Consider the following 57,671-nt stretch of genomic DNA (forward strand, 5'->3'; position numbering starts at 1 on the left):
CAGGCGGAAAACTTCCGGCTAAATTTGTTATTCATACTGTAGGTCCTGTATGGAGCTACGGCAAGAATAATGAAGAAGAGAAATTGAGAAAATGTTACAGAAATTCTTTGAAAATAGCAGAGGATAAGCAGCTGGAAAGTATTGCATTTTCCAATATAAGTACAGGTACTTACGGTTTTCCAAAAGAAACAGCCGGTAGAGCTGCTCTTGACGAAGTAAAAAAATATTTTATCCAGACACCGGATACTACAATAAGGGAAGTAGTTTTTGTATGTCTTGATGATGAAAATTTTGAGATTTATGAAGAATTATTAGAAAGTGAAAAATAGCAGAAATGAAAATAAATATGAAGCGTTTAATGTCTAATCTTCATGAAATAGGCGAGATCGGCAAAACTGAAGAAGGATATAACAGAATAGAATTCAGCAGGGAATATTTTAGAGCTGCGGAAACTTTTTTAGATAAACTGAAAAAGCTTGGGCTTAAGGCATGGATAGATGAAGTGGGAAATGTGATAGGTGAAAAAGCCGGCCGATATCCTGAGCTGCCTTATATAATAATTGGTTCTCATCTGGATACAGTGAAAAACGGCGGTTTATATGACGGTAATCTTGGTGTTATGTGTGCTCTTGAATGTATGGAGCTTCTGGCAGAAAATGAAACAGTTACTGATCATACAATAAGAATAGCTGCTTTTAATGCAGAAGAGGGGCTGAGGCTGGGAGGAACCTTCGGCAGTATTGCAGTATTCGGAACGGGTAATATAGAAAAAGAGAACAATCTGGAAGAGCTTCCGGAGGTCGGACTTACTATGGAAAATATCAGAAATTCCAAGTGGGAGGAAAATAAAATAGGAGCTTATCTGGAACTCCATATAGAACAGGGAGATCAGCTTTTTAAAAAGGGAAAAACAATAGGAATAGTAAATGGTATTGTAGGGATAGAAAGATACAGAATAAAAATAAACGGAGAATCAAATCATGGCGGGACTACATCAATGGAGTCACGTAAAGATGCAGTGAAGACGGCTGGCGAACTGATTACATATATGTACAGCCTCTGTGAAAAATATCCTCATCCTTTTGTTTTTACAATAGGGGATATTAAGATTTCTCCGGCTTGTTATAATGTCATTCCGGAATATGCAGAGCTTTTTGTTGAAATAAGAGATATGAAAAGAGAAAATATATATTCTTTTATTGCCGATATAAAAGAATTTTCCAAAAGATATAAAGATACTGAAACAGAATTTATTCATGTACTAGAAAAATATCCATATGTACTTGATGAAAATATAAGAAATATTATTGAAAAAGTATGTATTAAAAATAATATTTCATATATGGAGCTATCAAGCGGAGCCGGTCACGATGCTATGTGCGTGCCTGAGGATAAGCCGGCAGTCATGATATTCGTACCAAGTGAGAATGGAATCAGTCATAATAAAATGGAGTTTACTTCTGAGAGCGATATAGAAATGGGAACTTTAACGATGTTTGAGACATTGCTTGAGATGGATAAACAAATCTGATAAAAAATAATCTTATAACAGAATTTTTTTAAAAAATTATTTTTTTAATAAGTAAATCCTTATTATAACGATCAGAAAATAATATTTGAAAATATAAAAAAAGAGTGTATAATTATAATGAGTTAGAGTGCATGATTCTAATTATGAAGAATTATTGTAATTTTGTCTAGCATATGTACTCACTCGTAGAGGGAGTGTAAAACAGTGTCATTTAGAAAAGTAGGGATGTTCTTTTCTAGGTGACATTTTTTTATTATCATATATCAAATATATTGATGGAATAAAAAATATGAATTTTACATATAGATAAAAATATACTAAACTAAGTTATAAATTATTAAAGGTGGAGTAGAGATGATTAATTATAAATATATAAATGACAATATGATGATGTATATGCGGTATAGAGTTTGACCTTTTTATAAAATATAAAAAGCACAGACTCTTTTTGAAGTTTTTAATCTAAAAAGAGCTGTGCCCATAGATAGATGTTCCGGACACGGCTGTGTCCGGATTTTTTTTTACAAAATTTAATTATATAACAAATAATCAAATATATATAAAGGATGGTGACAATAATGTCAGAATACAAATTTGAAACATTACAGCTTCATGCTGGTCAGGAAGAGGCGGATAAGTCAACGAATTCAAGAGCAGTACCAATTTACCAAACCACATCTTATGTTTTTAACAGTGTGGAGCATGCAGCTAATCTCTTTTCGCTGAAAGAAGAAGGAAATATATACAGCAGAATGATGAATCCTACTACGGATATTCTGGAAAAAAGAATAACGGCACTTGACGGCGGAGTCGGGGCAGTAGCAGTAAGCTCAGGAAGTGCCGCAGTAACATATGCAATTTTGAATCTGGCAGTATCCGGAGATGAAGTTATATCATCAAAGAATCTTTATGGGGGAACATATAATCTTCTGGCGAATACAATAAAGGATTTTGGAATAACTACAAAGTTTTTTGATCCCGGAAGACCGGAAGATATCGAGAAATTAATAAATGAAAAATCAAAGGCAGTATTTATAGAAAGTATAGGAAACCCCAATGCGGATATTACAGATATAGAAAAAACTGCTGAAATAGCTCATAAATACGGACTTCCCCTGATAATAGACAATACGTTTTCTCCATATCTGTGCAAGCCTTTCCAGCATGGAGCAGATGTAATAGTGTACTCGGCAACAAAATTTCTTGGCGGACACGGGACAACAATAGCAGGACTGGTAGTAGATTCCGGAAAATTTGACTGGAAGAATGAAAGATTCAAAAGCTTTAACGAACCGGATCCCGGATATCACAATCTAAAATATTCAGATTTAGGAGAAGCTGCATATATAGCAAAATTAAGAGTGAGGCTTCTCAGAGATACAGGTGCATGTCTTTCACCTTTTAATTCTTTTCTGATATTACAAGGGATAGAAACACTCTCGCTGAGAATAGACAGACACGTGGAGAATGCTGTAAAAACAGCAGAATATCTGGAAAAGCACCCTAAAGTAAAAGCTGTAAATTATCCCGGATTAAGCAGCAGCCCTTATAAAAAACTGCAGGAAAAATATCTTCCAAAGGGCGGAGGCTCTATATTTACCTTTGAACTGACAGGTGGTCTGGAAGCAGGAAAAAAATTTATTGATTCATTAAAGCTGTTTTCTCATCTGGCAAATGTTGCAGATGCAAAATCTCTTATAATACATCCGGCAAGTACAACACACAGCCAGCTTACAGAGGAAGAACTGACAGCCTGTAATATAACTCCGGGAATAATAAGAATATCTATAGGTCTGGAGCATATTGATGATATAATAGATGATCTGAAGCAGGCTTTGGATAAAATCTAAAAACAGAAAGGATAAAAATGAAAATAAAGGATATATATCAAAATAAAAAAGCAGTATTCTCATTCGAAATATTTCCTCCTAATGAAAATTTTTCAAGTGAAAAGCTGTACGGGGTAATAGACGAGCTGAGTATACAGAAGCCGGATTTTATAAGTGTTACATATGGTGCCGGCGGAACTACAAAGGGCGGCACCATAGAGATGGCCTCGTATATAAAAAATAAATTAAATATAGAAGCAGTAACGCATCTTACATGTGTGGGAAGCAGGAAAGACGAAATAGAAAATTTCCTGAATGAGCTGGAAAGGAATAATATAGAAAATATTCTTGCTCTGAGAGGTGATATTCCAAAGGATCAGGATGAAAGTATATATGACAGAGGAGACTTTCTGTATGCCTCTGATCTGATAAAGGCGGTCAGGGCTACAAAGAGATTTTCTGTGGGAGGAGCCTTTTATCCTGAGGTTCATCATGAAAATAATGATCTTATAGATCTGTTTAATTTGAAGAAAAAGGTAGATTCCGGAACTGATTTTCTGGTATCACAGATATTTTTTGACAATGAAAGCTTTCTTGATTTTCGTGATAAAGCTGAAAAAGTAGGGATAAATGTACCTTTAGCTGCCGGAATAATTCCTGTAACTAATGCGAAACAGATTAAAAGAATAACTTCTTTATGTAACTGTAAAATTCCGAAAAAGCTGGAAAGAATACTAAATGCTTATGAGGATAATAATGAAGCAATGTATCAGGCAGGAATAGCATATGCTACAGAACAGATAATAGAACTGCTTTCTGCCGGCATAAAAGGAATACATATTTATACAATGAATAAGACAAATGCAGTAAAAGAGATTCTGGAAAATATAAGCAGCATAAGAAAATATTATGAATAAATAACAGAGAGGAGGATTTTTATGTTGATATTAAATAAAAATATGCCTGTAATAGAGGAGCTGAAAGGAATGATCGATATAAAGACAAAGAACGGAAAGCTTAATGTTTCCAAAAAATCCAAGAAAATTCTGGTATTGAACCTGATGCCCAATAAAGTAAAAACAGAGTATCATATTCTGAGACTCCTGAACACAAAGAAACCGGATGAAGAGATAGAACCGTTTTTTTTGAAGCTTGATACACATAAATATAAAAATATAGATGTCGAATATCTTAATGAATTTTATGTATCATTAGAAGAGATAAAAAATCTGGATATTGAAGCAGCTATAATAACAGGAGCACCGCTTGAAAAAATAAAATTTGAAGAAGTCGCATACTGGGAAGAGCTTAAGGGAATATTTGAATTTATTAATAATCTGAAATCCTCTATTTTTATATGCTGGGGTTCACAGGCAGCATTATATTATTTTCATAATATACCAAAATATGATTATAAACGTAAAAAGTTTGGTGTATTTAAACATAACTGCGAAAACAAATCGAAGCTGTTTGACAGTCTTGATAATGAAGATTTCAAAATACCGCATTCAAGATATACTTACATAAAAAGAGAAGATATAAAGAAAAAAAGCAGTCTTGAAATACTTCTTTCAGATGAAAATAATGAGCCTGTTATAGTAAAGGATAAAAATAAAATATATATATCAGGACACATGGAGTATGATAAATATAATTTAAGAGATGAATATGTCAGAGATATAAATAATAATCTGGAGATAAATATACCTGATAATTATTTTTTGGATAATAAACCGGAAAATTCACCGGCTTTTTCCTGGGAAAAATTTTCAAGGATATTTTATTCCAACTGGCTTGAAAGCTTTTAATTATTTTATAAATCATTTAGCTGTGGTATAATTAGTGAAAAAGAGGAGTTGGAAAATTTGAAGAAAATATTTTTTCTTATATTTATAGTTTTCAGTTTTTGCATTAATGCGGAAAAATTCAGCGGCTATATTGAAGTATCTGAACCGGAGTATGTATTAATTTATGAAACTAACGGTCTTTATACGTCAGATGAGGCGAACGGTATATTAGAGACAGCAGAAGACGGTAAATATAAGGTTGTTGATAATAATACGATAACATATCTTACAATTAAAAAATCAAAATTTCATGGAAAAATTTATATCTATGACAAAGAGAGCAGCAGATTATTATCTGAATCCGGATTTAAAAACGGAATAGCTGATGGAAAATGGATAGACTATGATAAAAACGAAAAACCTAGATCAATAGATTATCTTAAAAATGATTATATTATGAAAAGAGAGATTTTCGTGAATGGGAAGCTTGTTATTACCAAAACTTTTAAAGAGGGACTTTACAGACTGCCGTAATCTCTTATAACAGAAGCAGGATGCCTGCTAAACTAGTTTGTTAAAAGACATTTATATAGTGTCTTTTTTTATTACATATATCATATATATTAAAACTATATTTTATTTCTATTTTACTTATGAATATTAATGTACTATAATAAATTATAAAATAACGGGAGTGAAAATGATGACTTTAATAACTATAAATAATAATTCTATAAATAAAATAAGAAAACATCATCATATTGGCAGAGTTTGAACCTGAAGTAATTATTGGGAGCAGACTCTTTTTGAACTTACAATTCAAAATAGTCTGTGCCAGTTTATGAATATATAGGAAATCTGGGCAGAAATGTCCGGATTTTTTTTTAAGGCAGATAATCGGAAGGAGACAGAAAATGAAAAAATTTATAAGCAGTCTGAAGGAAGAGGAAAAAATAATACTGAAGCTTAGAAAACATTATGAGCAGTATGGATATAAGAAAATAAAACTCAGTAAATTTGAAAGTTACGATTTATATAATGAAAATGCCGACTTTATAAAAATCGAAAATATTATTACATTTATGGCACCAACAGGAAAGCTGCAGACACTAAGACCGGATGTAACCTTATCCATAGTAAAAAAGTATGCCAGAGATAAAAAGAAAGAGATGGAAAAGCTGTATTATATAGAAAATATCTACAGACTTTCCAAAGAGGATATGGAGTATAAGGAATTAAACCAGATCGGCGTAGAGATACTCGGAGAATCTGACGGATATTCAGATTTTGAAATTATAAATCTTGCAGCAGAAAGTATGGAACTGATAAATAAAAATTTTATTCTGGATATTTCCAATATTAATTACTTATCTGGATTATTTGAAGAAATGAATTTGGGATATACTTTGGAAGAAGAAGTGTTAATGAATATACAGCATAAAAATGTTCATGATCTGGAAAAAATTCTTACAAAAGAGAATGTAGAATCTAAATATAAAGAAATTCTAATAAAAATTCCGGATTTATCAGGTAAATTTCATAATGTAATAACAGAAGCAGAAAAGCTGGTTTTGAACGAAAAGATGCAGAAAGCGCTTGATGAACTGAAAATGCTGGGACAGGCTTTCCCGAAAATGATAAAAAACGGAAAAATATTGCTGGATTTTTCTATAGTAAACAGCCTTGATTATTATAACGGGCTTATATTTCACGGATATATAGAAAATAATCCCAAAATTATACTGTCCGGCGGAAATTACGATAAGCTGATTGAAAAATACGATAAGAATAAAGGTGCAACAGGTTTTGCAATTTATCTTGATGAACTTTCCGGAAAATATAAAATAGAAAAAGAATATGATTTTGATATTTTGATATTATATAAAAACGGAGATAATGCAAAGCTTCTGAATATCGTGAAAAAATATATAGATCAGGGACTTACAATACGAACAGAAAAATACAGGGAAGACTTTAATACAAATTTTAAGTATAAAGAAAAATACATTTTTGAAGATGACAGACTTGTTGGGAAGGAGTAAATGTGTTAAATATAGCATTGCCTAAAGGAAGGCTCGGAGATAAGACATACAGCTTATTTGAAAAAATAGGGTATAAGTGTGATGAACTGACTGAGGACAGCAGAAAACTGATTTTTGAAAATAAGGAAAAAAATATCAGATATCTGCTTGTAAAGCCGTCAGATGTAGGAATATATGTAGAGAAAGGTGCAGCAGATATAGGTGTGGTAGGAAAGGATATATTACTGGAGAATGTTTATGATATTTATGAGCTTCTGGATCTGAATCTGGGAATATGTAAAATATCAGTTGCAGCTCTTTCAGGGTATAAAGAAGATACTGAAAGAAAGCTGAGAGTAGCTACCAAGTACGTAAATACAGCAAAAAAGTATTATTCATCTTTGAACAGAGAGACAGATATAATAAAATTAAACGGATCTATAGAGCTGGCTCCTATTCTGGGACTTTCCGACGTAATAGTGGATATAGTGGAAACCGGTAATACATTAAAAGAAAATAATCTAAAGGTAATAAATGACATAGAAGAGATAAGTGCAAGATTTATTGCCAACAAAACGAGCTACAAATTTAAAAATGAAGAGATAAAAAATATAGAAAAAAAACTTAGGGAGGTAATATGATAAAGACAATAAGGTATAACAAAAATACAGCACTGGATGAGATATTTCCCAGAAGCCAGTTTGAATATGAGGATATTAACAAAAAGGTAAGAGAAATAATAGAAGATGTAAAAGCTAATGGCGATAAAGCACTTTACAAATACAGCGAGATGTTTGATGTAAAACTGGAAAGCTTAACTGTAAGCAGTGAAGAGATAGAAGAAGCATATGACAGAATCGATGAAGAATTCAAGGAAGTACTGCTTGCTGCTGCGGGTAATATAAGAAAATTTCATGAAAAACAGGTCAGAAATAATTTTTTTACAAATGGAAAAGATGGAGTTTTGCTGGGACAAATAATAAATCCTATAGAGAAAGCCGGAATTTATATCCCCGGAGGAACAGCTTCTTACCCTTCTACGGTATTAATGAATGTAATTCCTGCCAAGATTGCCGGAGTGGAAGAAATCATACTTGTAAGCCCTCCTAACAAAGAGGGGAGTATAGAAGATTCTATTCTCGCTGCTGCTAAAATAGCCGGAGCAGACAGAATTTTCAAAATCGGGGGAGCACAGTCAATAGCAGCCTTGAGCTACGGGACGGAGACTATTCCTAAAGTATATAAAATAACCGGTCCCGGAAATATATATGTCGCTATGGCAAAGAAAATGGTTTACGGCGAGGTAGATATAGATATGGTGGCAGGTCCAAGCGAAATTCTTGTAATAGCAGATGAAAATGCCGTTCCGGAAAATGTAGCAGCTGATCTTTTATCACAGGCAGAGCATGACAGGCTTGCAGCAAGTGTATTGGTTACAACGAGTGAGGAAATAGCTGAAAAAGTAAAAAATGAACTGGTAAAACAGCTTGAAAGGCTTCCAAGAGAAGAGACAGCAAAGGAATCTCTAAAAAATAACGGAAGAATAATAATAACGGAAACAATAGATGAGGCAGTGAAAATCAGCAATGAAATAGCACCGGAGCATTTGGAATTATGTGTAAATGATCCGTTTTCCATTCTTGGAAAAATAAAAAATGCTGGATCGATATTTCTGGGTAATAATACTCCGGAAGCACTGGGAGATTATTTTGCCGGCCCGAATCATACACTGCCGACAAGCGGAACTGCAAAATTTTCTTCGCCGCTTTCAGTGGATGATTTTATAAAAAAATCTTCGGTAATTTATTACACTAAAGAAGCACTGGAAAAAGTAAAGGATAAGATAATATGCTTTGCGGAAAAGGAAGGACTTAATGCACATGCAGAGTCAGTGAGAATAAGATTTGAAGGTGGTAAAAAATGAGCAGATTCTGGAATAATAAAGTAAAGGAGCTGGTTCCATACACTCCGGGAGAACAGCCGAAGGATAAAAAATATATAAAACTAAATACAAACGAGTTTCCTTATTCACCCTCGCCTATGGTAGAGGATATAATAAAAAATTATGATTTTGAAGATTTGCGGCTTTATCCTGATCCTGATGTATCAGAGCTGAAAAATGAAATTGCTTCTTTTTACGGTCTAAATACTGAGAACATATTTATAGGAAACGGTTCTGACGAGATTTTGGCTTTTGCCTTTATGACCTATTTTAACAGCGGAGATAAGATATATTATCCAAATATAACATACAGCTTTTATCCGGTGTATTCAGATTTATTTGATCTAAAGCCTGAAACAATTCCTCTGAATAAAAATTTTGAAATAGAAACTGATGATTATAAAAATCTGGACAGTGGAATAATTCTGGCTAATCCCAATGCACCCACAAGTATTGCACTGGGAAGAGATCAAATTGAAGAAATAATAGCTGCCAATAAAGATAATATAGTAATTATAGATGAAGCATATATAGATTTCGGCGGTGAATCTGTATTGGAATTAACAAAAAAATATGATAATCTTCTGGTAATTCAGACATTCTCAAAATCAAGAGCTCTTGCAGGGATGCGTTTAGGCTTTGCAGCAGGAAATAAAGAGCTTATAGACGGTCTGGATAAAGTGAAATTTTCTTTTAATTCCTATACAATTAACAGATTATCTATAAAAGCAGGTACTGCCGCAGTAAAAGATTCGGAATATTTTCTAAAAACTGTAGAGGCACTTATAAAAACAAGAGAGAAAACAAAAAAAGTCTTAAAAGAATACGGCTTTTTTGTACCGGATTCCAAAGCAAATTTTTTATTTGTGAGTCACAGCAGAATCTCTGGTGAGGAATTATATCTGAAATTAAAAGACAGCGGAATTCTCGTGAGATATTTCAAAAAGCCGGGAATAGATAATTTTATAAGAATAACAATAGGTACAGAAAAAGAAATGGAAATATTTGAGGAGAAAATAAAAGAAATTTTAAAACAGAATAAATAAGCTTTGATAATATCATATTAATTATTTTGAATCTAAATCAGATGAAATATTAGGAGGAATAATCTTGAGAGAAACAATAATAGAAAGAAAAACCAATGAAACGGATATAAGAGTGAAGCTTAATCTGGACGGAACCGGAAAATATAAAAATGATACAAAAATAGGATTTCTTAATCATATGCTCGATCTGTTTACGAAACACGGGAGATTTGATATGGAGGTAATCTGTAACGGAGATATTGATGTAGATTATCATCACTCAGTAGAGGATATAGGAATAGTAATCGGAAAATGCTTTGCGGATATACTCGGAGATGTGAGAGGAATAAACAGATACGGCAACTTTTATATGCCTATGGATGAAGCATTAACACTTGTTGCTGTAGATATATGCGGACGGTCATATTTAAAGTTTGATGTTGATATTCCTACACAAAAAGTAGGAAGCTTTGATACAGAGCTGGTAAAAGAATTTTTTCTTGGATTTACAAGAGGAATAGAAGCTACAATACATATAAAAACTTTCTACGGAGAGAATTCACATCACATAATAGAGTCTGTTTTCAAAGGATTTGCCAGAGCTATTGCGCAGGCAGTGGAAATAGATGAAAAATTTAAGGATGAAATACTGTCTACTAAAGGAGTGTTAGCATGATAGCAGTGATAGATTATGGTGTAGGCAATTTATTTTCACTGAAATCATCACTTGACTATACAGGACTGGAAAATATATTTACAAACAGTGAAAGTGAAATAAGAAAGGCAGATGCCTTGATACTTCCGGGAGTAGGAGCATTCAGAGATGCAATAGACATTCTTAATAAGACAGGTTTGGGTACTATTGTAAAGGAAGAAGCAGAAAATGGGAAAAAGATACTGGGAATATGTCTGGGAATGCAGCTTTTATTTGATAAAAGCTATGAATACGGAGAATATAAAGGACTTGGACTTATAAACGGGGATATAGTTTCTATGAAAGATAATTTGAAAAATAAAAAATTAAAAGTACCTCATATGGGATGGAACAGTCTTGAATTTCTAAAAGAGGATAAAATTCTGAAATATATAAATGCAGGTGAATATGTATATTATGTGCATTCATATTATGCAGAAAACTGTAATGATTCTGTAATAGCCTGTTCAGATTATGACATAAAAATTCCGGGAATAGTAAAAAATAATAATATTTACGGAATACAGTTTCATCCTGAAAAAAGCGGGAAAACAGGATTAAATATATTAAAAGCTTTCGGGGAGATGATATAAATGATAATATTTCCGGCAATAGATTTGAAAAACGGAGAAGCAGTAAGATTAACACAAGGGGACTATAATCAGGTAAAAGTATATTTTAAAAATCCTGCTGAGGTTCTTGAATTTTTTAAAAAAAATAACAGTCAATATCTTCATATAGTGGATCTTGACGGTGCCAGCAGCGGGAAAACGGAAAATTTTGAAACTATAAAAATGCTTGTAGAAAATAGTGACTTATTTATTCAGGTAGGCGGCGGTATAAGAAATGAAGAAAGAATAAAAAAATATCTGGAGCTTGGAGTAAATAGAGTCATACTGGGAACGGCCGCAATAGAAAATCCGGAATTTCTTGTAGAAATGGTGCATAAATATAAGGATAAGGTGGCAGTTTCTGTAGATGCACACGATCAAAAAGTAGCAGTAAACGGCTGGAAAGAAGTAAAATCCATAGATTCTTTTGAATTTTGCAAAACATTATCGGACATTGGAGTAGATAATATTATATATACTGATATCTCAAAAGACGGTAAAATGAGCGGAACTAACATAGAAATATACAGAAGATTAAGTAAAGTAATAAAGTCAAAGATAACTGCATCAGGCGGAATTACATATAAGGATGAGATAATCGAGCTTAAATCATTAAATATATACGGAGCAATAGTAGGTAAGGCTATATATGAGAATACTCTGAATCTGGAAGAGATTATAAAAACAGCCGAATAAAATTCAGGAGGAAAATTTAATGATAACAAAAAGAATAGTTCCCTGTCTTGATGTAAGGGACGGGAGAGTAGTAAAAGGAAAAAATTTTAAAGGTATTCAGGATGTAGATAATCCTGTGGAGCTTGCAAAATTTTATAATGAATCTGGTGCAGATGAGCTGGTATTTTATGATATAACTGCTTCCTACGAAAAGAGGGGAATCTTTATAGATGTACTAAAAAATGTGGCAAGAGAAGTATTTATTCCCCTTACAGTCGGAGGCGGGATAAATAGCGTGGAAGACTTTGATGCTGTATTAAAAGCCGGTGCTGACAAAGTAAGTGTAAATTCAGGGGCAATAAAAAATCCCGGACTGATAAAAGTGGCTGCTGAAAAATATGGTAACCAGTGTGTGGTTTTATCAATAGATATAAAAAGAGTAGATGGAAAATACTGTGTTTTTTCCAATGGCGGCAGAATAAATACTGGAATAGATGCGATAGAATGGGCAGAGCTGGGTGAAAAAAACGGTGCTGGAGAACTTGTAGTGAACAGTATTGATACAGATGGGGTAAGAAATGGTTTTGATCTGGAACTACTAAAAGATATAAGTAAAAATCTGAGTATCCCTGTAGTAGCTTCAGGCGGTGCAGGCAATATGGAACACTTCAAGGATGTTTTTATGCTTGAGGGGGTAGATGCGGGACTTGCTGCTTCTATATTTCACTTTAAAGAAATAGATATAATGGATTTGAAAAGATATTTGGAAAAAAATAATATAGTAGTAAGAATATAGGAGGAAATATGGTATTATATAATAACATAAAAGAATTGAAGTTTGACAGCAATGGTCTTATCCCGGCAGTAATTCAGGATTATTATACCAAAGAAGTACTGACTGTGGCATATATGAATTCTGAAAGCTTGAAAATAACAATAAATGAAGGAAAAACATGTTTTTACAGCAGAAGCAGAAATGAATTATGGAGAAAAGGCGAGACTTCCGGAAATTATCAGCATGTGGTAAGTATAAAGTCTGACTGCGATAATGATTCACTTGTAATTGAAGTAATAAAGGACGGTCCGGCGTGTCACACAGGTGCCGAATCATGTTTTAACAACTTGATTTTCAAAACCCGGGAAGAAAATTTTTCTATTCAGAAGTTATATGATCTGATAAAAGAGAGAAAGACAAATAATACTGAGAATTCTTACACATCTTATTTATTTGAAAAAGGTCTGGATAAAATACTGAAAAAAATAGGAGAAGAGTGTACAGAAGTAATAATAGGCGCTAAAAATAAGGGAAATGAAGAATTAGTTTATGAGCTTGCAGATCTTGTATATCATTCAATGGTGCTTATGATAGAGAAAGATATTACTCTCGCTGATATAAAGGAAGAATTAAAGAAAAGACAGGTTGTAGATAAGAAGGTAAAACAGGAAAAAATGAAATAAAGGAGGCAGTATGAAATTTTTATCAAATTTACACACTCATACACTTTACTGTGATGGTAATAACAGTGCTGAAGAGTATATAAAAAGGGCAATAGAACTTGGATTTATAAGTATAGGATTTTCAGGACATTCTTATATTCCGGGTACTCTTGGCGAAGACTGGGGAATGAGTGAGGAGGGAACTCTGGAATATATAAAAGAATTAAAAGGTTTAAGAGAAAAATATAAAGGTGATATTGAAGTTTATATTGGCCTGGAAACAGATTATTATTCCGGTTATAAAAAAGATATAAAGGAAAAATTATCTTTGGATTATACTCTGGGGTCTGTCCATTTGATAAAAAATGATACTACCGGGGAATATTACAGTATTGACAGTTCTCCGGAAATAACCGAAGAAGGTATAAAAGCTTTTGGCGGTGTAAGAAATTATATAAAAAAATACTATGAAACCCTGTTAGAAATGATTGAAGAGCAGGAACCTGATATTATAGGTCATATTGATCTGGTAAAAAAATTCAATTCTGATAACAGATATTTTGATGAAACTGAGGAATGGTACATAAGCCTGATTGATGAAGCACTGGATAAAATAAAAAGCAGTAATTCGATAATAGAAGTAAATACCGGAGCAATGTCAAGAGGATGGACAAATTTTCCATATCCGTCGAAATTTATTCTAAAGCTTATTCTGGAAAAAAATATTCCTATTACATTGAATTCTGATGTTCATTCAGTAGAAAACCTGGATTATTATTTTGATGAATCAATGGAAGTAATAAAAGAAACAGGATTTAAGAAAATAAAAATTTTAAAAAAATCAGAATTTCAGGATATTGAAGTAAAATAATATCCTGAAAAATTTTGATATAAGAGTATGTAATTTTATTATATATATTTTATGAAAAGGAGAGTAGTAAAAAAATGGAAAATGAAAGATATGAACTTAACAAAAACTTGGCTCAAATGTTAAAGGGCGGTGTAATAATGGATGTTTCCAATCCTGAACAGGCAAAAATAGCAGAGGAAGCCGGAGCGGCAGCTGTAATGGCTCTGGAAAGAATTCCGGCTGATATAAGAGCAGCCGGGGGAGTTTCAAGAATGAGCGATCCTAAAATGATAAAAGGAATACAGGAGGCAGTTAGTATTCCTGTAATGGCAAAAGCAAGAATCGGACATTTTGTAGAGGCTCAGATTCTGGAAGCTCTTGAGATAGATTATATAGATGAAAGTGAAGTTTTATCACCGGCAGATGATAAATATCATATAAATAAAACTAAATTCAAGGTACCTTTTGTATGCGGTGCAAAGGATTTGGGCGAAGCACTCAGAAGAATTCAGGAAGGGGCTTCTATGATAAGAACAAAGGGAGAACCCGGAACAGGCGATATTGTTCAAGCAGTAAGACACATGCGTGCAATGATGAGTGAAATCAAAAAAGTACAAAATATGAATGAAGACGAATTATATTTTGCTGCAAAAGAGCTTCAGGTGTCATATGATATTATTAATTTTGTACATAAAAATGGGAAACTCCCTGTCGTAAACTTTGCAGCCGGCGGTGTGGCGACTCCGGCAGATGCAGCATTAATGATGCAGCTTGGTGCAGAAGGAGTGTTTGTCGGATCTGGAATTTTTAAATCTGGAAATCCCAAAAAGAGAGCACAGGCAATTATAAAAGCCGTAACAAATTATAATGATCCGAAAATTCTGGCAGAAATATCTGAAGATCTTGGTGAAGCGATGGTGGGTATTAATGAAAATGAAATTCAAATATTAATGGCTGAAAGAGGAAAGTAAAATGAATATTGGAATTTTGGCACTTCAGGGAGCTTTTAAAGAACATAAAGATATTTTGGATAAACTTGAAGCGGATTCTTATGAGATAAGAAAAAAATCAGATCTTAAAAAACGACCAGACGGTCTAATTATTCCCGGCGGTGAAAGTACAGTAATTGGCAAGCTCCTAAATGATCTGGATATGATGGAAGAACTAAAAAATATGATCGAAAATGGAATTCCTGTGTTTGGTACTTGTGCCGGTCTGATATTGTTAGCCAAAAAAATTGAAAATGATAAAAGAATTCATCTTGGATGTATGAATATTGAAGTTCAAAGAAATGCCTACGGCAGACAGCTGGGAAGCTTTGTCACCGAAGAAGAATTTCAAGGGATAGGAAAAATACCTATGGTTTTTATAAGAGCACCATATATAAAATCAATAGGAAATAATGTAAAAATATTATCGGAAGTGAAAGGAAAAATAATTGCTGCAGAAGAAAAAAATATTCTTGTTACTGCATTTCATCCTGAATTGACAAAGGATACCAGAGTCCATAAATATTTTATAGAAAAAATTACAGAATAAATTATTTTTCTTATTTGAGTTTCATAACTACTTTATGATATAATAATCATGAAATAATATAACAATATGACTGGAGGAATAACAATGAGTGATATGAAAGATAAGTTGGAAGATGTTAAAGATAATGTAGAGGAAAAAGCAGATAATGCTAAAATAAAATTAGATAAGACGGTAGATGACGTAAAGGAATATGCACATGAAGCAGGAGAAGATGTGAAGCAGACAGGTGAAGCTGCCAAAGAGAAATTTTCTGAAGTAAAGGAACAGGTAAAATCAGGTTTCGATCAGACAATGGCAGATGTAATGGAAGTAACAGCTGATGATAAGAATAAAGCGGTTATTATGCATATTTTGTCTATAATACTTGGGTTTTCAATGTTAGGATTTATTTCACCATTAATATTCTATTTTGCAGTTAGCGATAACTCAGAATTTTTAAAACAAGAAGCAAAAAATGACTTAAATTTTCAATTGACACTTTTAATTGCTTATGTTATAGCAGGAATATTATGGATCGTTTTAATAGGAATCTTTTTATCATTTGTTCTAGGTATATGTGCATTAGTTTTTGAAATAATGGCATTAGTAAAAGCTAAAGATGGAGAACATTATAAATTCCCATTTTCATTAAACTTAATAAAGTAATAAAAATAAAAAGAATAGCAGCAGGTATTTTGTTATCTGCTGTTTTTATATAAAAAAATATTATTTCTGAGGGAAAATATGAATGATTATACAAAAAAAGTTATAAAAATAATAAAATCTATTCCTAGCGGTAAAACAATGTCATATGGGGACATAGCCAAAACAGCCGGAAAAAACAGAGGAGCCAGAGAGGTATCACGGATTCTGCACAGCTGCAGTGAAAAATACGGACTGCCGTGGCACAGGGTTATAAATTCTCAGGGAAAAATAAGCCTGTCAGGGGAAGCAGGACAATTTCAGCGTGAAATGCTTGAGCAGGAAGGAATTCGTTTTGATAAAAACGGGAAAATAAATGAAGTTTATATAAATAAAGGAAGAGATTCTAATGCTAATAAGGAAAGAAGAAAAAAAAGATCTTGATGATATTCGGCATATAAATAATACCTGCATTAACGGAGATTATGAAAGCAAGCTGATAAATAACATCAGAAAGCGAAAAAGTTTTATACTTTCACTTATAGCAGAAGATAATGGGAAAATAATCGGACATATTATGTACAGCAGAATAAAAACAGATGATAGGAATTCAACTGCTTTAGCTCCGATGTGTGTGCTTACGGAATATCAGAAGACTGCATAGGTACAGACTGATAAAAGAAAGCCTGAAATATTTGAAAGAGATGAAAGAAAAGAGCATAATAGTTTTAGGTCATACAGCATTTTACAGCAGACTTGGATTTGAAAAAGCGGCAGAGTATGGCAAGGAATTTTTAATATAAAGAAGAGGAGTGACTCTTATAAACAGAGTCACTCCTTTTTTGGTTCTATTTTTTTTTGAAAATTTTACTATAGTACCCATTTCATAGAGATAATATGCAATAACAGAAGCTTTTTCCTTATCAGTCAGAATGACTAGAAGATCCCCGTTCTTCAATATTGTATTTCCGTTTGGTATAAATTCATTTCCGTCCCGTCTTATGCCGGCAAGAAGTGTATCAGCAGGCCACTTCAAATCTCTCACCATTTTATTTGAAAGTTTAGAATCTGCTATTACCGGTATCGTAACTGTAATTATCTTTTTTTCTTTATTAATATCCTTATTAGAAGCAAAAGACATATTATTAAACAAAACATCATAAACAGGTTCCAGATTAATAAATTCAGTTATAATATATGATACAGCCGATATAAATGTCAGAGCAAATAAATGTGAAAAATTTCCTGTCATCTCCAGAATCAAAATTATTCCGGTAATCGGTGCTCTTACTACAGCTGTAAAATAAGCAGCCATTCCCAAAATTATATAATGTGTAATATAAATATCAGAAACACCAAATAAATTTACTATAAATATTCCATAAATTTTCCCTAATAAAGCTCCTATAACAAGCATAGGGAGAAATATACCTCCGGGAAAGCCGCTGCTGTAAGATATAAGAGTATATAAAAATTTTCCTGCAAGAAGTAAAAATAATATAAGTACCGGAGTAGGATACTGAGTTATTTTTTCTATAAGATTATGTCCGCCTCCTGTAATATCTTTAAAAAGAAAAGCTGTAAAAAAAGCTATGAGCATTAAGCCAGCCGCTTTGAAATAAGGATTCAGATCTATTTTTTTATATACTTTCTGAAATTTTATCAGATTATCACTAAAGAGTTTTCCCATAAAAGACATTATTATTCCAAATATGAGGATAAGAAAAATTTCCATCAGAGAATTAAATTCAGTAGGGGCAGTTACCTCAAAATTAAAGACTGGGTGGTATCCCAAAAAAATTCTTGTCAGAAAATCTGCTGTAATACTTGCTATTAAAGTACAAATTAATAAAAGAGGTGAAAAAAACTTATGCAATTCTTCAAGAGCAAATATAACTCCTGCAAGCGGGGCATTAAAAGCAGCAGCAAGTCCTGCACTGGCACCACAGGTAATAAAATATTTCTTTTCCATTTCAGAACGCCCTGTTACTTCATTTATCCCTTCACCTACGAGAGCACCAAGATGTATTGACGGACCTTCTCTTCCAAGGGACAGACCTACACCAATACTCAAAAGCCCGCCAAAAAACTTTAAAATAAGTTCAGGGAGCCAGCGAAAATGTATTTTCTGCATGAGCAGTGCTTTTACCTGAGGTATTCCGCTTCCTGAAATAAGAGGGAATTTCATAACAAGAAACTGTAGAATAACTCCAATGAGTATAAATATAAAAATACCTGTACAAAAATTCCAAACAGATAGATTCTCAAAAAGCTTTTCTCTCAAAATTCCGATTTTATCAAGTCCGAGCCTGTATAAAATAACTACAGCTCCTGAAAGTGTACCTGTTAATAAACTGTAAAATATCAATAAAAGGTTATGTTTTCTTGATTTCAGCTTTTGCCAGTCTGTTAGCAGATTTAAAAGATCATTTTTCATATTTTTCATTCCTTTTGTTATATATATTTATAATAATAACAGATAATTTATTTCATATCAAATAAAAAAAATAATAACGTCTTGCTTTCTACAATTAGAATATACTATAATATAAGGAGTTTGATGGAGGATAATAAAATGAAAATAATTGATAAAAACAATATTTCAGAGCTGAAAAAACAAAAAAATATCATAATACTCGGAAATTTTGACGGGATACATCTTGGTCACCAGGAACTAATAAAAAGAGGAATTGAATGTTCTGAAGATACGGAATATAAGACTGTACTCTATACTTTCAAAACACATACCAATCAAAATATAAAACTTTTGACTAATAATGAAGAGAAGATTTTATTACTCAAAAAATTTAATCTGGATTATGTCTATTTTGAAGAATTTGATGAGGTAAAAAATTTATCACCTGAAGAGTTTATTCAGAAAATAATAATAGACAGACTTCATTCAGATAAAGTTATATGTGGATTTGACTTTACATTTTCAAAAAATAAGTCAGGTAATACAGATTTATTAAAAAAACTTGGACAGGAAAAAAACGTAAAAGTCGTAGTCATAGACTCTGTGAAAGATGAAAGCGGAGAGGTAATAAGCAGCACCCGTGTAAGAAAATATATAGAAGACGGTAATCTTTCAGAAGCGACAAAACTTCTGGGACATTATCCGATTATAGCGGGAGAAGTAGTACACGGAAAAAAGATGGCTCGTCAGATGGGATTTCCAACAGCTAATCTTATATTTGAAAATAAAGTTTACCCGCCATTTGGAGTGTATGGTGTGTATGTAAAAATAGAAGGCGACAATAACATTTATAACGGAGTAATGAATCTTGGGAAAAACCCTACATTAAAACCCGGAGAACTGAGTGTAGAAGTACATATTCTTAATTTTGACAAATTTATTTATGGAGAAAAAATTATAATTTATGTTCTTGAAAAAATCAGTGATGAGATAAAATTCAACGGAATAGACCAACTGGTCGAAAAGATAGGCAATGATGTAAAATACTGGAAAAAGAAAGTGAAAGATGAGTATGGCAATACAGATAAAACTCGAAAATTTTGAAGGTCCTCTTGATCTTTTAATACATTTAGTCGAAAAAAATAAAATGGATATTACAAAAATAGATATATTTCAGATTATAGAAGATTATTTAATGTATATAAAGGAAGCACAGGAGCTGAATCTTAAAGTAAAAGTTGAATTTCTTGTAATGGCTACCGAATTAATAGAAATTAAAGCCTATTCCATATTAAATAAAGGAAAGAAAGAGGAAAGGGAAGAAGATCTGGAAAAACGAATTATAGAATATAAATTATTTAAAGAAATTTCAGAAAAAATGGCAGAATATGAAAATGAATATAATATTGCCTATAAAAGATCCGGGCTGCAAAGTGTTGTTCCATCTGAGATAGAATACGATCTGTCAGCTTTGAGCATAAATAATTTGTTTTCTCATTTCAAAAATCTCCTGAAAGAAGAAGTAAAAATTACTATAAAAGTAGAGCTTGAAGAAGAATATACAATTGAAGAAGCTTATAAAGAGGTCTACGAGATGATAAATACTAAAGAAAGGGTTAATTTTAATATGTTACTAAAGAATAAATACACACGTTTGCGTATAGTATCACTATTTTTATGTATACTGGATCTCTTTAAAGACGGAGTAATTGATATACAGTTTGAAGAAAATGAATTTTATGTTATGAGGTTGAATTATGTTTAAGTCCAGTTTGTTAGTTATGATTATAAATATGCTGAGCAGGATCCTGGGTCTGGTTAGGGAAATACTTATAGGAAGTTTTTTTGGAGCAACAGGAATGACAGATGCATATTTCGGAGCATTCAAAATATCCAATTTTTTTACACAGCTTTTAGGAGAGGGGGCATTAGGCTCGGTATTTATTCCTTTATATAATGAAAAAAGGGAGCTCGAAGGGAAAGACAAAGCCGATGACCTTATATTCTCAGTTTTAAATCTGGTATTTGCCTTTTCCACCACAGTATCAATATTTATGATATTTTTTTCGGAATATATGCTGAAAATATTTGTAGGCTTTAAAGATGAAGCTCGGTTCAATGTAGCGAATAATTTATTAAAGATAATGGCTTTTTACTTTTTATTTATATCATTATCCGGAATAGTATCAGCAGTTTTAAATAATTTTAAAAAATTTGTAATTTCTACATCAACAGCACTTGTTTTTAACCTTACAATTATATGCGGAGTATTATTGTTCGGGAAAAAATACGGGATTTATGGTTTAGGAGTTTCAGTTCTTTTATCCGGGCTGTTTCAATTATTAATGCAGCTGCCGCAGTTTTTTATGATAGTAAAAAGATATAAACTTATTTTCGATATAAAGGATAAGTATATTAGAGAAATGTTTCTACTGATGATTCCCACTCTTATAGGAATTTTTGGATATCAGATTAATGAAATGATAGATACACGGTTTGCGGCGGCATTAACAGCAGGAACAGTCAGTGCTTTGAATTATTCAAGCAGATTATATTTACTGCCTATAGGGGTATTTGCAATATCATTATCGGTCGTAATATTTCCAAATTTATCACAAGCTGCTGTTAAGAAGCAGATGAATGTAGTAAAGAGTCAAATCGAACGTGGACTGAATATGCTGGCATTTTTCGTCATTCCATCACAGATAGTACTAATATTTTATTCAAAAGAAATAGTATCGCTAATATATAAAAGGGGAGCTTTCAGTGAAGATATGATAGTGGTGACATCTCAGGCTCTGACATTCTATTCAGTAGGATTACTGTTTTTTTCAACAATACATCTGCTTACAAGGAGTCATTATGTATTTAAGGACAGAAAAAGACCGGTTATATCGTCATTTGTAGGAATAGGGATAAATATAGCTTTGGATTTTCTTCTTTACAAACAATATAAACACATGGGGCTGACATTTGCTACTTCAACAGCTGCAATGGTGAATTATCTTATACTTTTACTCTCACTGAATAAAAACTATATAAAATTAGACTTTCTGAAATATATTAAATTTATAGTTATTACATTGATCATATCGGGAATAGCATATATAGTTTCATCATTTATACCGGAAATAGGAGACTTTAGGATATCTATAGTTATAAAATTAATAATATTCGCAGTGGTTTATCTATTACTGTGGTCTCCAAAAATAATAAAACAAAAAATAAACATGTTTGGATAAACTAAATCATTAAAATACTTCTGATTAAATATCAGGGGTATTTTTTTTATAAAATTAGTGTATAAACAATAATAGGCTAATAGAATAGGGCATTTAAATAATTTTTGTCATATTATCACGAAACAAGACATTGCTATTTTGCAACACCTCTTGATAAAAAGCAATGGGATCACGAGAGTATAAAAACGTTAAACTAATTTTAGGTTTATCATAAAACTATAAAATGGTTTAAAAAATATGATGTAGAAATGTGGAAAAGTTTTAGTTGGTTTATTTTTTCTGAACATTGATTTTAGGGGTTCTAATTTTTAGTACAGCGTGGAAATGTTAAAAAACAGGACTTTTAAACTCCCAGATGTGGAAAACTTTTTTTATTTTTAGGTAGGGGGAGTGGTTTAAGTAGTTGTGATTGCTTTTTCTGATGTTATTTAGGATAATATTTTGGTTCCAAAGAAATTATTTAACTTAAAAATAACTGATTTAATAAATCAGCTGCAATGGAAAGCTATATTATAATTACGAAACTTTATCTGTCATATGTAAGATTTGTTTAAATAATAGAATCTCATATGACTTTTCTATGAAAATTTTTATTATTGATCCTGCAGCAGTAAGATTAAATTAAAAAAAATATACTGAAACAGAAATAAATAGTTTTATTAGTTTTTAAAAATTTATAGCTTTGAAGACTTCTGAAAATTTATGTGATACATTTTAGATAAAAATATAAGTATAGCAATTCATGATTTATTTTTTTATTTTGAATATGTAAAAGAGTAGTTTGAAATGATGATACCGGATTACTGGTATGAAGCATCTGAATAGCAGAAGAAATTTGTCAGTTATATTAAATATTATTTTAACTTTTTATATTATTTTATATTTTTTACAAAAAAAATAAGACCGATTGGTCTAAAATGAAGTATAAAAAAAGACTGCTAAGTGCAGTCGCTTTTTATAATAGGCTTAATCCTTTTTCTAATCCATCTAATAATGCAGTTTTTAATATGTCTATAATTTCTGTATCATCACTTGGCTTAATAACTGTTAATACATTTTTAGCATATTTATCATTTTTCGTTACATTTGTAGAAATAATAATCTGAACCTGATCCAGATACAAAAGATTTGATTCTACAGTAATATCAGAATAATTTTCATATATGTGAATAGCATTTTCTATTGCATTCTCTTCAGCTTTAATTGGTTCCACATCGCTGAATCCAATTCCTTCCACAGCTCTTCCAGCTTTATCAATAAGCTTTACCTTTGTGTAAAATACCGGAATAGTATAGTCATGCTTTAAAACTGAAAATTCCACATTAAAGTCATGTTTTTTTAGATTATTTAATATTTCTTCTGAGTATGTTCCTGTCATTTTTTCTCCTCCTAGTTTAATTATAGTGTTATTATAACTTTAAATTTAGAAAAAATCAAACTTTTATTCTTAGTTTAAAATTTGTTTTCCATTAGTATGCTTGTGGTGTATGTTAAATATAAGAGTATTATCTTAAAAACCTCTTTTTAATAAATCAATAAAATTATTCAGCATTGATGAGATATATTTATCTTTATGTATGATTATATGAAAATTTCTGCTTATTTCTGTATCTGTTACATTAAAAGCAAGAAGTTTTTCTTCAAGTATCTCATTTTCTATTGCCAGAGTGGATATTATGGTTATTCCCAAGCCAATTTCCACCATCTTTTTTATTGCTTCGTTATTTCCTATGACCATTTTATTTTCAGTCTTTATTTTCAATCTTTCAATATATTCATCTACAGTCTTTCTGGTTCCTGAGCCTTCTTCCCTTAAGATCATATTCTCATGCTTAAAGTCTTCTATAGCAAATTTTTCTTTATTTTTGAATTTTTCTATGTTTGGTGTAACTACTTTTAAATAATCCTTTTGCATTTCTATTGAAATTATTTCATTATTATTAGGCATAATTCCATCTATTATTCCTATATCGATATCGTTCTCAAGAACTTTTTTTATTATCTTAGTAGTATTATCAATCTGAATATTGAAATTTACATTATTATAGATAGTAGAAAAGTTTTTACAAAGATAGGGTAATAGATAAATTCCGCTTATGGTACTTCCTCCGACTTTGATTAGTATATTTTTCTTTTTACTCTGCATATGTTCATTCATATCATCCCACATATTTAAAATTCTTCTTGTATATTCTTTAAAGAGCATGCCTTCTTCTGTTAAATATAACTTTTTGTAAATCCGCTCAAACAAAATAACTCCCAAGTCTTCTTCGAGCTCTTTAATTATCTGGCTGACAGCACTCTGACTTATATACATTTTTTTTGAGGTTTTTGTCATATTCAGTGTCTCAGACACCGAATAAAAGATTTTCAGTTTCCTGTAATTCACTTTATTTCCTTTCCTTAAAGCCACCGGTGCTTTGTCTGACTCAGTATTATTCATGTCAGTAAAAACACTAGTGCCTCATCTGAAAAATGCTTAGATAAGGTACTAAATTTAATAATAATATTTTCTATTTTTTTAGAATATCTCTGATTTCCCTCAAAAGCTCCTGATCAAGAGTTGGTTTTTCTTCAGCTTCCAAAGCTTCTTCTTTTTTTCTAAACTTATTAATAGATTTTACCATCAGGAACAAAACAAATCCTATCAATAAAAAATTTATTACATTTTGAATAAATAGACCGTATGATATAGCAAGCTCCGGATTTACACCGTCTGATTGCTTTAAGACCAGTTTGAGCTCCTGAAAATTTATTTTGCCGAGAATCAGACCCAAAACAGGCATGATTATGCTATCTACCAGTGAAGTGACTATTTTACCAAAAGCACCGCCTATAATAACCCCTACAGCTAGATCGATTACATTGCCTTTTGAGATAAATTCCTTGAATTCTTTAAACATTTTACCTCCTTAAGATGGATAAATTTCAAAAATAAAAACAACATTTATAAGATAATAAAATATTATTAGAACAATTATTCTTAATAATTATATCATATTTTCAATAGAATGAAAAATCATTTTTATTATATTTGATACGATAATATAAATATTTTTATGTTTATTTTCTATATTATTCAGTTAGAAGTGTTTTAGCTAAAAATACCTGAGACAGGGGAAAGCAAAATTTTATTTATTGAAATATCTCCCGCTATAATATATAATGATATAGAAATATAAAATGGAGGAAAATAAAGATGCAAAATCTCAAAAGGAACTTTTCAATAATTGCTCACATTGACCATGGTAAATCTACAATTGCTGACAGACTGCTGGAAATGACCGGAACAGTTACAGAAAGAGAAATGAAGGAACAGTTATTGGATAGTATGGATTTGGAAAGAGAAAAGGGAATTACAATAAAAGCCCAGGCTGTTACTTTAAATTATACAGCTGCTGACGGCAATAAATATGAACTGAATTTAATAGATACACCGGGACACGTAGACTTTATATATGAAGTATCGAGATCACTTGCAGCATGTGACGGAGCTCTTTTAGTCGTAGATGCCGCTCAGGGAATAGAAGCACAGACACTAGCCAATGTATATCTGGCTTTGGAGCACGATCTTGAAATACTTCCTGTTATTAATAAGATAGATCTGCCTTCAGCTGATCCGGAAAAAGTAAAGCTGGAAATAGAAGATATTATCGGTCTGCCTACTGACAATGCTGTTCTGGTTTCAGGAAAAACAGGTCTTGGTATTGATGAACTTCTGGAAGCAATAGTAAAATACATACCTGAGCCTAAAGGAGGCATGTCTTCTCCGCTGAAAGCACTTATATTCGATTCTCATTATGATGATTTCAGAGGAGTTATTACCTATGTCAGAGTCATTGACGGTGTAATAAAAAAAGGGGACAAAATAAAAATTATGTCTACCAATAAAGAATTTGAAGTTTTGGAAACAGGTATATTTTCTCCTAAAATGACAGAAAAAAACGAGCTTTCCGTAGGAAGTGTCGGCTACATAATTACCGGAGTAAAATCTATAAAAGATACTCAGGTAGGGGATACTATAACTCATGTTAAGAATCCTGCCGAAAAACCACTGGAGGGATACAGACCGGCTCAAAGTATGGTTTTCGCGGGAATCTATCCTATATCTACTGATGATTATGAAGATTTGCGTGAGGCACTGGAAAAATTACAGCTGAATGATGCATCACTTACATATGTTCCCGAAACTTCCATTGCTTTGGGATTTGGTTTCAGATGCGGTTTTCTGGGATTACTTCATATGGAAATCATAGTCGAAAGACTAAGACGTGAATTTGATATTGATCTTATTTCTACAGCACCGTCTGTAGAATATCACGTAACTACAGAAACAGGAGAGCATTTGATAATAGACAATCCGGCAGAATTTCCAGCCGGGAAAAAAAGTATCGAAGAACCGTATATAAAAGGGACTATAATTGTTCCAAGAGATTATGTAGGAAATGTTATGGAATTATGCCAGGAAAAAAGAGGAACTTATATTGACATGTCTTATCTTGATGAAACAAGAACCATGCTAAGATATGATCTTCCTTTGGCAGACGTAGTAATAGACTTTTATGATAAGTTGAAATCAAGAACAAGAGGTTATGCCTCATTTGAATATGAAATGATCGGATATAAGGAATCTGATCTGGTTAAAGTAGATATACTTGTAAGCGGCAATGTTGTGGATGCTTTTTCTTTTATTGCACATAAAGATCATGCCTTCAACCGTGGAAGAAGTATAGTGGAGAGACTTAAAGAAGTAATTCCACGACAGCAGTTCGAAATACCGCTTCAGGCCGCTCTTGGAAGCAAAATAATAGCAAGAGAAACTATAAGAGCATTAAGAAAAAATGTCCTTGCAAAATGTTACGGAGGAGATATTTCACGTAAGAAAAAACTCCTTGAAAAGCAAAAAGAAGGAAAGAAACGTATGAAAGCTATAGGAAATGTAGAAATTCCACAGGAAGCTTTTTTATCAGTACTAAAATTAAACAAATAAAATATATTGCCTGTTCTGGAAAAATATTATCATTGTCAGAACAGGCTTTTTCAAAACCATATATTAACGGAGGAATTTTATGGACATATTTTTTCTTATAATTGTCTTGATAATTTTATTTATTTTGATTGGTATCTTTGTTAAAAGAAGATCCGTCAAAATACAGTATATAAAAATGAAGCTCAGTAAATCCGAAAGAAAGGGTATCATAGAATCAGTATTTCATAAGAACTTCCTGTTCTATGAGCATTTAAATAATACCTTTAAAGAAAAGCTTATTACAGATTCTTATATTTTATCAGAGCTTATTGATATAGACAGTATAGGAATTAAAATTACTGATGAAATAAAATATACTATTTTTGGACTGGCCGGTCTATTGATCTTAGGAGATGAAAATCCTAATTATTTTCCTAATCTCACTTCTGTAGTTGTATATCCGAAGATGTATATTTCTGATCAAAAAGGACAAAACAAAAGTGTAAATTTAGGAGAATCATGGAATTTTGGGGTAGTGGTATTATCATGGTGCGATGTAGTAAATGGAGCTCAAAATTTTTCTGACGGACACAATGGAGCTCTTCATGAATTCGCTCATCAGCTTGATCAGCAATCAGGACAGGCTGACGGAATTCCGGCAAATTTAAATACTGATTACTATACATGGAAAAACACTTTTGATAAAGAATATAATAATCTTATTAAAGAAATGGAAAATGCCGAATATGACAGCATAGATTTTTATGGAACTACAAATAAAGCAGAATTCTTTGCTGTATCTACCGAAACTTTTTTTGAAAAGCCGGCTCTTATGAAAGCAGAGCACCCAGAACTATATAATCTTTTAGTACGATATTACAAAATTGATCCGGAAAAAATATTTTTTAGATGACATAACATCTAAAATAAACCTGAATATTTAGTTGCCGGCAGGACAGAAAATAAAATAAATGCCGGCCAGCAGACAATCATACAGCAAATGATAAAAATAAGCTGTAAAATCTAAGTCTACTTATGAATAACTTTATTTACTCATAGTAGAACTTGAAAATTTATATTTAAATTATAAATATTTACCCTTTTTTGAAAAATCAATTCCTGAAATTTCAACATAAAAATATAGATAATATTTTTAAAATAAAAATGCTGATTTTACTGAAAGAAAACAGCATTTTTTTATTTTTGAAAAAATTTTGCTTCATTAATTTGCTAAAATAATGTAAACTTCTATTATATGGATTTTTATTCAAAAACATATCTGTGAAATTTTTTATTAAAAGGAGAGAATTAAAATGAAGAAGATATCTATAATAAATAATAAGGGAGGAGTTGGGAAAACAACTACAGCTTTTAATCTGGCACATTTTTTTTCAAAAGCAGGATACAAAACTTTAGCTATAGATCTTGATCCTCAGCAAAATATGGTAAGAAATTTTGGAATGGACGAAAAAAAAACAACCATTGGAGATTATTTGCTCGGAAGAACCGACGATTATGAACCAATTGTTATTAACGATAATTTACACCTGATTCCTGCCGGGAATGCCGAAAATGACATGCAGCTTTTGACTTCTGAGTCTCCGCTATATTTTGAAATTCTAAATGAATTTTTATCGCAATTAGATGAATTATATGAAATTGCTGTTATTGACACAGCTCCGGCTTTTAATCCGTATACTACAAGTGCAATATATGCTTCCAACGTTTATTCCATTTTAATTCCCGGACAAAATGAAATAAATGGTCTTAATACTACAATTAATTTTAGTAAGAAGCTCAAGAAAGAAGTCAGCGGAATTATTTTGACCAGAATGGAAAAAACAGCTTTGTCAGAAAAAGTTAAAACTGATCTGGAAGAGGCTTACGGAGAACTTTTGTTAAATTCTATTGTCAGAAAAAATGTTATGTTATCGGAAAGTATTCTTGAACATAAATCAATATTTGATTACGCACCAAATTCAAATGGCGCAAATGATTATATCAGCTTAGGAAGAGAGATTTTGAAAAAAGAGGGAATTTAAAATGAGTAAACTAAAAAAACTAAACTTAAACATTAGAAGTTCAAATCCGACTGATAACACTCTCATGGAAATAAAAAGTCTGCGGGATATTAATTATTCCGAACTTGGAGTAGTAAGTCAGGAAGATATTGACAAATTAATTCGTATTGAAAATGATGTGAAATTTCATGAAGAAAAAACAAAAGAACATCTTTTCAAATTTTCAAAAGCAATATTTGAAGCAAATGAGGTATTTGCCAATAATAAATCCGGATCATTCGGAAAGTGGACAGAGTTATTGGGCATAAGCCGTGATACAGCCAATACTGCTGTGAGAAGATATCAATTTTATCTGGAAATGCAGGGGACTCTTCGTGAACCTGAAAGAATTCTTGAGCTTCCAGTTAGAATCATAAAAGAATTTACAGGTATAAAAAAAGAGAGTTTCGATGAAGCAGAGGTATTAGAAGTACTAGAAGCAGAAAATCCTACTGAAATTTTGAAGAGAATAAAAGAAACAAAGGAAGAAGAAAAGTTATCTGATAAGTCTAATTTAAGAGAATTTCTCTTAAAAGAAAAAGAAAGAAAACAAAATCTTATCGATAAATTAGCAGAAGAAATAAAGGAAATAGAAGAAAACTTAAAACAAATTGATGATGAATTATATCGTCAGACGCGTCTGACAGTATAATCAAAAATTTAGTTTGTATTTTTACTTTCAAGGAGGTTTTTTGGAATGAAAAAAAGAAAGATTCAGACTCCTAAAGATCTACATATTAGCTATATGTGTGAGTATATAGATGATTATCACGATATTTGCAAATATGCTAAGGATTTAATACATTCAGGATATAAATCAAAGTCTTTAATAAAGTTATCAGATATAGGCGGAAATAAAGATATCAAAAATTTTGATAAAAATTATAGTGAATTTATAAATGAATTTCATCTGTCAGAAATCACATATGAAAATGCAGGATTAACATTCCTGGAAATTTTGTCAAAAGAATTCATGGAGGACAAAATATCAATAGATGAATATATGGAAAATTTTTATTATTTATATTATATTTCAAATTCAGGATTACAGAGTAAAGATTTTGAAACCAACAAAATCATTAGAATGATTAATGAGGTATATAAAGATTATAATATAGCAGTCATTAGAAAAAATGATCTTAGCTCAAGAGAATATAACGAAGCTGTAAATATTGCCCATAGCAAGTTAAATGAATTATTGAAAAACTTTTTTTAATATAAAATATAAACGGCAGGTGATTAAAATGATACCGATTCTGGATCAAATATATCCTGATTTTATAGGAACAGCAAATGGAAAAACCATCACACTTGATACTTATGGAAGAAGTGTAAAAATAATTTTGGGTTCTGAAGTTTTTACTCCGGAGGAAATAAAATATCTCTCAGATACTCTGGAGTATAATGATCTTGTAAAAATAATTATTTTTAATTCATCAGTTAAAGAGCAAATTTCTAATAATGTTATTTATGTTGACAGTAAGAATGATATTTTAGATAGTAAACTGGCATGTATTGTCGATAGACATAATATAGTACAATATGTCGGCAATAAAATTTCTGACATTGAAAGGGACTGTATGGTAATCCTTTCAGGGTTAGGCTGTACACTAAGTAAACATTGGTAGATAAATTAATATAAATTGCCCGGATAATTTTTTCAGAATTATGTAGCTTTTTCTGAGTTAAAATTAAACCGGGCTTTTATTATAGAGATTATTTAAAAAAATGATTAGGTTTAATAATATAAATTATAGTTAGAGCATTTCTACAGAACATTTCATAAAAGCAGTGAACAGTATTTAGAATTTTTATATATTGTTGTTTAAATTATTGGAAGATACAGGAATTAAGCTGTAATATTAATTTTATTTATGCGGTGTATATCGTATAAAAAAGAAATTTTTTATTATACATGGACATTATAGCATCAAAGTCAAAAATGATTTGAAACTAAAATTATAAACTGAAAGTATTATCTGAGAGTTTTTTTTCTAAAAAAATGTTGTATTAATTGAAAATATATTCTGAAAAGTGATTCAGACTACAGTAGAGAAAAAATTAGAAAAAATGAAAATTAATTTCATAAAATTACTTACTTCAAAGAGCTTTTCACATATATCATAATATAATGTGATTTTTTTATCTGAGAGATCATATTTACTGTTAATCTCATTTTATGCACTTTATAAAATAAAAACACTTATTATAGTGTAAGATTTTTTTACCATTCTCTTCATTTGAAAAATCTTTTCTCCCTGATAAATAAAATATATTTTTTGTAAAATTATCACTCATTAAAACACGACAAATCATTTAATGAAATATAAAATATATTTTCAATATTTTTTTATCTAAAAAATGTTTATAAAATACTTTGTTTTCTACAATAATCGCAGATTATGTGCTATAATATATTAGGAGGTAAACTCCCAGATCTCAAACATATAGAAATTTTAAGGAGACAAAGTGAATAATATAAAATTAGATTTAACAAATTTATTGGATGAAATAATTGCAGGAGGAAAATACAGCAATCTTCAGCTTAACTATTACTTTTCAACTAAAGGTTATAATAAAAAAGAAAAATCGTTCATAACAAATATAATACATACGACATTAAAAAATCTTATTTTTATAGATTATTTAATAGAGAAAAACGCTTCAAACATAAAAAAGAGAAAAATAAAACAATTACTCAGAATCTCTGTTGCACAATTTTTATTAAATAAAGAGAGCGATTATTCAGGAATAGTTTTTGAAGCTGTAGAAACTGCAAAAATTATAAATAAACATCAAACTGGTTTTGTAAATGTAATATTACGAAATATTTTTCAAAAATACGACCAGCTGGTCTCAGAAATTCCGCCGACAAAAAAATATTCTGTGGAACTTTCTTATCCGCAATGGATTATTAACAAAATAGCTTCTGATTACCCAGAAAATTATGTAAGAATACTACAATCTTATAAGACAAAAAGCTATTTATCTTTCAGAATTAACCCAAGAAAATTTTCAAGAGAAGATTTCATTAAGCTGGCCGGAAAGCATGAAAGTAAAATATTATTTGAAATAGAAAATGTATTTTATATGTCTAACTCTGCTTTACTTGATACAAAAGAATTTAAAGAAAACTGTTTTTCTGTGCAGGATGCATCTTCATATCTTGCAGTCAAGGCTCTGGACGTACAGGATGATGACATTGTTCTGGATGCCTGCAGTGCTCCGGGCGGAAAAATGTCTGCAATTCTTCAGGAATACAACCCTGATTTAGTAGTAGCTTCAGATATACATGAACATAAAATAGGAATGCTGAAAGAAATAAAGAAAAAAAATAATTTCACTAATTTAAAAATTGTATTGAATGATGCCAGAGAAATAGGAGAGTTAAACGAGAAATTTGACAAAATTTTACTGGATGTTCCTTGCAGCGGTCTAGGTGTGTTACGAAAAAAGCCTGAAAAAATCTATACACTGGAAAACAGTGATATTAAAAAATTAAAAAAAATACAGAAAGCAATTTTTGACAGTGCATATCATTCACTAAAAGAAAATGGGGTAATTATCTACAGTACATGTACCTTTACCCGTGAAGAGAATACCAACAACATAAAATACTTTACAGAAAAATATCCTGATTTGGTTATTGAAAATGTTATTTTCCCTGATAATGTATTTATTTCTAAAGATGAGTTCGGTGGCAGCTTTATTGATTACAGAAATAAATATCTGGACGGCTTCTACATAGCAAAATTTAGAAAGAAGGGGAAAAATGATATTTGAACTTAATAATGATGTCGAATTTATTTTGGATATTCTGAACAAAAACGGTGAAGGTTATATAGTGGGCGGTTCAGTAAGGGATATACTTCTTGGAGTTTCGCCTAAAGACTATGATTTTACTACAAATATCGCTTATTCGACGTTAAAAGAGCTTTTTAAAGATTATAATCCCAAAGAAATAGGTAAACATTTTGGTATACTGATGATAAAAATAAATGGTATTCATTATGAAATAGCAAAATTTAGAAAAGATATCGGAATACTTAACGGCAGACATCCTGAAAGTGTAAAATTTGTTGATGAAATTGCCGAAGATCTCAAAAGAAGAGATTTTACAATAAATGCTATGGCCTACAGCCGTAAAAACGGACTTATTGATTTATATAACGGAAGCAGTGATATAAAAAATAAACTGATACGCTTTGTTGGAGATCCCGGCCTCAGAATAAAAGAGGACGCATTACGAATATTACGTGCTGTAAGATTTGTTTCTGCTTTAGGATTTGATTTGGAAACAGAGACAAAAAAAGCTATACTTAAAAATAAATTGCAGCTGAAAAAAATTTCAAAAGAGCGTATAAGAGAGGAATTTTCAAAAATCCTGCTTTCAGATTATGTGGATAAAGGACTGCTGCTGATGAAAGAACTGGGAATTCTGGAAATAATAATACCCGAAATTGAAATGCTCTATGAATTTAATCAGAATAATCCTCATCACCATAAGGATGTTTTTGCCCATACCGTGTCAGTAGTAAAAAATACGCAAAAAGATCTTCTTACACGCATCACAGCTCTTTTTCACGACATAGGCAAGCCTAATACGCACTCAATTGATAAAAACGGAATTTCACACTATTACGGGCATGAGAATAACAGTGCAGAGATTGCTTCGGCTGCTCTTAGAAGATTGAAATTTCCGAATGACTTTATTAGAGATGTGGACGTCTTAATTCGAAATCATATGATAATTTTTGAAAAACCGGGAGCTAAAGCAATAAAAAAATTTATTTGCAAAGTAGGAATTGAAAATTTAGATAAAATATTTGATCATTTTTATGCTGATATGAGCTCAAAAAAACCGCCTGTTGATTATTCCTTGATAGATTCTTTAAAATCTAAAGTAGATGAAATCATTGATAAAAACGAAAATATTGAAAAGCAGGACTTAGAGATCAATGGTAATGATATGCTGGCATTAAAAATTCAGCAAAAGCAGATCAGTAAAATTAAAAATGAAATTTATGAAAAAGTTTTGGACGGAAATCTTGAAAATAATAAAAAAGATATTGTAAATTACATTATGAATACAAAAGGAATAAATGAAGAACTTCAGGAAACAAAATCTTCAGGGGCTATTGTCTATAAAGTTGAGGGAAATGAAATCAAGTATCTTCTGATTATGCTTATAAGAGGTAACTGGGGATTTCCTAAAGGGCACTTTGAAGGTGAAGAAACAGAGAAAGAGACTGCAGTGCGTGAAATTTTTGAGGAAACAGGTCTAAATGTAAAATTTCATGATGATTTCCGAGAAACTATACAATATTTTCCCGCACCATTTATATTTAAAACAGTAATATATTTTCTTGCAGAAGCAGTTACAGATAATGTAAAAATTCAGACAGACGAGGTAGCAGAATACAGATGGGCCACTTATGATGAAGCTGCTAAATTAATAACCTACAGACTTCAAAAGAAAATTTTGAAAAAAGCAAATGATATGTTATCAAATGAATTAAAATAAATAGAAAATTCTAAATTGCAAAGGAGGCTGAAAATATGGGAGTTGGTGATTTTTCATTAGATCATATGCCCTATGAGGCACCTATTTTGGGCTATGGAATATTGGTGTTAATATTTGTTTTTCTTACTGTAAATTATTTATCATTCAAACTTATAGGTTTTATGCTGCGGATTGATACAAGAACAGGAAATGATCCTTCAAAGATCGTTTATCTGCTTTCATTTATAGTATCATCTGTACTTACATTCCTGATTATATATCCTATACTGAAAAAAACTGTACTATAAAATACGGAGGTAAAAATGAAATACATCGGCGCTCATGTCAGTGCATCGGGAGGAGTCTCACAGGCACCAATAAATGCTAAAAATATAAATGCCAAAGCTTTCGGACTTTTTGTCAAAAACCAGAAAAGGTGGGAGGCAAAGCCGCTGGAAAGCTCAGAAATCGAAAAATTTAAAAATGAAATAAATGAATTTGGATATAATGCAGAGCATATCCTTCCACATGCCGGATATCTTATTAATCTCGGAAATCCGGAAATCGAAAAAAGAGAAAAATCTTATAATTCCATGATTGATGAAGCCGGCAGATGCGAGCAGCTCGGTCTGACTTTGATTAATGTACATCCGGGAAGTCATTTGAAAGCTATTACCGAAGAAGAATGCATAGAACTCATTGCTGATTCTATCAATAATGTACATGCTGCTACTGATTTTATAAACATTGTTTTGGAAAATACTGCCGGAATGGGAAGCAACATGGGTTATAAATTTGAACATCTGAGAGATATAATATCGCTTGTAAAAGATCAAAGCAGAGTAGGAGTATGTATCGATACCTGTCATGCTTTTGCAGCCGGATATGATTTAAGAACTGAAAAAGCATATAAGAATACTATGGATGCTTTTGAGAGTATAGTAGGCTTTAAGTATCTGAAAGGAATTCATCTGAATGATTCCATGTATGATCTTGGGCTGAAAAAGGACAGGCATGAAAGTCTTTTGAAGGGAAAACTTGGCGAGGAGTGTTTTCGTCTTATTATGAATGATAAAAGACTTGATGACATACCTATAATACTGGAAACTATAGACGACACAATATGGAAAAAAGAGCTAGAATTCTTATACTCTTTAAGTAAAAATTAATTTATGGAGAATACAAAATGTCTGTATTAGCAAAAAAAGGAGAAAAAACTGGAATCACAGTACCTTATGATCAATATTCCAGTATGCTAAAGTACGAAATTCTAGCATTTTTCTCCCAAGTTCTTGATGAAAAAATTTCTTTGAATGATTATGATAATGCTGTAAATATGACTGAATCAGTTTTAAATACAAAGTTTGAACTGCCTTTGCAGTTTAACCGGAGTAATTGTAATAATAGCAATTTTCTTATTGTTAATCAAAAAACAAAATTTAAAAACTTTTTTACATATTTGAAGGAGGAGCTGAACAGCTGTGATTCTTTTTGTTTTATCGTGAGTTTTATAAAATTTTCAGGTATACAGCTTCTTATAAATACACTTGACGAATTAAAAAATAGAGGAATAAAAGGGAAAATAGTCACTTCGGTATATTTGAACATAACAGATCCAAAAGCTCTGAGAAAGCTTGCAGAATATGATAATTTGGAAATAAAGATTTATAACAATACACGGGAGAGTTTTCATACAAAAGCTTATTTATTTCACAGAAAAGAATACAGCTCATGTATTATAGGCTCTTCAAATCTAAGTCAGTCTGCTTTATATTCCGGTGAGGAATGGAATGTACGACTGGTAAAAGATAACTATCTGGAAATTTTTGATCAGTCGTATGAGCAGTTTGAAAAAATATGGGATAGTAATGAAGCAATAGAATTGAATTCAAAATTTATTGATATGTATGAAAATTTCAGAAACAAAAGCGGAAATATTGAAACATTCGATTTTAAAAAAGAAGAAACTGAAAAAGAAATATTTATGCCTAATAAAATGCAGTCAGAGCTTCTTGAGAAATTAAAACTCACAAGAGAATTCGGAAATAAAAAAGGATTGATTGTAGCTGCTACGGGGACTGGTAAAACTTATCTCGCTGCTATGGATATTCTAAAAATGAATCCCAAGTCATTTTTATTTATAGCACACAGGGAAGAGCTTATAAATAATGCTTTTAATGTTTTCTCGAAAATTCTTCCTTATGATAAAAATGAATATGGCTTTCTTACAGGCAGTGAAAAAAATTATAATAAAAGATTTATGTTTTCTACAATTCAATCTTTGTATAAAAATACGGAATATTTTTCAAAAGATGCTTTCGATTACATTATTATAGATGAGTTTCATCATTCAAAAGCTTCCACTTATGAAGCTGTAATCAATTATTTTAATCCTTTTTTTATGTTAGGGCTTACTGCAACACCTGAAAGAATGGACGGGAAAGATATTTTGGAACTGTGTGATTATAATCTGATTGGAGAGATGGGTCTTCGTGAAGCTCTTGAATATGACTTACTCTCTCCTTTTCATTATTTTGGAGTAATTGACGATACTGTGGATTATGAGCAGATCCCTTTTAGTAACGGAAAATATGATGATAAAATACTTGGTGAAAAATTAAGCATACCAAAAAGGGTAGACTTTATTCATAATAAAATAGAGAAAATAGGTTTTGACGGAGACAGGGTAAAATCTATTGCTTTTTGTGCGAATATAAAACACGCAGAGTTCATGAAAGAGCAGTTCAGACTGAAAGGTTATACGACAGAATCAATCACTGCGAAAGACAGTCAGCTGAAAAGAAAAGAAGTAATAAATGCTTTTCAAACAGGGGAAATCGAAATTTTGTGTGTTGTGGATATTTTTAACGAGGGTATTGATATACCTGATGTTAATCTTTTATTATTTCTAAGGCCTACTATGTCATCTACAATATTTATACAGCAGCTGGGACGCGGTCTCAGAAAAGTTAAGAATAAAGATTTTGTAACTATTTTGGATTTTATAGGGAATCATAAAAAGGACTACATAATTACTCAGGCTTTTTCAGAGAATACTCTTAATGAAAAAGACAGACTCCTGAATGAAGTCAGAAATCAATTTTCTGATATTCCCGGAGCATCTTATATTGAGCTTGACAGAATATGCCAGGATAGAATAATATCTAAGATAGAGAATTATAATAGTTTGAGCAGAGACAATATTGTTTCTGAATATCTGGATTTTAAAAATGAAATTGGAAGAGAAATAGACATTATTGATTTTAAAGATAATACAGAATTATTCCTAAGACTGAAAAATAAGTTCGGCTCTTTTGTTAAAACACAAAAATTAATCGAAAAACTGGATTATTATTTTAGTGATGAAGAGGAGAAAATCTTTGAAATTTTAGAAAAAAATCTTAGTATAAATTATCCTTATGAAACACTTATTATCTGGCTTTTGCACAGTCTTGACAGAGTTTCTGTCAGTGATGTCATAGAAAAATTTGAATCTGTATTTTTTGTCAAAATAAATGAAAGAATACAGTATAATCTTATTATAAGAGCAATGAAAGAGCTAAGTGAAAATGATTTATTTATTTTTAATCCGGAAACTAACATAATTTCTTTAAAAAATATTGATTTTACTGCATTTTATAAAAAACGACTGATTGGTCTAATTGAGCTTTTTATTTTGAAATTTAAAAAAGAAATTGATATAAATGAATTCAATAATAACATCCTAGTAAAATACAAAGAGTATTCCAGAGTAGAACTGCAGATACTGCTTGATTCTAATGCACAAAAAGGATCATGGCGTGCCGGTTACTCAGTGTCTAGAGAACATGTATGTCTGTTTATTACACTAAATAAATCTCTTGTACAGAAGGAAGAGCTGAAGTATGATAATTATTTTCACAGACAGGACATTGTTCAGTGGATAAGTCAGAGCAAAACAAGGCATGATTCTAAAATAGGACAGATGTATGTAAAACATAAAGAGATGAATATGAAAGTTCATATTTTTATACGAAAGGAACCTGTTTTGGAAAACGGGACAGCGGCACCTTTTACATATCTGGGAGAGTCTGAATATTTCAGCAGTCATGGTGACAAGCCTATGTATATGTTATGGAAGCTTCATTATCCCGTTCCAAACGAGCTGTTTATTGATTTTACAGTTTGATAAAGTATTTTTAAGAATTAAAGGAGTCAACAAATGTTAAACACTATTGTCAATTCAGTAGGAATTATTGCCTTTGCCTGTTCGGGAGTTTTCAAGGGTTTAAAGTATAATTTTGATATTTTTGGTATCACTGTTTTAGGAATCATTACCGCCTGCGGAGGCGGAATCATCAGAGATATTTTACTCAACAGAATGCCTGTAGCTATTGCCAAACCACATGATGTATATCTTGCAATTTTTACTTCGTTTATAATATATTTTACTGTAAAAATTCAGGAAAAGCGTCTAAATATGAAAACTATAGATAATTCAAAAATATTTATGAGACTGGTAAAGCTTTCAGATGCACTTGGTCTGGCATTATTTACTATTATTGGTGCCAGTATTGCTGTCAAAAGCGGTCTTGGAATACTTAGTGTCGCCGTTATGGCGACTATTACAGGGGTCGGAGGCGGAATTATCAGAGACCTTCTTGTAAATGAAATCCCGTTTGTCCTGAAAGAAGATATTTATGCTACATTATCTTTTGCAGGGGGCATTATATATTATATCTGTATTGTTAAAATGGGAATTGCCTATAATACAGTTGTCCCATTTTTATTTATAATTTTACTTTTTGTAAGACTTGTGGCTATAAAATATAAATTAAGTCTTCATTTTTCAAATTCAAAGAACGGAGAGAATAAAGAATGATTGCATCTATTATAGATATCGGTACTAATTCTTGCAGATTAATGATTGCAGACAGTAAAAACAATACTGTAAATCCACTTATTAAAAAAGTCGAATTTACCAGACTCGGAGAAGGGGTAAATAAGACAAAAATGCTGGCTACAGAAGCTGTTAACCGGACATTAAAGGTCTTAAAAGAATATAAAAAAATCAGTGATTCCTATAATTCTGAAAAAATATTAGCCTTTGCTACAAGTGCAGTTAGAGATTCTTCAAACAGAGAAGAATTTTTGGAACTTGTAAAAAGAGAATGCGGGATTATAATAAACTGTATCAGCGGAATTGAAGAAGGAAAGGCTGCTTTTGTGGGCGGAACCAGCTTTCTTGATTCTCATTATTCAAAAGTTCTTCTTGTTGATATCGGCGGCGGCAGTACTGAATTTTCATACGGAGCTCCTAAAAAAATTCCCAAACATGTAAAAAGCTTTGATTTGGGAGCTGTAAGATTCAAAGAAATGCTTGAAGAGGGGACTACTTATCAGGAATTAGAAAATCATATTAATAATGAACTGTCTAAAATTGATTTTATTACCAGTGATTTTGAGCTGCTTGGAGTAGCTGCATCAATTACAGGTCAGATTGCCCTGTATTATGATGAGCCCTATGATCCAGCAAAATCTCATAATAAAAAACTTACTCTTGATATGATAAGAGATAATTTTCACAAACTAAGTAAAATGTCTGTGGAAGAGATCATGAAGCTTCCTTCTATAAATGCCAAAAGAGCTGATGTAATAACTTCCGGAACTTTTTTACTTTTAAAAATACTGGAATATTTTAATAAGGAGTATATACTTACTTCTGAAATTGATCTTCTGGAGGGACATTTCATATTGAATATCTTAAATTAGAACTTAATCAAATTCGCACTGTGCGAATAAAGAAATTTAAAAAAACAAACTTGTTAAATATTTATAAATAATATATAATTAAAGTAATTGTTTATAATAAAAAATAATCGAGGTGTTATGCAGGAAAAAATACGTTACACCAAAACTGGAAAAAAGGTTGGTGTTTTTGAATTTGAAGGAAGATTACACGAGAAGATTTTGCTGACAAAAGAACAATATGCCGAGCATATTCAAAAAAAACATCCGGAAATAACTTTGGAGATAATAGAAAATACACTAAAAAATCCGGATATTGTTACTAAAAAATCAAGATCAAAGAAAGAGCATTTTTATCAGAAAAAAATAGATAATATCAATTTCTTTGTTGTAGTGTCTTTTTATAAAAATATCAAAAAAATAAGATTTATTCTTACGGCATATTCTGTTAACAATAATGAGTATTTAAAGGACAAAAATATATATTATGTTTACAAAAGAAAATTAGACTGATGGAGGTAGAAATGAAAATAGCAATTGGTAATGACCATGCAGGTGTTGATCTTAAAGAAAAAGTAGCAGATTTTTTAAAAGGTAAAGGATACGAGGTCGAAAATGTGGGAACAGATACTAAAGAATCTGTAGATTATCCTGATATTGCAAGAAAAGTAGCTAAACTTGTCAATGATAAAGAGTGTGAATTTGGTATAGTTATATGCGGTACCGGTATAGGAATATCAATTGCTGCCAATAAAGTACCAGGGATAAGATGTGCATTGTGCCATAATTCGTTTACTGCGAAATTAAGCAGACTTCATAATAATTCTAATGTTTTATCTTTAGGTGCGAGAGTAATCGGAGATGAGCTGGCACTCGATATTGTAGATGCGTATCTGACTACAGACTTTGAAGGCGGAAGACATGCCAGAAGAGTAGATAAGATAGAAGAATGCTAAAATTTTGAAAAAGGAGAAAATAATGTCTACTATATTTAAAAAAATTATAGATAAAGAAATACCGGCAAATATCGTATATGAAGATAATGATTTCGTTGCTTTCAGAGATATTAACCCTCAGGCAAAGGTACACATTCTTGTTATTCCGAAGAAAGAAATAGTTAATCTTAATGAAGCTTCAGATGAAGATGCTCTTATGCTCGGAAAGCTTCAGATATTAATCGCCAAAATTGCCAAAGATGAAGGAATAGCTGACGATGGTTACAGAGTTATACTAAATGTGAATAAAGACGGTGGCCAGGAGGTTTTTCACATTCATTATCATATACTTGGCGGTGAAAAAATCGGAGTTTTAAATTCAAATAAATGATTTTTACGACCAGTCGGTCTAAATTAGCAAGGAGTAAAAGTGAAAACTACAATAGCAAGTCCTGACAATAAATTCTATAAGATATTAAGAAAACTGGACAAGAAAAAATACAGAGATAAAAATAATATTTTCAAAGCTGAAGGTGAGAAATTTCTCAAGGAAAAGATAAATTTCACAAAAATAATAATAAAAGAATCGAAATATGAATATCTTGAAAATAAGTATAAAATTACACAATTTAATAATCTGACAATTTTAAAAGATGATCTTTTTGATGAAATTTCAGAACAGGAAAACAGTCAGGGTGTTATTGTTTTATATTCTAAACTGCTTACTTCAATTGAGGAAATAGACGGAGATGTTGTTATTCTGGATGATGTACAGGATCCCGGAAATATCGGAACTATCATTCGTACTATGGAAGCTTCAGGTTTCAAAAATCTGATACTTACCAAAGGAAGTGTCGATGTATATAACCCTAAGACAGTCAGGGCAACTATGGGCGGTATATTTAAATCAAATATTATATATGAAACACCGGAAAGAATAACAGAATTCCTAAAGGATAATAATTATCAGGTTATTTCTACATTACTTGATAAGAATTCTATTGATTACCGTGATGTGGAGTTAAAAGAAAAAAATGCCTACATATTTGGAAATGAAGGACACGGTATTTCTGATATTTTTATAGAAAGTACTGATATAAAGGCTATTATTCCTATTTATGGTGATGTAGATTCCCTAAACGTAAGTGTTGCATCTGGAATATTTTTATATAAAATGAGAGAAAAAATAGAAAATAAATAAAGCACAAAACATTTAATCACAGCTTTGGCTCTGCTACGGAAATTTATGGAGGAAAATATGGCAAGACGTATAGATAATCAATTTTTAGAAAATTTTAAAAGAAATACTGGTCTTATGACCGTTTTTACAGAAAAGAAAGATAAACTTGATACTTTTATAAAAATTATGTGTGATGAATTTGAAACATCTGTTTTAAAAAGCGGAACATTTTGTGTTAATTTTGTAAATAACTTTGGGGTTAACAATTCTGAGAATTCCAGAAAAATTCATTTAAGTAACTTATTGTTTTTAGAAAAAAGAATAGTTAATTTAAAGGAAGAATTTCTGAATGTAAAAAATTCCGGAATGGTAAAAGACAAAGATTCCATTTCTATACTAAATAAAATCCTGGAGGATCTGGAGCTTTTGGAAAAATTCACTGAAGATAAAGCAAAAGAAACAGAAATAATAATTGAAATTGAAAAAAATAATGTAGTTATCAGCAATATAATTGAAGATAAATATGAAAAATTTTCCGAGAAAATCGTCGAACTGGAAACTGAAAATAAGAGACTGATGTATAAGCAGAAGGAATATTTCTATATTATTCTTATTTTACTTTTTTTCATTGGTGTTCTTGCAATAATAGGATTTTTTATATAATAATTTTATAAAAGGAGATACATATGAAAAAATGTTTTTTTATTATCTTATTATTATTATTAACAGCTTCATGTGCACAGTCGAAGTTAGACTGCCGTGGAAAAGATCCCAGATGTACAGATGAGACAGGATTTGATCTGATTGATATAGATTTTTTTTGATATGGAAACGTGTCTTATAGAAAAGAAAAGACACGTTTTGTATTTATAACTAATATAGGTAGAGAATTAGTTATTATATTTTACTTTTTAGTTACGTCCGATAATATATGTTATGTATATTTTTCGAAAAAATAAATACTGTTTATAAAATTGTAATAAAAAATGACCTTTTAATTTAGGTCATTTTATTTATTTTTTCTTTACTACTTCTCCATCTTTATAATAACTATTTTTATCTTCAGCATTATAATTTATTCCTTCTAAAGTTTGATTTCCATAATAACTTATGAATGTATTTAAATCAGCTTCCTTTATTTTAATTCTACCACTATAAACATTATTTTTATCTCTACTATATGGAAAATCCATAGTTTTAAAAGTTTGCAAATCAGCTTCTTTAATTTTAGCTTTCATATAATAAACATTTCTTTTATCTTTCCCATACATAGTTTCTATAACCTCAAAAGTTTGCGGATCAACTTTTTCTACATAATAATCTGGAACAAAATACACACGTTTTTTATCTTTTGCATACCCACCACCTAAACATGTAAAAGTTGAACTATCAACATCTTTTTCTAATACAATTATATTATAATGATCCTTAAACATGTCTTCATTAGTTTTACATTTAAAAACTTCTATTTTTTGATCACAACTACTAAATAATATACTTAACAATACAAATAATATTACTTTCTTCATTTAATAACTCCTTTTTATTTTTGTTCTTATATTTTAACCATAATGTATACTTTTTGTCAAATTCTACTCCATATAAAAAATGACCACAAAATTTTCGTTTTAAGATCGTTCTTTTTTATATTTGAATTTCTTATATACCTATTTCTTTTTTACCATTTTACCAACTTGATAATAATTGTTTTTATCTTCTGCATCAAATGTAAAATTATTTTCTATTATTTTAAAACTTTTTACATCTGCTTCTTTTAATATTATATCCTTACAATAAACTGTATCTTTGTCTTTTGAATAATGACTATCTAATATTTCAAAGCTAGATATATCAATATTTTCTATTTTTTTATATTTATTAAAATTTTCTTGATAATAAATGCCATTTTTATCCATTATATAAAATGGAAAACTAAAATTTTTAAACGTATTTGAATCTATTTCATCTATTTTTTCACCCATGTAATAAACATAATTTTTATCTTTCCCATAATATATGTCTATTTCCTCAAAACTATTATAATCTGCATCTTTTACTTCTATTTCCCTATAATAAATTTTGTAATTTTTTTGTTCATATGCTTTAATAAGCATTGACTTTTTTATTTTAGGTTCTATCTTAAGATAAGCAATAAAAATTACACCAAATAATATACTTAAAAATATTAATAACTTTAATTTTTTCATTAATAACTCCTTTTTATTTTTGTTCTTATATTTTAACTATAATGTATACTTTTTGTCAAATTTATATCTTCCTGTAAAAAATGACCTCCATACTTTGATTTTAAGGTCGTTCTTTTTTTATTTTTGAATTCTTACATGCTCGTTTCTTTTTCTGCTGCTACAGAACAAAATTCTTTATAATTCTCTTCTATTATATTCCAATATAGAAAAAAAGAACCATTACCCCTTTCTTCACAAAACTACCTTGAATTATCACCTTGTTCTTTTCTTATGAGGCATAACGCCTCATGAAGGAGTTCATGTCTTTTTCTTTTTAATATCCCATACCTTCTATATCTCTCAAAGATTGTTTTGACTCAGCATAACCATTTTCAAAAGCCTTTTTATAATATTCTTTAGCTTGTATATAATCTCCTTTTTTCTCATTTATAACTCCCAAGTTATGAAGAACAACTCCTAATTCATGTAATGTTTCAATTTTATTATTTTCTTCTATTAATTTGTAATATTGCTCTGCTAAATCATATTTTTTTAATTCTATATACAAATTGCCTAAATTAAAATATGCTTCTCGATTATTGTTATCTATTGCCATTTTCCAATATTTTTCTGCTAATTCATATTTCTCTTGTTTTGCATATAGTGAACCTAAGTAATTCATTGCTGTATTATTTTTATTTTTCTCAACTGCTTTTAAAAAATATTCTTCTGCTTTTTTAAAATCTCCTTTTTCATAATATTGTTCTCCTTTTTCTCCAGTGGACATCTTTGAACAAGATATTAATAGACACCAAAATATTAAAATAATCAAATAAATTTTTTTCATATATTCCTCCTAAATTTTTTATTATATTTCTATCATGCTTGTTTCTCATTCTGTAGCTACAGAATAAAATTTTACATAATCTGTCTTAATTTCTCTGTTTTCTTATTGTTTCATTAAAACAACTCTTTACTATAAAATTTTATATTTTCCTTATTACAACACAGCATAATAAAAAGAGCTATTAAGCTCTTTTCTATTTAGATCAAATGTATAAGCTTTTATTTCTCTATACATTTATATACTTCATCTTGATATAACTTAATCCGCTTAGTATTCTTTGGATTGTAAAAATCATATATTGTATATACTGTTCCTGTTGAAACTTTTATTGCTAGAACATCTAATATATTGCCGTTCTCATCAAAAATTGTTGTCTCATAGACATTATTCCCTTTATATTCCGGTTCTAAATAACTATGATATTCTTCTATTATTGTAGCACTTTCAATAAGCTTTTTAACCTTCAGTTCACATTTTGAATAACTTATGATATTAATTAATACTAATAATAAAAATACTTTTTTCATGTTTAAATCTCCTTTTTTATTAAATAAAACCAAATATTAATTTTATTCTTTCTTACTATAATAAGAATATCATAATTCACATAAAAGTACAATGATATTCTTTAATAAGATATCTTTTTCCTTATTTAGTCAAATTTATCTTTAATGGCCCCCATATTTCAATTTTAAGGTCATTCTTTTTTTATATTTGAATCTTACATGTCAGTTTCTTTTTCTGCTTCTACAGGATGAAATTCTTCGTAATTCTCTTCTATTATACTCTTATTTGAATTGAAAAAAAAGAGCCTTCATGTTCTTTTTTCATATTATCACCATGTTCTCTTTTTTTACCTGTTTATTCAAACATATTTAACATTTCCTCAAATTTCTTTTGTGATTCTGTAATTAATTTTTCTTTTTCTGAAAATGTTTTATCAAATTTTTCTTTTTCTGATTCATCATAATGAAATGCATTATCCTGAAAAAATTTTCCATGAATTCCTTTTAGAGCATTCTCCTGTAATTCTAAAACTTGTAATGCTTTCATATAAGTACCTTCTGGCGTACATATATTATAATTCTTACCACTTTTAAACCCATATTTACTGTAATAATCTGGATATCCATAAATTATAATTGCTTTATAGGATAAATCCCTAGCTTTTTTTATAGAATATTCTATTAACTTTCTGCCTATTCCTTTATTTTGAAATTCTGGCAGAATACTTACCGGTCCAAATGTTATTACTTCATGCTTTTGGTTAAATTCATCTTCAATATAAGAAAGCGTATAAATTATGCTTCCTACTATCTTATCTTGATGAACAGCAACTAAATCTAAATGTTTTATGAAATTTTTACTTTTTCTCAGATTGTGTACTATAAAATGTTCATCAGCTCCGGGGACATATAAATTCCAAAAAGCTTCTCTTGTTAGTTCTTCTACTTCCCTATAATCTTTTTCTGTCTCATTTTTAATTTGAATTTCCATATTATTTCCTTTCTAATAACGTATAATCGATAATATTTCTCTTCTATATTTATATACTTTTGCTAGTGATAAAAAACAACCTTCATATTTTGATTTTAAGGTTGTTCTTTTTTTTATTTATCTTGTTACTCCAGAATAAAATTTCTACATTTGTCTAAATACCAATGCTCTCAATATACAATCAGCTATACCCAAAAAGCCCAATTTACACCAAATCTATCTTCAAACCTTACAGTACATGGACTGTAATCTGTAAATTGTATTGGATTAATTGTAATACTTTCAAATTCCATTTTTGAATAAGCACTTTTTAACTCATCTTCATTTTCAAACTGGAGGCATAACTGATATCCTCCGGACTTAGAAATGCCGTCATTATTACCAAAATCATTAAGCATAAGCAGCTCACCATGAATTATCATTTCTGCATGAATAATAAGACCTGAATCAGAGTCTTCAATGAGTGTTTTAACTTCTGCATACAGTGCATCCTTATACAGCTCTATCGCCTCTTTACAATTTCCATTAAAATATATGTGCGTTATCAGCATTCCAATCTCCTCTGAATTTAATATTGCTCTACTAAGCTAACTATTATTATAAGCACTTTAGCCGCGAAGTAAGATTTTAGCTGTTAGTCGAACACTTCCAATAACTTAATTATAGCATACAATATAAAGACAGCCCTATCTTTTTATTCTTGAATTTATAGTTTCCGGGCTTTTTAATATTAATTTTTTTAAAAAAATATATATTATATTTTAATTCTTCTGTTTCTTTTTTAATACTTTTTCTTGATAATAATAATTATTGTCATCTTCTGCCTCATAGTAAAAACCATCTTTATCTAATGTTTCGTTATATGCTTTAAATGTATGCGGATTAGATCCGGGTAATTTATATTTTAAGTAATATACGCTATTTTTATCTCTAGAATACAAACCATTTACAATTTCAAAAGTCTTTGCATCTGCATTTATTAATTTTTCATCTATAAAATAAACATTATTATCATCTTTTCCATAAATACCATCCAGTACTTCAAAAGTTTTTACCTCTAAATCCTCCAGCTTAGTACCAGATGAATATACATTATTCTTATCTTTAGCAAAAAATGTGCTCATTGGGATAAAACTTTCTATATCAGCACCAAGTACTTTTTGTCTTCCGGAATAAACATTATTTTTGTCTTTTCCATACCCATACGCCATATATTCAAAAGTTTTTATGTCAGCATCTTCTATAATATTATCCATATAATATACATAGTTTTTATCTTTACTGTACATATTAACCAAAACTTCAAATGTTTCAGGGTCTGCTCCTTTTATTTCATGAGAACCATTCTCTACATAGTATATTTTTTCATTTATAATTTCGTAGATTACATACTCTTCACTAAATTTTTGAGAAGAACACGCTAACGACGAACTTCCTAACATTGTAAGTCCAAATATGCAGTATATTAATTTCTTCATTTAATAACTCCTTTTTTGTTTTTATTCTTACATTAAATCATATATTATACTACTTCGTCAAATTTCTATCTAATAAAAAAATACTCCTTATATTTTTATTTTAAGATCATTTTCTTTTACACTTGAGTATTCTTATCCTTTTTGTTATAATGTTTTATATTAAATTCAGCTGCTACTCTTAACTCAAATATTTTCTCTGGAGGCTTACATATGAAATATATTTATTTTTTTATCTTTCTGTTTTCATTTTCAGATTATGTGTATTCTAAACCTATTGCAGGTTATAATACGTCTAAATTAACTCCGTTGCCTCCATTAATAGATAAAAACAATCCTGTGGTTAAATTTTGTGAAACAAACGGAGGAACTTTTATTCCTGAAAAGCTTGATAAATGTTTACTTCCAAATAATATTAAATTTTATGCTTGGACTTATTGGGAAAATGGTATAGATAAATGGACTGAGGAAGATTTTCAATTTTATAAAGATAATTACTACAAACATTATCTCGAAACTTATGGAAAAATTTATGAACGTGACAAAATAGATTACTAATAAAAAATGACCACGAAATTTCGATTTTAAGGTTATTTTTTATTTTTCTATATACTATTCTTCTGATGTTTAGTAATCTGTTCCTCTGGTTTAAGCATCTTACCTGTACTTTTTCTGATAGTTTTGCTATAATTTCCTTACTATATGTGTGAATTGAAAGGAATGATTAATATGAAATTTATACTTCCTATTATTGTTGTAAAAGATATTCAAAAATCAAAGAAATTTTATGAAGAGGTTCTTAGACAAAACATCACTTTAGATTTAGGTTCTAACATAACTTTTAGTGATAAATTTGCTATTCAAGCTGATTATGCTGATTTAGTCGATGCAGATAATTTCCATATTTCTTTTAATTCTAATGATCATGAGCTTTATTTTGAAGAAAATGACTTTGACGAGCTTCTAAAACATTTGGAAAAATTTTCTGATATTCATTTTATTCATAAAACGAAAACATATCCTTGGCTTCAAAGAGTTATACGTTTTTATGATCCGGATTTTCATATTATTGAAATTGGAGAAAGTATGGATACTATTTTTAAAAATCTCTATAATCTTGGAATGACTATTGATGAAATATCTGAAAAAACTTGTCATCCTATTGAATATATAAAAAAATCTTTAGATTTATAAAGCTATAAAAATGACCCAAAATTTTCATTTAAGGTCATTTTTTATAATTTTCTGCTAATTCTATATTGTATAAAATTTCCTCCCTGCAGCTTCTGTTATAACTGCATATTAACTTTTATATTTCTGTTTCCAGCTCTAAACATCCATGATACACCTCTGAATAGGAGATTTTTAACCTGACCATTTCCTTTTGAAATTCCCTGATATTAATACCTGTATTTATCAATGAATTCCGTAAAATTATTTTTTCATCTTCAGAATTTATATTAGAAGCTATTAAATTGCTGTACTCTTTTAAATAGAATAATCCTTCTTTTGCTCTATCCGCCGGAAGATGCTTTTTTATTAATTCCTTCACTTCTGCTTCTTTTTCCATAAAATATCACCTTTCTTCTATTTACCTTTTGTGCCATTATAACATCTCTGATTTATTTCTTCAATAAATCCTATTATATTTAACTAATTTTTTCTGCTCCTGCAAAATAAATTTTTATATTATTTTACATAAAAAGAACCTGATTATTAGACAGGTTCTATAAAATTATCATATTATATCATATATTTTTTTCTAATTTTGTCTTTATTATCGATAAAATCAGTTATTTTTATTTCTGTGATTTCTAGTTTTTCATTTATAGTTTTATAAATGACTTTTTCAAGTTTTATCCCTTTTTTCTTATACCAATTTTCTCCGAAAATAATACGTAATTTTAAAATTTTAAAATATTCCTCTACATTAAATTTATCTGCTTTCTTTTTCTTTTTTTGAAATTTTGAAAGTTTTCCATTAATATCTGAATATATTTTTCTAATTTCCTCAAAATTTCCATCATAAAAAATTGGTTCCAGATCATCAAATTTCGAATTTTCAAATATTTTCAATAAATTCAATAATATTTTTTTAGATACCATCGCACCTCCTAAAATACAAACTTTTAATTTGGATTATTTACTGGACAGGTCTGAAATGAATATAGAATTGCTATGTCATGATATGTTATAAATGAACTCTAATATAACATATATTTTTTTATTAGTCAAATAAAAATGACCTCGAAATTTCTATTCTAAGGCTATTTTTTTATATTTAGATTCCCATAACCAGCTTTTACAGATTATTTCTTATTTACTATATTTCCGCGGTAATAATAGTAATTTTTATCTTCTGCATCATAAATTATTCTATTAATTTCTTTATTGCTTTCATGAGTTATAAAAGTCTGAACATCTATATTATTTAGTCTGGATAAATAATAAATTACGGTTTTTCTTTCCTTTATTTGTCCCCGGGGAATATAAATACCATTTTTATCTTTAGAATACAAACCGTTCAATAGCTCAAAACTATTTAGATCAATTAAATATTGTATGTCCCCGTTATAATAAATATAATTACTGTCTTTATAATAACTGCCGCTTATTTTCTCATAACTTTTAAAATCCGGCTCTATTCTTTTTGTTTCCCCTAATTTAGTACTGCCACTGAAAATAATTGTACTTAACAAAATAAATATTACTTTTTTCATTAAAAAAACTCCTTTTCATTTTAATTTATTTTAACTATATTCTATTCCCTAGAAAAATTTGAATTTTTTCATAATATTCCTTTTATATAATATAATATTTATGTGAAATATATGTGAACACTTGAATATTTTTTCTTAAACAAATAAAAAACGACCTTAAAATTTAAATTTCGAGGTCGTTTTTTTTTATTTAAATTTATTTATAAACTACTCTGAACGGTCCGGCTATACTATTAAATAACAGATCACCGTCAGGGAAGAATTCAATGGTTGCATATGCTCCATTTCCAAAGTTATCTTTCCCAAATATAGTTCTATGAACTGTTTTTCCTGTATTCCAATCCATTCCTGTTATTTCCCATCCGTCCTTATCTGTATACCCATTTACAAATACTATGTTAGAAACTCTGCTCATTGACGGAACCATACTTATAGATGATACATCTGCTCTGGTCCATACTGATTTCCAAGCATTTGCCTTAGGATCCCATTCCACTCTTTCTACACCTGTAGGAGGCTTTATTACAGGTCCTAAAGCTATTACCCCTACCATTCTGTCTTTAGGAGCTTCATTAACAATATTATTAACTACAAATGCCCCGTAACCATTTACTACCACAGACTGTTCACTTTGAATCCATTTAGTATCTGCAGGAAGTCCGGCAGTAATAGGCATCTGCCCGGCTATACGATTTGATTTAGTTCCTTCCTGTTGTTTAAAATCAGCTGGTATTTCATCTCTCCAAAATGCTACTATATTCATTCTGTCAGCTCCGTCAGTTATAACAACAAGCTTATCTTCATCATTTCCAAATCCCATAAGTGTCGGTGTAGAACCAGTTCCTGTTCCGAATTTTACTGAAGGAGGCTGCTGTCCTGTATCATATTCTGTTTTCCATGCACCGTCTTTTTCATCTTCTGATAATTTCTCTCCTGTCCACACTACTTTTCTCATAAATTTATTTGAAGCTACGTAAATTCCGCTTTTCTCATCTACAGCTATTGAATTTGAAATACTTTCATCTGTTCCGAATTTTATAATAGAAGGGGTATTCTTAAATTCACGGTCTACGACTGCTATTGCATTATTAGCCAGAATTATAAGATTTCCGTCATATGTCAGGCTTAATCCTGTTAAAATTGACTTTTCCCCAAAAATTTTCTTTGTATCAAATTTTCTTATTTCCTGTATTCCTTTAGTCGGATCATTTTTATCTATAAGAGCAAATGCCTGTATAAAAGTTCCATAGTTAGTATATAATGTATTATCCGAATCCACTAAGCTGTATGTAGCACTTGGTGCAAGTGCTACTGCATCAGTACTTTCCAAACTGATATATTTACCCTTTGCAGCTTTTTCTATATCTTCTACACTTTTGAAATCATTTCTCAATACTTCTTCATGTATTTCTTTAGTTATAATTTTTTCGTACGGCAGATCAATTCTTGCTACCTCTTTAAATTCTTTATTTGCTACATTTATGTATGAAGGTCCGCGTCCTGATACACCCCACATGTAATCCGGTGATGTAGATGCAAGAGTCATTATATTTATCGGATTACCCGTTACCTCTTTTTCCTGTTTTAGATCAATATGAAAATCTCCGGTTTTTACAGCATAAGGAAATGCATCTGACTGACTTGAGTCAAAATGCGTTATCGCATAAGTAGGCGCTGCTAAATATGGATTTTCCGCTGGTTTAGATATTTCGGCAGTTTGTTCAGTTTTAACTTCCTGTGTTACTTCTGTTTTCTCTGCTGCTGTTTCTTTTTGTTCAGTTTTTCCGCATGAAACAAGGAATAAAGCTCCTAAGATAAACAAAAAAGCTTTCTGTTTTTTTCTCATGAATCCACCTCTCTCTAAAATTTATATTTTACCATATACTTCATACCTAATGTATATCATAACTATCTTTGTTGTAACTTATTTTATTATTATTTTATTATTATCATCAAACCATCCTATTTTCAGCATAAAAAGATAAAATTAAGTGAAAAATTAAACATAAAGTTTTTTTCTTTCGCAATTTCCTTTTATTATTCAGACAATAATTTGGTTTTCAAAAATCATATAAAAAAGACACTAAAAATAAAGTGTCTTAATTTAATAATATATTTGAATCTGGTTTTCAAAAATTCTGTCTTTAATATAATTAATCCATAAAAAAATCTTTATTTTTTAGTGATACATAATCTTTATACCAATTTATCTTTATATTTTTAAAATCTTTTTTCAGTTCTTCTATATCATCATATTTTAGTTTTACTTCATAACCGTTAAGAAGCAGTAAAATTATGTTTTTATTCTCTATGTTTTCTGTCACCAGCATTATATTCTCGGTTGGAACTATTCTCAAACCTTTTTTATCATTTATTTCCAATAACATATATTAACCTCCGTTTCCATTCGATACTCTCTACTCTCTTACTATATACTGTTATATACTATTTCATACTTTATACCTTCCGGATCTTTAAAGAAAAGAGCATAGTAATTCTCTCCATGTTCAGGAAAAATTCTGGGAGCATGGACTATTTCCGCTCCGATATCCTTGATCTTTAGATACAGTTCATCTACTTCTGTGCGGGATTTTGCCCTAAAAGCAAGGTGATGCAATGCTCCCGGCTTTCTTCGGTGTATCGTATTATCTGTAAAAGCTGTTCTGGGTGAGCATATTCCAAAATCATACTGCGGAGAAAGATACTCTACGACATAAAGATCATGCTCTTCTATTACAGCGCTGACCTTCTTTTCAAGATCAAACCCCAAAATAGGCATCAGTTTATCGTAAAATGGTTCCGCTATACTCATATCCTTTACCGTTACCTGAATATGATCAATTGATAACATAAAATTCCCTCCTGTCTTTGAATCTTTTCATCTGTGAAAGCATTATTATAAAAATCATAGCATATTAATCTTTCTTATACAAGAATGATTATTCAGTACTGTCATTATTTATTATTATTTTATGTTTTATATTTACCAGTATTTCACCGCCATATGATATAATAACAATATAAATACATGCGAAAGGAAGTTAATAATGAAAATTTTTGAATTATTGAACTGTAAAAATAAATTTAAAATGTTAATTTTTACTGCACTTCCATTTTGGTTTTTCTCATTTTTATACTATTTTTCTAATATCAGAACTATTTTTTTTAAGACTGCTATTTTTATTTTTATTATTTCTGTTATTTTATTAAGTAAATTTCTGCTTTTCTTAATTAATAAATATCTGAATTATAAAATTATAAAATTCATACTTTACTTATTTTCTTTTTCTATTTCCGGTTTACTTATTCTGATATTATTATTTTTATTTATAAATCCGGTCAAAAATACCATTTATACTTCTCCTGACGGAAAGAATAAAATTATTGTCCTTACCAGTTATATTTTTGATCAGATTTATGATATAGAAGCCAAACCTGCTATAAATAATTTTCTATACAGAGATAATAACACATCTTTGATGAGTATTCGTCATGAGGATACTGGAACCCCGCCTGTCTGTGTAAAATGGGCTGATAACGGCAAAACAGCTTATGTCAATACGTGCAAGCCTTCTAATCCGGAATATGATACAGAAATCATCATAAATTTTTAATTTTTATAAAAATGATCTTGAAATAAAAAATTAAGATCATTTTTTTATTATTCAGTATTTTCTCTCTGGTACAAAATATTTCTATATGCTATAATAACACATCATTGTCAGGATGAAAAATGTTCAAAAAATGATTTCATCCACTTTATATTAAGAACACAAATAAGTTTATTCATATATAAAAAAATTAAGAAAGGAGGATTTATATGGATTTTATAACTAAATTTATTATTCCTAATATTGCTTATATATTAGTTTTTGTAAGTATTTGTTATATAGTGACATTCATATACATGATTGTCACTAAAAAATCTTTTACGTATAAGTTAAAAAATCTTGTAGCTTTTGTAATTATTCTTGGTATTGGTATTTATTGTCTGGTTACAGGCAATGACATTACGGCTTTTATACACTAATATAAAAAGACTCTGCGAAATCGATCCGGAGTCTTTTTATATTATTATTTCTTTTTTATTTTTACTGCTGCTTTTTTTATTAATTTCTGAAACTCAAAATCTTCCTGAAATTCCTTAAAAGAAAGTTTGAAAAGCTTGAGAATCTCTGATAATTTTAATGTTGTAATAAATAGTTCAGTTAAGAACACAGATAAAGAGAATTCCACTATAACTTTTATAAAAAAAGCAGAATCCCTCAGTAAATATACAAATGTCCCTAATATTATCACAAAAAAACTCTGGGCAAGAATTTTTTCCCTGTTTTTATGATTTATATTTAGAATTATTACAATAAATGAAATATACAATACTGCTAGTTTATAAACATGTTCATTATTTTCTTTATTTAAAATAAATATCATATTTGCCATTATTATGAATCTCAGTATTATTTTAAACAAGATATCTGATAGCTTATAAATCATCATTTCTACCTCCTGCATTATATAATCCATTTTATCAAATATAAATTCATTTGTATATGGAAAAGAAAACAGTTTTTGTGTTTTATCTAAAAAAAGAAACCTGAACATCTCAGATTTCTTTATTTTTATTAAAAATTGAAAGCATAACCCAGACCTAATGTTAATCTGTGTACGTTTAGATTGTGTTCCTGTCTTGTACCGTCACCGTTATCAATTTTAGCTTTTGCGTAATTTGCCTGATACATAAGGTCTACCGTAAATCCGCTTATCTGTACTCCTCCGCCAATTCCGTAATATAATCCGTTTGTTATATCTGTATCATAAGATTTTGAAGCGTAGGTATGAGTGTATTCATCATAATCATCATCATACCAGTCATAAACATACTGTGTTACTGTATCACTTAGAGTAAGATCATTTTCATGAATATTGAACGAATAACCAATATTTGCTTTTACATATGGTTTTATATCCTTATTCGGGGTATCAAACTCATATTTTGCAGTCAGATAAATCGGTACACTGTTATAGTAAACCTGATCTTCATATCCGTAGGTATGTTCATAATAATCTCCGTAAGAATCATACCAGCTGCCTACTGTTACTCTTTTTCCTTCCGCCTTGGAATGTCCCTGATACCCTACTCCGGCACCTATTAAAAAATTTGGGCTTACATTTTTTAGATATTCAACACCTAGCTCATATCCAAGACTGTCATCTCCAGAATCACCCGTTATAAAATCTGACATTCCGCTATAATCACTTACGAAATCGAAACCTCCTCTGATTACCAATTCATCAGAAAATGACACTAAAGATGCCGCTAAAAAAATACCTGCTAATACTTTTTTCATAATTACCTCCTAAATATTTATTTTATATCTTATTATAATATGTTTATATGAACTATATGTGAACAAAGCAGTTAAAAATTTCAAAATTAGAATATTTATTCTTCAACTGCTTTTTTGTTTATTTAATGAAATAAATTTTATTTTTTTTATTTTTTTTGTTCACAATTTTTGTTTTTTGTGCTATAATTCTCAATGTAGTAAAAATAGAAGTTACACTTATACATATTGCAATACTCCTTTGGCAAACGGTCTTACATGACCGTTTTTTTCTATAAAAAAAAGAGCTTTTACGCTCTTTTATAAGACTCATTCCTATTAATATTACATCTATGAACATTAAAATTTTTCCACTAACCCCGTAGTCATACCATAAAATGAGTTCTTTTATAGATTAATGATATCAATGTTTTCTTAGTTTATTATTATTTTTTTCTTTTATTATCATAATATTTTTATATTTCCTATAATTTTATATTTGATCCATATTTTAATATTAAAATAAAAAATTTGTCCCCATACAATGTTTAAATACTATATATTTCTGTTAAACAGTGAAAATATTAATCAAATATATAATTATATTTTAAAATTTAAGTTTACTAATATATATTTACATGTTATAATTTTTAGAATATTTAAGAAAAAAGGAGAGTAAAATGATAATTATATTCGGAACAAAAAATATTACGAAGAATTACGGAGTAACTAATAAAATAGAATGTCCGCATTGTCATAATACTGAATTCTGGCATTATTTGAAAACAGGATTATGGTTCACACTATTCTGGATTCCTATTTTCCCTTTAGGCAGCTCTAAGCATTTTCTTGTCTGCCCTATTTGTAATGTTAATATTGCTTTGAACGGTTCTGACAGAGAAAAATACAGAAAACTTGCAGAATTAAACCAAAAATTTACCAGCGGAAAGATTTCCGAGGAAGAATATAGAGAGCTTTCTAATGATATTCAGGAATAAATTTTTAAAATAATGACTTTGAAATATTAC

The 57,671-nt window shown here is 30.0% G+C and carries 66 protein-coding genes (1 of these 66 cut by a window edge); 47 read left to right on the plus strand and 19 right to left on the minus strand.

Annotation, left to right across the window (positions count from 1 at the left end; translation table 11 throughout):
• The 21 genes from STERM_RS10655 to STERM_RS10755 all read left to right on the plus strand — a co-directional run.
• A protein-coding gene (locus STERM_RS10655) for an O-acetyl-ADP-ribose deacetylase (protein WP_012861615.1) crosses the window boundary here: on the plus strand, positions 1-329 show its 3' portion. The gene continues 214 nt to the left of window position 1, outside the view; 329 of the gene's 543 nt are visible here — the last part of the coding sequence; its start codon lies beyond the left edge, outside the window; its stop codon occupies positions 327-329.
• 17 nt (positions 330-346) lie between these two features.
• Positions 347-1,531, plus strand: a complete 1,185-nt coding sequence (locus STERM_RS10660; RefSeq protein WP_012861616.1) for a hydantoinase/carbamoylase family amidase — start codon at positions 347-349, stop codon at positions 1,529-1,531.
• Positions 1,532-2,109: 578 nt separating this feature from the next.
• Positions 2,110-3,381 carry an O-acetylhomoserine aminocarboxypropyltransferase/cysteine synthase family protein gene (locus STERM_RS10665; protein ID WP_012861617.1) on the plus strand — a complete coding sequence of 424 codons (1,272 nt, stop codon included), beginning with the start codon at positions 2,110-2,112 and terminating at the stop codon, positions 3,379-3,381.
• Between the two features lie 17 nt (positions 3,382-3,398).
• Positions 3,399-4,277 (plus strand): methylenetetrahydrofolate reductase [NAD(P)H], encoded by an 879-nt coding sequence (gene metF / locus STERM_RS10670; RefSeq protein WP_012861618.1) that lies wholly within the window; start codon positions 3,399-3,401, stop codon positions 4,275-4,277.
• A 21-nt stretch (positions 4,278-4,298) separates the two neighbouring features.
• The gene (locus STERM_RS10675) at positions 4,299-5,168 is read left to right on the plus strand and encodes a homoserine O-acetyltransferase/O-succinyltransferase family protein (protein ID WP_012861619.1); all 870 of its coding nucleotides are present in this window, start codon (positions 4,299-4,301) and stop codon (positions 5,166-5,168) included.
• A gap of 57 nt (positions 5,169-5,225) precedes the next feature.
• Entirely contained in the window at positions 5,226-5,681 is a 456-nt protein-coding gene (locus STERM_RS10680) for a hypothetical protein (protein ID WP_012861620.1), read from the plus strand.
• Positions 5,682-6,061: 380 nt separating this feature from the next.
• Positions 6,062-7,189 carry an ATP phosphoribosyltransferase regulatory subunit gene (locus STERM_RS10685; protein WP_012861621.1) on the plus strand — a complete coding sequence of 376 codons (1,128 nt, stop codon included), beginning with the start codon at positions 6,062-6,064 and terminating at the stop codon, positions 7,187-7,189.
• A gap of 2 nt (positions 7,190-7,191) precedes the next feature.
• A complete protein-coding gene (gene hisG / locus STERM_RS10690) occupies positions 7,192-7,809 on the plus strand; it encodes an ATP phosphoribosyltransferase (RefSeq protein ID WP_012861622.1) in 618 nt (205 codons plus the stop codon).
• Positions 7,806-9,092 carry a histidinol dehydrogenase gene (hisD, locus tag STERM_RS10695; protein ID WP_012861623.1) on the plus strand — a complete coding sequence of 429 codons (1,287 nt, stop codon included), beginning with the start codon at positions 7,806-7,808 and terminating at the stop codon, positions 9,090-9,092. Before hisG ends, hisD begins: the two co-directional genes overlap by 4 nt.
• Positions 9,089-10,156, plus strand: coding sequence for a histidinol-phosphate transaminase (hisC, locus tag STERM_RS10700; RefSeq protein ID WP_012861624.1), 1,068 nt, complete (start codon positions 9,089-9,091; stop codon positions 10,154-10,156). Before hisD ends, hisC begins: the two co-directional genes overlap by 4 nt.
• A 64-nt stretch (positions 10,157-10,220) precedes the next feature.
• Positions 10,221-10,811 (plus strand): imidazoleglycerol-phosphate dehydratase HisB, encoded by a 591-nt coding sequence (gene hisB, locus STERM_RS10705; RefSeq protein WP_012861625.1) that lies wholly within the window; start codon positions 10,221-10,223, stop codon positions 10,809-10,811.
• Positions 10,808-11,422, plus strand: coding sequence for an imidazole glycerol phosphate synthase subunit HisH (gene hisH, locus STERM_RS10710; protein ID WP_012861626.1), 615 nt, complete (start codon positions 10,808-10,810; stop codon positions 11,420-11,422). Before hisB ends, hisH begins: the two co-directional genes overlap by 4 nt.
• On the plus strand, positions 11,423-12,136 hold the full coding sequence (gene hisA, locus STERM_RS10715) for a 1-(5-phosphoribosyl)-5-[(5-phosphoribosylamino)methylideneamino]imidazole-4-carboxamide isomerase (protein WP_012861627.1): 714 nt from the start codon (positions 11,423-11,425) through the stop codon (positions 12,134-12,136).
• 19 nt (positions 12,137-12,155) lie between these two features.
• A complete protein-coding gene (hisF, locus tag STERM_RS10720) occupies positions 12,156-12,911 on the plus strand; it encodes an imidazole glycerol phosphate synthase subunit HisF (protein ID WP_012861628.1) in 756 nt (251 codons plus the stop codon).
• An 8-nt stretch (positions 12,912-12,919) separates the two neighbouring features.
• Positions 12,920-13,573, plus strand: a complete 654-nt coding sequence (gene hisIE / locus STERM_RS10725) for a bifunctional phosphoribosyl-AMP cyclohydrolase/phosphoribosyl-ATP diphosphatase HisIE (protein ID WP_012861629.1) — start codon at positions 12,920-12,922, stop codon at positions 13,571-13,573.
• Positions 13,574-13,583: 10 nt separating this feature from the next.
• A complete protein-coding gene (gene hisJ, locus STERM_RS10730) occupies positions 13,584-14,423 on the plus strand; it encodes a histidinol-phosphatase HisJ (protein ID WP_012861630.1) in 840 nt (279 codons plus the stop codon).
• Between the two features lie 74 nt (positions 14,424-14,497).
• Positions 14,498-15,373 (plus strand): pyridoxal 5'-phosphate synthase lyase subunit PdxS, encoded by an 876-nt coding sequence (pdxS, locus tag STERM_RS10735; protein ID WP_012861631.1) that lies wholly within the window; start codon positions 14,498-14,500, stop codon positions 15,371-15,373.
• 1 nt (position 15,374) lies between these two features.
• Positions 15,375-15,941, plus strand: coding sequence for a pyridoxal 5'-phosphate synthase glutaminase subunit PdxT (pdxT, locus tag STERM_RS10740; RefSeq protein WP_012861632.1), 567 nt, complete (start codon positions 15,375-15,377; stop codon positions 15,939-15,941).
• 84 nt (positions 15,942-16,025) lie between these two features.
• Positions 16,026-16,586, plus strand: a complete 561-nt coding sequence (locus tag STERM_RS21265; protein ID WP_012861633.1) for a magnetosome magnetite crystal formation protein family — start codon at positions 16,026-16,028, stop codon at positions 16,584-16,586.
• Between the two features lie 78 nt (positions 16,587-16,664).
• Entirely contained in the window at positions 16,665-17,006 is a 342-nt protein-coding gene (locus tag STERM_RS10750) for an MGMT family protein (protein WP_012861634.1), read from the plus strand.
• Positions 16,972-17,226: a GNAT family N-acetyltransferase gene (locus STERM_RS10755; protein ID WP_012861635.1), complete on the plus strand. Its 255-nt coding sequence runs from the start codon at positions 16,972-16,974 to the stop codon at positions 17,224-17,226. Before STERM_RS10750 ends, STERM_RS10755 begins: the two co-directional genes overlap by 35 nt.
• Before the next feature lie 81 nt (positions 17,227-17,307).
• On the opposite strand, the gene STERM_RS10760 is transcribed toward STERM_RS10755, so the two are convergent.
• A complete protein-coding gene (locus tag STERM_RS10760; protein WP_012861636.1) occupies positions 17,308-18,999 on the minus strand; it encodes a ClC family H(+)/Cl(-) exchange transporter in 1,692 nt (563 codons plus the stop codon).
• Positions 19,000-19,137: 138 nt separating this feature from the next.
• Between STERM_RS10760 and STERM_RS10765 the strand changes: the two genes are divergently transcribed.
• From STERM_RS10765 to murJ, 3 genes are read left to right on the plus strand one after another with little or no spacing between them, the layout of a single operon-like run.
• Positions 19,138-20,082, plus strand: a complete 945-nt coding sequence (locus STERM_RS10765) for a bifunctional riboflavin kinase/FAD synthetase (protein ID WP_012861637.1) — start codon at positions 19,138-19,140, stop codon at positions 20,080-20,082.
• Positions 20,045-20,743 carry a segregation and condensation protein A gene (locus tag STERM_RS10770; protein ID WP_012861638.1) on the plus strand — a complete coding sequence of 233 codons (699 nt, stop codon included), beginning with the start codon at positions 20,045-20,047 and terminating at the stop codon, positions 20,741-20,743. The genes STERM_RS10765 and STERM_RS10770 overlap by 38 nt, the downstream gene beginning before the upstream one ends.
• Positions 20,736-22,220 carry a murein biosynthesis integral membrane protein MurJ gene (gene murJ / locus STERM_RS10775; RefSeq protein WP_012861639.1) on the plus strand — a complete coding sequence of 495 codons (1,485 nt, stop codon included), beginning with the start codon at positions 20,736-20,738 and terminating at the stop codon, positions 22,218-22,220. The genes STERM_RS10770 and murJ overlap by 8 nt, the downstream gene beginning before the upstream one ends.
• A gap of 955 nt (positions 22,221-23,175) precedes the next feature.
• On the opposite strand, the gene STERM_RS10780 is transcribed toward murJ, so the two are convergent.
• The 3 genes from STERM_RS10780 to mscL form a co-directional block, all read right to left on the minus strand.
• Positions 23,176-23,598, minus strand: coding sequence for a hypothetical protein (locus STERM_RS10780; protein WP_012861640.1), 423 nt, complete (start codon positions 23,596-23,598; stop codon positions 23,176-23,178).
• A 132-nt stretch (positions 23,599-23,730) separates the two neighbouring features.
• Positions 23,731-24,663: a LysR family transcriptional regulator gene (locus STERM_RS10785; RefSeq protein ID WP_049768981.1), complete on the minus strand. Its 933-nt coding sequence runs from the start codon at positions 24,661-24,663 to the stop codon at positions 23,731-23,733.
• Positions 24,664-24,733: 70 nt separating this feature from the next.
• Entirely contained in the window at positions 24,734-25,123 is a 390-nt protein-coding gene (gene mscL / locus STERM_RS10790) for a large-conductance mechanosensitive channel protein MscL (protein ID WP_012861642.1), read from the minus strand.
• 296 nt (positions 25,124-25,419) lie between these two features.
• Here mscL and lepA point away from each other — a divergent pair, with 296 nt between their 5' ends.
• The 19 genes from lepA (at position 25,420) to STERM_RS22185 (ending at position 43,418) form a co-directional block, all read left to right on the plus strand.
• On the plus strand, positions 25,420-27,210 hold the full coding sequence (gene lepA / locus STERM_RS10795; RefSeq protein ID WP_012861643.1) for a translation elongation factor 4: 1,791 nt from the start codon (positions 25,420-25,422) through the stop codon (positions 27,208-27,210).
• Positions 27,211-27,289: 79 nt separating this feature from the next.
• The gene (locus STERM_RS10800; RefSeq protein WP_012861644.1) at positions 27,290-28,102 is read left to right on the plus strand and encodes a M90 family metallopeptidase; all 813 of its coding nucleotides are present in this window, start codon (positions 27,290-27,292) and stop codon (positions 28,100-28,102) included.
• Between the two features lie 400 nt (positions 28,103-28,502).
• The gene (locus STERM_RS10805; RefSeq protein WP_012861645.1) at positions 28,503-29,231 is read left to right on the plus strand and encodes a ParA family protein; all 729 of its coding nucleotides are present in this window, start codon (positions 28,503-28,505) and stop codon (positions 29,229-29,231) included.
• 1 nt (position 29,232) lies between these two features.
• Positions 29,233-29,901, plus strand: coding sequence for a hypothetical protein (locus tag STERM_RS10810; RefSeq protein WP_012861646.1), 669 nt, complete (start codon positions 29,233-29,235; stop codon positions 29,899-29,901).
• Between the two features lie 45 nt (positions 29,902-29,946).
• The gene (locus STERM_RS10815; protein WP_012861647.1) at positions 29,947-30,465 is read left to right on the plus strand and encodes a hypothetical protein; all 519 of its coding nucleotides are present in this window, start codon (positions 29,947-29,949) and stop codon (positions 30,463-30,465) included.
• A 28-nt stretch (positions 30,466-30,493) separates the two neighbouring features.
• Positions 30,494-30,877 carry a hypothetical protein gene (locus STERM_RS10820; RefSeq protein WP_012861648.1) on the plus strand — a complete coding sequence of 128 codons (384 nt, stop codon included), beginning with the start codon at positions 30,494-30,496 and terminating at the stop codon, positions 30,875-30,877.
• An 841-nt stretch (positions 30,878-31,718) separates the two neighbouring features.
• Positions 31,719-33,032 carry a 16S rRNA (cytosine(967)-C(5))-methyltransferase RsmB gene (gene rsmB, locus STERM_RS10825; protein WP_012861649.1) on the plus strand — a complete coding sequence of 438 codons (1,314 nt, stop codon included), beginning with the start codon at positions 31,719-31,721 and terminating at the stop codon, positions 33,030-33,032.
• A complete protein-coding gene (locus STERM_RS10830; RefSeq protein ID WP_012861650.1) occupies positions 33,022-34,773 on the plus strand; it encodes a tRNA nucleotidyltransferase/poly(A) polymerase-related protein in 1,752 nt (583 codons plus the stop codon). Before rsmB ends, STERM_RS10830 begins: the two co-directional genes overlap by 11 nt.
• A gap of 35 nt (positions 34,774-34,808) precedes the next feature.
• A complete protein-coding gene (locus tag STERM_RS10835) occupies positions 34,809-35,060 on the plus strand; it encodes a hypothetical protein (protein ID WP_012861651.1) in 252 nt (83 codons plus the stop codon).
• A 15-nt stretch (positions 35,061-35,075) separates the two neighbouring features.
• Positions 35,076-35,921, plus strand: coding sequence for a deoxyribonuclease IV (gene nfo, locus STERM_RS10840; protein ID WP_012861652.1), 846 nt, complete (start codon positions 35,076-35,078; stop codon positions 35,919-35,921).
• A gap of 17 nt (positions 35,922-35,938) precedes the next feature.
• Complete coding sequence (locus STERM_RS10845; RefSeq protein WP_012861653.1) at positions 35,939-38,920, plus strand: DUF3427 domain-containing protein; 2,982 nt, start codon at positions 35,939-35,941, stop codon at positions 38,918-38,920.
• A 33-nt stretch (positions 38,921-38,953) separates the two neighbouring features.
• On the plus strand, positions 38,954-39,613 hold the full coding sequence (locus STERM_RS10850) for a trimeric intracellular cation channel family protein (RefSeq protein ID WP_012861654.1): 660 nt from the start codon (positions 38,954-38,956) through the stop codon (positions 39,611-39,613).
• Complete coding sequence (locus STERM_RS10855) at positions 39,610-40,503, plus strand: Ppx/GppA phosphatase family protein (protein WP_012861655.1); 894 nt, start codon at positions 39,610-39,612, stop codon at positions 40,501-40,503. The genes STERM_RS10850 and STERM_RS10855 overlap by 4 nt, the downstream gene beginning before the upstream one ends.
• A gap of 117 nt (positions 40,504-40,620) precedes the next feature.
• Positions 40,621-40,992, plus strand: coding sequence for a hypothetical protein (locus STERM_RS10860; RefSeq protein WP_012861656.1), 372 nt, complete (start codon positions 40,621-40,623; stop codon positions 40,990-40,992).
• Between the two features lie 11 nt (positions 40,993-41,003).
• Positions 41,004-41,435 (plus strand): ribose 5-phosphate isomerase B, encoded by a 432-nt coding sequence (rpiB, locus tag STERM_RS10865; protein ID WP_012861657.1) that lies wholly within the window; start codon positions 41,004-41,006, stop codon positions 41,433-41,435.
• 22 nt (positions 41,436-41,457) lie between these two features.
• Complete coding sequence (locus tag STERM_RS10870) at positions 41,458-41,805, plus strand: histidine triad nucleotide-binding protein (protein ID WP_012861658.1); 348 nt, start codon at positions 41,458-41,460, stop codon at positions 41,803-41,805.
• 39 nt (positions 41,806-41,844) lie between these two features.
• Positions 41,845-42,615 (plus strand): TrmH family RNA methyltransferase, encoded by a 771-nt coding sequence (locus STERM_RS10875; RefSeq protein ID WP_012861659.1) that lies wholly within the window; start codon positions 41,845-41,847, stop codon positions 42,613-42,615.
• Positions 42,616-42,672: 57 nt separating this feature from the next.
• Positions 42,673-43,257: a hypothetical protein gene (locus STERM_RS10880; protein WP_012861660.1), complete on the plus strand. Its 585-nt coding sequence runs from the start codon at positions 42,673-42,675 to the stop codon at positions 43,255-43,257.
• Between the two features lie 23 nt (positions 43,258-43,280).
• Positions 43,281-43,418 carry a hypothetical protein gene (locus STERM_RS22185; RefSeq protein WP_012861661.1) on the plus strand — a complete coding sequence of 46 codons (138 nt, stop codon included), beginning with the start codon at positions 43,281-43,283 and terminating at the stop codon, positions 43,416-43,418.
• Between the two features lie 189 nt (positions 43,419-43,607).
• Here STERM_RS22185 and STERM_RS10885 read toward each other — a convergent pair whose 3' ends face one another.
• The 7 genes from STERM_RS10885 to STERM_RS10915 form a co-directional block, all read right to left on the minus strand.
• Positions 43,608-44,123: a DKNYY domain-containing protein gene (locus tag STERM_RS10885; RefSeq protein WP_012861662.1), complete on the minus strand. Its 516-nt coding sequence runs from the start codon at positions 44,121-44,123 to the stop codon at positions 43,608-43,610.
• Positions 44,124-44,261: 138 nt separating this feature from the next.
• Positions 44,262-44,801, minus strand: coding sequence for a DKNYY domain-containing protein (locus STERM_RS10890; protein ID WP_012861663.1), 540 nt, complete (start codon positions 44,799-44,801; stop codon positions 44,262-44,264).
• Positions 44,802-45,114: 313 nt separating this feature from the next.
• A complete protein-coding gene (locus tag STERM_RS21270) occupies positions 45,115-45,627 on the minus strand; it encodes a tetratricopeptide repeat protein (RefSeq protein WP_012861664.1) in 513 nt (170 codons plus the stop codon).
• A 218-nt stretch (positions 45,628-45,845) separates the two neighbouring features.
• Positions 45,846-46,154 (minus strand): hypothetical protein, encoded by a 309-nt coding sequence (locus STERM_RS10900; protein WP_012861665.1) that lies wholly within the window; start codon positions 46,152-46,154, stop codon positions 45,846-45,848.
• Between the two features lie 334 nt (positions 46,155-46,488).
• On the minus strand, positions 46,489-47,124 hold the full coding sequence (locus STERM_RS10905) for a GNAT family N-acetyltransferase (protein WP_012861666.1): 636 nt from the start codon (positions 47,122-47,124) through the stop codon (positions 46,489-46,491).
• 185 nt (positions 47,125-47,309) lie between these two features.
• On the minus strand, positions 47,310-47,675 hold the full coding sequence (locus STERM_RS10910; RefSeq protein WP_012861667.1) for a VOC family protein: 366 nt from the start codon (positions 47,673-47,675) through the stop codon (positions 47,310-47,312).
• Positions 47,676-47,885: 210 nt separating this feature from the next.
• Positions 47,886-48,602 (minus strand): DKNYY domain-containing protein, encoded by a 717-nt coding sequence (locus STERM_RS10915; protein WP_012861668.1) that lies wholly within the window; start codon positions 48,600-48,602, stop codon positions 47,886-47,888.
• A 210-nt stretch (positions 48,603-48,812) separates the two neighbouring features.
• Here STERM_RS10915 and STERM_RS10920 point away from each other — a divergent pair, with 210 nt between their 5' ends.
• Positions 48,813-49,157, plus strand: a complete 345-nt coding sequence (locus STERM_RS10920; protein ID WP_012861669.1) for a hypothetical protein — start codon at positions 48,813-48,815, stop codon at positions 49,155-49,157.
• Between the two features lie 171 nt (positions 49,158-49,328).
• Complete coding sequence (locus tag STERM_RS10925; protein WP_012861670.1) at positions 49,329-49,793, plus strand: VOC family protein; 465 nt, start codon at positions 49,329-49,331, stop codon at positions 49,791-49,793.
• A gap of 115 nt (positions 49,794-49,908) precedes the next feature.
• Here STERM_RS10925 and STERM_RS10930 read toward each other — a convergent pair whose 3' ends face one another.
• The 6 genes from STERM_RS10930 to STERM_RS10955 form a co-directional block, all read right to left on the minus strand.
• Complete coding sequence (locus tag STERM_RS10930) at positions 49,909-50,169, minus strand: hypothetical protein (RefSeq protein WP_012861671.1); 261 nt, start codon at positions 50,167-50,169, stop codon at positions 49,909-49,911.
• Between the two features lie 173 nt (positions 50,170-50,342).
• Positions 50,343-50,705 (minus strand): hypothetical protein, encoded by a 363-nt coding sequence (locus tag STERM_RS10935; RefSeq protein ID WP_012861672.1) that lies wholly within the window; start codon positions 50,703-50,705, stop codon positions 50,343-50,345.
• 203 nt (positions 50,706-50,908) lie between these two features.
• Positions 50,909-51,319, minus strand: coding sequence for a DKNYY domain-containing protein (locus tag STERM_RS10940; protein WP_012861673.1), 411 nt, complete (start codon positions 51,317-51,319; stop codon positions 50,909-50,911).
• Between the two features lie 196 nt (positions 51,320-51,515).
• Entirely contained in the window at positions 51,516-53,165 is a 1,650-nt protein-coding gene (locus tag STERM_RS10945) for a hypothetical protein (protein WP_012861674.1), read from the minus strand.
• Between the two features lie 307 nt (positions 53,166-53,472).
• Positions 53,473-53,706 (minus strand): hypothetical protein, encoded by a 234-nt coding sequence (locus STERM_RS10950; protein ID WP_012861675.1) that lies wholly within the window; start codon positions 53,704-53,706, stop codon positions 53,473-53,475.
• A gap of 41 nt (positions 53,707-53,747) precedes the next feature.
• A complete protein-coding gene (locus tag STERM_RS10955; protein WP_012861676.1) occupies positions 53,748-54,170 on the minus strand; it encodes a VOC family protein in 423 nt (140 codons plus the stop codon).
• 628 nt (positions 54,171-54,798) lie between these two features.
• On the opposite strand from STERM_RS10955, the gene STERM_RS22700 reads away from it, so the two are divergent.
• Positions 54,799-54,933: a hypothetical protein gene (locus STERM_RS22700; RefSeq protein ID WP_256594957.1), complete on the plus strand. Its 135-nt coding sequence runs from the start codon at positions 54,799-54,801 to the stop codon at positions 54,931-54,933.
• Positions 54,934-55,393: 460 nt separating this feature from the next.
• Here the strand turns inward: STERM_RS22700 and STERM_RS10970 are convergent, their stop codons facing one another.
• Both STERM_RS10970 and STERM_RS10975 read right to left on the minus strand, forming a co-directional pair.
• Positions 55,394-55,816, minus strand: a complete 423-nt coding sequence (locus tag STERM_RS10970; protein WP_012861679.1) for a hypothetical protein — start codon at positions 55,814-55,816, stop codon at positions 55,394-55,396.
• 125 nt (positions 55,817-55,941) lie between these two features.
• Positions 55,942-56,667 (minus strand): outer membrane beta-barrel protein, encoded by a 726-nt coding sequence (locus STERM_RS10975; RefSeq protein WP_012861680.1) that lies wholly within the window; start codon positions 56,665-56,667, stop codon positions 55,942-55,944.
• 656 nt (positions 56,668-57,323) lie between these two features.
• Here STERM_RS10975 and STERM_RS21705 point away from each other — a divergent pair.
• Positions 57,324-57,641 carry a zinc-ribbon domain-containing protein gene (locus STERM_RS21705; RefSeq protein ID WP_012861681.1) on the plus strand — a complete coding sequence of 106 codons (318 nt, stop codon included), beginning with the start codon at positions 57,324-57,326 and terminating at the stop codon, positions 57,639-57,641.
• Positions 57,642-57,671 lie beyond the last annotated feature (30 nt).

The organism is Sebaldella termitidis ATCC 33386, from assembly GCF_000024405.1.
GTDB lineage: Bacteria > Fusobacteriota > Fusobacteriia > Fusobacteriales > Leptotrichiaceae > Sebaldella > Sebaldella termitidis.

Bases quoted from the DNA above. Each gene is read 5' to 3' on its own strand.
- STERM_RS22185 (WP_012861661.1), top strand. From the start codon at position 43,281: ATGAAAAAATGTTTTTTTATTATCTTATTATTATTATTAACAGCTTCA.
- hisC (WP_012861624.1), top strand. From the start codon at position 9,089: ATGAGCAGATTCTGGAATAATAAAGTAAAGGAGCTGGTTCCATACACT.
- STERM_RS10750 (WP_012861634.1), top strand. From the start codon at position 16,665: ATGAATGATTATACAAAAAAAGTTATAAAAATAATAAAATCTATTCCT.
- STERM_RS10665 (WP_012861617.1), top strand. From the start codon at position 2,110: ATGTCAGAATACAAATTTGAAACATTACAGCTTCATGCTGGTCAGGAA.
- STERM_RS10805 (WP_012861645.1), top strand. From the start codon at position 28,503: ATGAAGAAGATATCTATAATAAATAATAAGGGAGGAGTTGGGAAAACA.
- STERM_RS10970 (WP_012861679.1), bottom strand. From the start codon at position 55,816: ATGATGATTTATAAGCTATCAGATATCTTGTTTAAAATAATACTGAGA.
- STERM_RS10945 (WP_012861674.1), bottom strand. From the start codon at position 53,165: ATGAGAAAAAAACAGAAAGCTTTTTTGTTTATCTTAGGAGCTTTATTC.
- STERM_RS10755 (WP_012861635.1), top strand. From the start codon at position 16,972: ATGCTAATAAGGAAAGAAGAAAAAAAAGATCTTGATGATATTCGGCAT.
- STERM_RS10660 (WP_012861616.1), top strand. From the start codon at position 347: ATGAAGCGTTTAATGTCTAATCTTCATGAAATAGGCGAGATCGGCAAA.
- nfo (WP_012861652.1), top strand. From the start codon at position 35,076: ATGAAATACATCGGCGCTCATGTCAGTGCATCGGGAGGAGTCTCACAG.
- STERM_RS10770 (WP_012861638.1), top strand. From the start codon at position 20,045: ATGAGTATGGCAATACAGATAAAACTCGAAAATTTTGAAGGTCCTCTT.
- STERM_RS10930 (WP_012861671.1), bottom strand. From the start codon at position 50,169: ATGGAAAAAGAAGCAGAAGTGAAGGAATTAATAAAAAAGCATCTTCCG.
- STERM_RS10955 (WP_012861676.1), bottom strand. From the start codon at position 54,170: ATGTTATCAATTGATCATATTCAGGTAACGGTAAAGGATATGAGTATA.
- hisA (WP_012861627.1), top strand. From the start codon at position 11,423: ATGATAATATTTCCGGCAATAGATTTGAAAAACGGAGAAGCAGTAAGA.
- STERM_RS10885 (WP_012861662.1), bottom strand. From the start codon at position 44,123: ATGAAGAAAGTAATATTATTTGTATTGTTAAGTATATTATTTAGTAGT.
- STERM_RS21265 (WP_012861633.1), top strand. From the start codon at position 16,026: ATGAGTGATATGAAAGATAAGTTGGAAGATGTTAAAGATAATGTAGAG.
- STERM_RS10915 (WP_012861668.1), bottom strand. From the start codon at position 48,602: ATGAAGAAATTAATATACTGCATATTTGGACTTACAATGTTAGGAAGT.
- hisH (WP_012861626.1), top strand. From the start codon at position 10,808: ATGATAGCAGTGATAGATTATGGTGTAGGCAATTTATTTTCACTGAAA.
- mscL (WP_012861642.1), bottom strand. From the start codon at position 25,123: ATGTTTAAAGAATTCAAGGAATTTATCTCAAAAGGCAATGTAATCGAT.
- STERM_RS10675 (WP_012861619.1), top strand. From the start codon at position 4,299: ATGTTGATATTAAATAAAAATATGCCTGTAATAGAGGAGCTGAAAGGA.
- STERM_RS10880 (WP_012861660.1), top strand. From the start codon at position 42,673: ATGGCAAGACGTATAGATAATCAATTTTTAGAAAATTTTAAAAGAAAT.
- STERM_RS21270 (WP_012861664.1), bottom strand. From the start codon at position 45,627: ATGAAAAAAATTTATTTGATTATTTTAATATTTTGGTGTCTATTAATA.
- STERM_RS10925 (WP_012861670.1), top strand. From the start codon at position 49,329: ATGAAATTTATACTTCCTATTATTGTTGTAAAAGATATTCAAAAATCA.
- STERM_RS10890 (WP_012861663.1), bottom strand. From the start codon at position 44,801: ATGAAAAAATTAAAGTTATTAATATTTTTAAGTATATTATTTGGTGTA.
- STERM_RS10780 (WP_012861640.1), bottom strand. From the start codon at position 23,598: ATGACAGGAACATACTCAGAAGAAATATTAAATAATCTAAAAAAACAT.
- murJ (WP_012861639.1), top strand. From the start codon at position 20,736: ATGTTTAAGTCCAGTTTGTTAGTTATGATTATAAATATGCTGAGCAGG.
- STERM_RS10830 (WP_012861650.1), top strand. From the start codon at position 33,022: ATGATATTTGAACTTAATAATGATGTCGAATTTATTTTGGATATTCTG.
- STERM_RS10910 (WP_012861667.1), bottom strand. From the start codon at position 47,675: ATGCTGATAACGCACATATATTTTAATGGAAATTGTAAAGAGGCGATA.
- STERM_RS10785 (WP_049768981.1), bottom strand. From the start codon at position 24,663: ATGAATAATACTGAGTCAGACAAAGCACCGGTGGCTTTAAGGAAAGGA.
- STERM_RS10835 (WP_012861651.1), top strand. From the start codon at position 34,809: ATGGGAGTTGGTGATTTTTCATTAGATCATATGCCCTATGAGGCACCT.
- hisIE (WP_012861629.1), top strand. From the start codon at position 12,920: ATGGTATTATATAATAACATAAAAGAATTGAAGTTTGACAGCAATGGT.
- STERM_RS22700 (WP_256594957.1), top strand. From the start codon at position 54,799: ATGAGTATTCGTCATGAGGATACTGGAACCCCGCCTGTCTGTGTAAAA.
- STERM_RS10935 (WP_012861672.1), bottom strand. From the start codon at position 50,705: ATGGTATCTAAAAAAATATTATTGAATTTATTGAAAATATTTGAAAAT.
- STERM_RS10860 (WP_012861656.1), top strand. From the start codon at position 40,621: ATGCAGGAAAAAATACGTTACACCAAAACTGGAAAAAAGGTTGGTGTT.
- rpiB (WP_012861657.1), top strand. From the start codon at position 41,004: ATGAAAATAGCAATTGGTAATGACCATGCAGGTGTTGATCTTAAAGAA.
- STERM_RS10870 (WP_012861658.1), top strand. From the start codon at position 41,458: ATGTCTACTATATTTAAAAAAATTATAGATAAAGAAATACCGGCAAAT.
- STERM_RS10810 (WP_012861646.1), top strand. From the start codon at position 29,233: ATGAGTAAACTAAAAAAACTAAACTTAAACATTAGAAGTTCAAATCCG.
- lepA (WP_012861643.1), top strand. From the start codon at position 25,420: ATGCAAAATCTCAAAAGGAACTTTTCAATAATTGCTCACATTGACCAT.
- STERM_RS10820 (WP_012861648.1), top strand. From the start codon at position 30,494: ATGATACCGATTCTGGATCAAATATATCCTGATTTTATAGGAACAGCA.
- STERM_RS10950 (WP_012861675.1), bottom strand. From the start codon at position 53,706: ATGTTATTGGAAATAAATGATAAAAAAGGTTTGAGAATAGTTCCAACC.
- STERM_RS10815 (WP_012861647.1), top strand. From the start codon at position 29,947: ATGAAAAAAAGAAAGATTCAGACTCCTAAAGATCTACATATTAGCTAT.
- STERM_RS10900 (WP_012861665.1), bottom strand. From the start codon at position 46,154: ATGAAAAAAGTATTTTTATTATTAGTATTAATTAATATCATAAGTTAT.
- STERM_RS10850 (WP_012861654.1), top strand. From the start codon at position 38,954: ATGTTAAACACTATTGTCAATTCAGTAGGAATTATTGCCTTTGCCTGT.
- hisD (WP_012861623.1), top strand. From the start codon at position 7,806: ATGATAAAGACAATAAGGTATAACAAAAATACAGCACTGGATGAGATA.
- metF (WP_012861618.1), top strand. From the start codon at position 3,399: ATGAAAATAAAGGATATATATCAAAATAAAAAAGCAGTATTCTCATTC.
- STERM_RS10800 (WP_012861644.1), top strand. From the start codon at position 27,290: ATGGACATATTTTTTCTTATAATTGTCTTGATAATTTTATTTATTTTG.
- STERM_RS10845 (WP_012861653.1), top strand. From the start codon at position 35,939: ATGTCTGTATTAGCAAAAAAAGGAGAAAAAACTGGAATCACAGTACCT.
- STERM_RS10905 (WP_012861666.1), bottom strand. From the start codon at position 47,124: ATGGAAATTCAAATTAAAAATGAGACAGAAAAAGATTATAGGGAAGTA.
- STERM_RS10760 (WP_012861636.1), bottom strand. From the start codon at position 18,999: ATGAAAAATGATCTTTTAAATCTGCTAACAGACTGGCAAAAGCTGAAA.
- STERM_RS10975 (WP_012861680.1), bottom strand. From the start codon at position 56,667: ATGAAAAAAGTATTAGCAGGTATTTTTTTAGCGGCATCTTTAGTGTCA.
- hisJ (WP_012861630.1), top strand. From the start codon at position 13,584: ATGAAATTTTTATCAAATTTACACACTCATACACTTTACTGTGATGGT.
- STERM_RS21705 (WP_012861681.1), top strand. From the start codon at position 57,324: ATGATAATTATATTCGGAACAAAAAATATTACGAAGAATTACGGAGTA.
- pdxT (WP_012861632.1), top strand. From the start codon at position 15,375: ATGAATATTGGAATTTTGGCACTTCAGGGAGCTTTTAAAGAACATAAA.
- STERM_RS10685 (WP_012861621.1), top strand. From the start codon at position 6,062: ATGAAAAAATTTATAAGCAGTCTGAAGGAAGAGGAAAAAATAATACTG.
- hisF (WP_012861628.1), top strand. From the start codon at position 12,156: ATGATAACAAAAAGAATAGTTCCCTGTCTTGATGTAAGGGACGGGAGA.
- STERM_RS10765 (WP_012861637.1), top strand. From the start codon at position 19,138: ATGAAAATAATTGATAAAAACAATATTTCAGAGCTGAAAAAACAAAAA.
- STERM_RS10855 (WP_012861655.1), top strand. From the start codon at position 39,610: ATGATTGCATCTATTATAGATATCGGTACTAATTCTTGCAGATTAATG.
- pdxS (WP_012861631.1), top strand. From the start codon at position 14,498: ATGGAAAATGAAAGATATGAACTTAACAAAAACTTGGCTCAAATGTTA.
- STERM_RS10920 (WP_012861669.1), top strand. From the start codon at position 48,813: ATGAAATATATTTATTTTTTTATCTTTCTGTTTTCATTTTCAGATTAT.
- STERM_RS10940 (WP_012861673.1), bottom strand. From the start codon at position 51,319: ATGAAAAAAGTAATATTTATTTTGTTAAGTACAATTATTTTCAGTGGC.